This window comes from Cyclobacteriaceae bacterium, assembly GCA_013141055.1.
GTDB lineage: Bacteria > Bacteroidota > Bacteroidia > Cytophagales > Cyclobacteriaceae > ELB16-189.
The window spans coordinates 2,191,515-2,249,185 of sequence record JABFRS010000001.1 but is presented as its reverse complement, the minus strand read 5'-3'; the positions used below and the strand labels follow the sequence as shown (position 1 = coordinate 2,249,185).

Sequence of the window (57,671 nt, the reverse complement as noted above, 5' to 3'; positions counted from 1 at the left end):
TCTCTAAAATAAAAAAGCCCACGATTATAAGTCGTGGGCTTTTTTTGAATCATGTCTACTTCATTGTTGCTGCCGCTGGCTCAGGATGCTTCACATATCTTTCAAAAAATTCTATCACTCTCAACATGTGATCCATCATTCTTCCGGGATTACCACTTCGTGTGAGTTCGTGGCCTTCTTTCGGATAACGGATGTATTCAACTTGTTTTCCCAAAATTTTGAGACTTTTATATAGCATCTCTCCCTGAATCGTTCCCGTGCGCAAATCCTGATCACCATGTATTATTAAAAGAGGTGTGTTAATGTTTTTTACATAACTATAAGGTGATTCTGAATCAAGGATCTTCTTTGTTTCTGGTTCCCACGGATAACCTCCGAAGTCATTTGGTACAAGGCTCCAGGCATTTCCCTCACCCATAAAAGTTGTTAAATCATAAACGCCGCGCTGAGCATTAGCCGCCTTGAAACGATTATCATGACTGATAAGCCAGGCAACCATATAGCCTGCATAACTCCCGCCTTCTACAAAGAGTTGATCTTTATCAATCCATAAATTTTTTACCATCGCATCATCCAACGATCCTAGGATGTCGCCAGCAGGACCCGCTCCCCAGTTTTTGAAATTCGCTTTCTTGAATTTGTCTCCATAACCTCCACTTCCGCGAGGATTGCAATAGACCAAACCATAACCCCAGCTGGTTTCCAGTTGAAATTCATGCCACATAGAAAATATTCCTGGTCCCCACATTGCTGTAGGTCCACCATGAATGTTAGTAATCGTTGGATACTTTGTTCCGTCTTTCTTTCCAATGGGATCCATAACCCAGTACTGAACTTTCGTTCCATCAGGTCTCGTAATCCAATTTTCCTTTGGAACACTTACCTGCTTATCCTTTATCCAACCTTCATTCAGTTTTGTAAGCTGGCGAGTTGCTTTGTCCTTCAAATTAAAAAGATAGACTTCCCAGGGGTTTTTTGTTTCTGTCAACGCATACACGATCTTATCCCCATTCAAATCAAAATCGTTTACACCACTCTGACCTGATATAACTTTCGTAATTGTTCCTCCTTTTGCAGGAACACTAAAAACAGGAATCACACCTTCTGTCTGAGAAGTAAAATAGATTGTCTTGCCATCCGCTGACCACGCTGGATTGCTTACATCACGATCCAATGATGCTGTGATCAATTGAGGTGCGCCTCCATTAACTCCGATCACAGCCATTTGATTCTGCGTTGCATGGCGGTCAACAATAGAAGTTGCTGAAAATAAAATCTGCGTTCCATCAGGAGAATAAACAGGATTTGAAATGCTGTAATCTTTCCACGTCAAAAATTCCTTCGCTGTTTTTGAATTCACATCGATGATCCACAGATCACTGTCGCGCTCGCGGTCAGGATGAATTTTATAAACACGGGAAGTACAGATAATACTTTTACCATCCGGTGACCACTCCGCATTCTGAAAATCCTGATAACCCGTTGTTAATTGAGTTGCTTTTTCATCGTGAGCAATCGTCTTCACAAATAAATGTGCAAAGTCTTCATCTGGTGAAAGATTCAGCTCTCCTTGAAAATTCTGCCTGGTTAAAACACGGGGATTACTTTCACTGGCATTTTTTGAAAGCCATGCACGAACTTCTTCAAGATTTCCGTCAGGCGTTGTTGTCGTCCTTTTTCTTTCATCCGCTTTCATTCCTTTAAAGTTGGGTTCGTCTCCAGGTTTTCGTCCCGGACGCTCGTAAGAGTAAGGAGTTGGAATTCCACCTTCAATTGAATAGATGGGAATAGAAGATGAGTATAAAATTCTTTTTCCGTCGGGAGACCATTTTGGATTGGATGCACCATGTTCTGATTTCGTCACAACATGAGCTTCACCGCCGCTGAGGGGCAAGATCCAAACCTGCGATTTATCTCCATCAGTTCTGACGAAAGCGATTTGTGTTCCATCAGGAGACCATTGCGGAGAACCATCCATTTTATCTCCAAAAGTCAATTGTATAGGTTCCTTTGTTCCTGCAAGATCAATGAGCGAAAGATGTCTTGTGTAATAATACTCATTATCATTCTTCACAGCTTTTCGTGCGATGACCATTACAGCTTTCGTTCCATCAGGAGATATCTGTATCTGCTGGGTTGTTGCGATCTTCATCAGGTCTCCTGCGACAATTGCTTTTTTGCTTTGTGCGAAAGTGACCGTCGTTATAAAGACAAGGATCAGAATTTTAAAGTATGCTTTCATTTTTTGAATCAATTAAATTTTCTTTTCTAATTCTTTATTTTTCATTTCCAGTAGGCAACTCTACATTCTCTCCCCACACATATTTATTAAACCATTGCCAGTTGTGCCATGTTGCTGCTAATCTTTCTTTTGGTTTTGAGATTCCATGACCAAACCCTTTATAAACAATTAATTCTGCTTTGACATCCTTATCGCGAAGTCCCTGAAGCAGTTGATATGCGTTGGAGATCGGTACTCTTCTATCAAATTCACCATGTTGAATTAATGTTGGTGTCTTCGCCTGATTGATGTAAAACATAGGAGAGGTCTTATTGTAGATCGCCTGATCGCTCCAGGGTGTTGCTTTCAAATACTGACGTGTGAAAGGATGAATGTCAGTACTCACATAATAAGTCATCCAATCTGAAATTCCCGCACCCACAGAAATTCCTTTGAACACATTGCTGGTCGTTGTTAAGAAAGCAGAGATATACCCGCCTTGACTCCAACCCATACAACCCATTTTATTTTTATCGATCATGCCCTTCTTATCAAGATAATCAACACCTGAAAGAATGTCCCACGAATCACCTACTCCAAGATTTTTAACATTCAACGATCTGAACTTCTCACCATACCCCGCTGATCCGCGATAGTTAGGACGCAATACCAAACATCCTTTTTCAAGCCATTGAACAATTGGATAAACGTAAGATGGAACCGGTGTGGGTGTGTCGATGCCTGTGGGTCCACCATGGATCACGACCAGCAGTGGATATTTCTTTGAAGGATCATAATTTTTAGGTTTATGAAGAACTCCTTCAATGGTTGCACCATCCTTGCTTTTCCAACTGATCACTTCACTGGTACCCAGCTTCCATGAACTAAGCTGTGAAGTCATTTCAGTGATCTTCTTTGGTGCAGGAGAAGCAAACGGTGAAACATAAACTTCATTCAGTTCGTCGCCATTGCGTCCGGTGAAAGCAAATTTATCTGCAAGCTTTGCAAAGCTAAGTCCATAGATCTGGTCCGGTGTATTCATAAAAACTGAAACTATACCGGTTCCTGGATCAAGCTTATAGATTGGTCTTTTTGTTTTATTAAAGACTGTGAAATAAATGCCTGACGATTTCCAGTTAAAGCCTCCACCAAGATCTTCATCAAAATCTATAGCCACTTGCCGTGAAGTTTTATCTGCCAGCTTTACAATAAATACTTTAGAGTTGGTGTAAAAGTTTGAAGTCGAGTCCGACAGATTCGTAGTGTAAATCAATTCTTTGGAGTCGGGTGACCATTCTTCCACTCCGTCTGAACTGAGGTTGGAAATCAGTTTTGTGGTTTTTCTTGAAGCAATGTCTATCGTTGAAATGTCTGACTTTGAAAATGAATTGATCAGTGGATCCGGTTGATGGTTGAAGGCAATGGTTTTGCCATCAGGAGAAATTAAAAAAGAGCTGACTGTAAATTTTCCTTCTGTTAGCCGCTTTGCTTTAGGAAACTGAATGCATCCTGATTTTACTTTCAATGAATCAACAGTTTGATAACAGGGTAGCTCTGATGGATCACGGGGATCTGTGTTGAAGTCCACCTGCCATAAATGTGAAAGAGTGAATTCTTTGTCATCCGTTTCAAATCCGCCATAGCGTTTTTCAATTTCCTTTTTATTCTTGTCTTCTTTTTCCTGCTTGGAAAAAATAAATCCGGTGCCGGATGGAAGCCATTCAAATCCTCCAACGGACTCTTCTTCTTTTGTTACAGCGCGCGCTTCACCGCCATCTGCACGCATTACATGAATCTGTGATTTGTTTCCCCGATCTGATAAAAATGCAATCCATTGTCCATCGGGTGAGAAGGAAACATTCGTACTGCTTCCTTTGCTGGTATTCGTTAGTTGAAAAGGTTTCCTTCCATCATTGGAAATCCATATCTCTGTATCAAAGCGATTCTCATTCCAATCTGTTGTTCCTACTGTAAAGGCAATTTGTTTTCCATCGGGTGAAAGAACAGGATTTCCCACACCACGAAGAGATATGATTTGTTCAAAAGTCGGAACCGTTTGAGTATAGCCCTGGAAAAAACAGGCAAGGAAAAAGACTGAAATTATTTTTCTCATAAGGGGTGATTTAGGATTTACAACGCAACAGACATTAAGATAAAATAAAAAAACCCGAACAACGCCGGGTTTTTTTATGATCAGTTCTTTGCTCCTTCTTTCGGTATTGGTGGAGGCCCATCGGGAATGTATGCCTTATAAATTTCACCCGCCACACGCTTATCAAACTCCGCACGAATATCCTTGCGCAATTGTTCGTTTTCATAAAGATCAACCATCGTCATGGCAAGGGATTTTGCCGCCAGCATCATTCCTTTATGTCCGATAGACATTCCACCGCACGCCACTACGGACCAACCATGCCATGCCGTATTTGCCGGAGCTGTTGTTGCTTCAAGAGTTATTTCGGGAACGATCCAACTAATATCTCCAACATCGGTTGACCCTCCGACAGGAGTTTCCTTGGTTTCTTTCAATGGATGAATGGCACCATCGAGTCCTGTTTGCTTCGCGCCTTGTGCTTCCTGAATCTTTTTCGCAAAAGCAGTTTCTTCAGGTGTATAAACGATAGGTCCCAGTATTTCGAGATTTTTTTGCAATGTCTGTGCTCCCTTAAGATTCACCAGAATTTCATAATCACCTGTTTGCACTGTGACTTTAGATTCAACACCGGCGATGATGGCTGCACCTTTTGCAATCTCTTTCACACGTGCAAACACTTCTTCAATACCAGTTCTTTTGGAATCACGTACCCACATCCAAACCTTTGCATACTCCGGAACGACGTTGGGAACATCACCACCTGATACAATCGCATAGTGCATGCGAACACTTGGGCGAACATGTTCACGCAAAAGATTTACACCATGCGTGAATGCTTCCAGACCATCAACAGCACTTTTACCATTCCATGGATCGGCGGCAGCGTGAGCAGCTAGACCTTTAAACTCAACAACAAAGTCAATGATTGCCTGTGAGCTTTGTGTATTAGCATTGTTTTCCGCTGCGGGATGCCAGTCGAGACACACGTCGACATCTTTAAACAAGCCATCGCGTGCCATATAGATTTTTCCTCCCACTGCTTCTTCTGCTGGTGTTCCGAAAAACCGGATAGTTCCTTTTAGTTTTCCCTGCTGCATCAACTCTTTAATTGCAACCGCAGCACCAAGACTCCCCGGTCCAAACATGTTGTGACCACATCCGTGTCCGGGTGCGCCGGGTTCCAAAGCTTCACGGGTTGATTGTGCCTTTTGTGAAATGCCTGGCAAAGCATCGAACTCTCCCATGATGCCGATCACTGGTTTACCCGAACCATATTCAGCTGTGAAAGCTGTTGGCATTCCTGAAACGCCACGCTTCACGGTAAAACCCTGCGCTTCTGCATAGTCTGCAAGTTCTTTAGCAGATTTATATTCCTTGAGTGCTGTCTCTGCATAAGCCCAGATCCTGTCACTCATACCGATCAGTTCCTGCTGATGCTTTTCAACAGATTTAATAACGAAGTCTTTGTTAGGGTTTGACTTGAGTTTTTGAGCAACCGTTATCGTTGTCAGACAGGTTAATACCAGGGCGAGGTATGATTTCATAATATTATTTTCTTCTTAGTGTTTTCAATGAAAGAAATCTGAGAGATCTGAACATCAAATTATCGAAGCAGATATCACAAAAAATTGATTTTTAATAATCTCCGCTGGCTCCCCCACCACCAAAACTTCCACCTCCACCATGAACTTTTGGTGCTGCACCCTGATTTCCTCCCATGGTTTGTGAGACAACAAAGGCCTCAACATTCATTCCCGCCCACTTCTCAGTCAAAAGATTTTCACGCGTGAATCCATCCCGATTTATCTTCAGATAATTAAGAAGGGCAATGGATATCAATAATAAAATAACACCGGCGATCGTGATTGTAATTTCCGGATGACCGAAATTGTAATAATATTTAAATGTAAAAACTGACAACGCGAGCACAATCAAGCTTACGCGAATCAAGACCATATCTTTTTTCTTTATCCCGAAATACAAATACGTGACAGGAATGATAACCGTTAATGCATAAAAAATTATTGCAAAAGGTATGTCCTGACCAGGTTCCAGTTGCAGATCAAGCATGGCGACACTCAATTCGCGAACTACCAGATAGTTTCCTCCCAGATAAATCAGCAACAGACTTGCATGCTCCACTATAAGAAAGTTGGTTCTCCAGAGTTTAAGATCCCGGCGTTTTGAAAGTCTTTTTGAAAGAAAGTAAATCGGGGTAAATCCTAAAATAAAAATGAATGGAATGATCTGCTGAAAGATTCCACCCATATTGTAAAACTCAAAGAACAATACTGCAGCAAGTGATACAACTGCAGCGAGTGTGCAGAGCATATCGATGTATCGAATGGCAGCAAAGGAAATTACAAACAGGCACGACCACATGATAACATGAGGGTTAAAGTCAGTTAAGCCCGCCAATCCAAGAATGATGCAACCCGCCGCATGATATAGCAATGCTTCAGTGACGCCGGACTTATAATGATTGTTTCCTATAAATGCTTTTTCAAGAACAACGAATGACGCTACTCCATAAAATAATCCCGCAATTGACATCACTGTTTCACCAGCATCGGCAAAGATCAAGAAGAAGAATCCGGTGACGCCACTGAGTGCCAGAATAGTGGCAACAAAAAGTATGATCCTGATGGTAAAATTCGGGTGATAGAATGGGACTTTGTAAGTCTCCCGAATTACTGAGAGTTGTTGATTATCGATGAACTGACTTTTATTCCAGCGCTTCGCCTCCTTGATCACAGCCAGGTTATAAACGTTTGTTTCGTTATATGCGCTGCTCATGACTTTTGATTAAAATGCTTTCTGTAGGAGATCAGGAAATAAATGAATCCTCCACAAGAGGCTATTGAATAGAGGAACCAGATTTCAATCGCATCGCGAAAAATTGTTTCTGCCAAAAGGTAAGTCGTGGCGATATAAGCTGCAATGAATGCGTAAAGCATGAACAGGAATGATTTTTCCCACCGTGCGATGTAGTAGGCAAATGCACATCCGGCATAGATCAATATCACATAAAAGAAATAAATCTCACTCGAAAATAATCCCGCTATCGAACCAACAAAAAAGATAAGGGTACAAAAATTCAGATACGTAAACGTAAAGTGCTTCTTGATTCCTTTTTTATCCAGAAGCACAGCAATCCCTCCTACCGTTGAGCCAAAAATGATTGCTGTTGTATAAATGTGAGGACCTGAAAAGAAATTGCCGCTATACCACTTCTGCGGAGATATGCTGATACTCCAGAAAGATGCCAGTGCAGTAATCGCCAAGGATAAAACCCCTAAATGATCGAAGCGATAGGCAATAAAGAAAAAGAATGCTGCCGTAATTAATGTGCTGATCCCAAGGTTTTCATCCAGCCATCCAAATTGAAACTGCAAATAACCTTGCACAGAAATAAACAAAAGACTTCCCAGTAAAACGATATAATCAAAGTAGGGTGTGGGTGCCTTTATCTCTCCATTTGAATAGGGCAGTGCATGACGGAAAACATACCAAAAACATATCACCGTCAACACAGATAAGGTGATTATAGCCAGCAAATGTCCCAGCTCGCCAATATTCTGATAGATAAGAATTCCAACTCCGGCTGTAAAAAGCATCACGCCGAGATACAGCAACGATCTTAATTCATAAAAAACAGAAACGATCTTTCCTGAAACGATAAGATCAATTTTTTTGAACTGTTCTTCTGTGATGAGTCCCTTTTCAAAAAGTTCTTTCGGAGTTTCTCGGGTCATGTCAGGTTGGTGTGCTCAAATTTAACTTTTAATCTTTACCCTTCTCTTAAAATCGGTCGGGTCAGACAGGTCGGGCCGCCACCACCCTTTACACTTATTTCGGACCCATCATACTCTAATACTGTGCATCCCGCTTTTTCAAGTAGCGCCTTGGTTTTAGAATTGCCTTTTACCATCAGGCACTTTCGGGGGCTTATTGCCAATACATTGCATCCCATGCTTTCAAATTCCTCCTCTGGAACTTCAACAAGTTTATACCCTCTTCCCAGCAATTCATTTCTGAAAACAATCGGCATCAGTGGAGAATAAACCACAGCAAGATCTTTATCAATGGGGCTCAGGATAGACATGAGATGAAAAACATCTGATGGTCCTTTATAGTGTGGCAGTGGAACGGTCATCACATTTACTCCAACAGGATTCAATAATTTTCTTAATTGTTCAATGCCGTTTTCATTTGTTCGATAGGTGTGTCCAACAGCAAGAGTTTTTTCATCAATCCACGCAACATCTCCACCTTCAACAGTTCCTGGCGACTGGATGCTTCCCAGAATCTTTATTCCATGTTCCTCAAAGGCTTTTCGTTCTGCTTCCGGTTCATTCTTGCGCGCTGGTTTACCCATGGAACAGATGATCATCCCACTATCGGTTGCTATCGCTGCATCTCTGCAGTAGATAGAATCCATTGAAACGCTTTTTTCTTTTGGAAAATATTGAAGTTCAACTCCTTCATTCAGGAATATTTGTTCAAACCACTGATACTCCTGAATTGCTTTTCCAAGGTCAGGTTTACTGAGAAAATTAAGCCCCTGCCATTCTTTTTCTATTTGCGCATCATCGACAAATGCGTTCTCAACATTCTTGATGAAAACTGTTTTGATCTTTTTAAACTCCGATTGACACGTTACTTTCATTAATAATTAGTCATGGTGTTCTCTCTTCATCCAAACATAAAAAGGAATTCCTGCAAGTATTGCTATGAACCCCCAATAGACTGTCTCTTGTCCTGATCCAAGAATTGCCCACAATGAAAACAGAAATCCCAGCACAGCAATGATGATCTGACTGATGGAATCGCGTTTCCAGAACTTATTCTCAAGAATAATCACACCATATGAAGCTGCTGAAAAAAGATATGGAACTAAAATCGTGACGGTGGTCATCAGCACCATAAAAGTAAAAGTGTCTGTAAGTCCGTTAGTAAAATTCGTCATCATTAAAACAGAGATAAGAAGACTGGAAATAATTATTCCCATAGCTGGAATTCCTTTTCCATTTTCCTTTTTGAAGATCGCAGGAAACAATCTGTCTTTGGCTGCCGCCATTGGCATCTGACCTTGTATTAATATCCAGCCGTTCAATGCTCCAAAGGTTGAAATGATTGCACCTGCAGCAACCCAGTAACGTGCCTGATCTCCCCAAATCAATGCTGCTGCATCTGCAAAAGGTGCGCTTGAATCTTTTAATTCCGTTACCGGGATCATTCCTATAACCGTTACTGATCCTAAAACGTAAATCAAAATTGTTACCCACGTTCCGATCATCGTTGCCCGCGGAATGGTCTTTTCAGGATTCTCAATGTTGCCGGATGGAATTGTGGCACTCTCCAAACCAAGGAAAGCAAAAAGAGTCAATGTTGCTGTTGCTGTGATCGCCGCAAAATCAGATTTACCGCTGATGTTAAACTGACTGAAGTGATCGAAGTTCATGTAAAAAAGTCCAACGATTGAAACCGCAATCAACGGTGTCACTTTTAATATCGTAGTAATGAACTGAACAGCACCCGCTTCTTTAACCCCCCGCGTGTTGATCCATGTTAGAAACCATATCGCACTAAGGCCAGTACCTAATGCGAGAAGAGAATTTGTTTTGAGGACAGGAAAAAAAACCGTGAGATAACTTACGAAAGCGACCGAGATCGCTGCGTTGGTACACCAGATAGAAACCCAATATCCCCACGCCACTAAAAATCCTGCAAAGTCACCAAGGCCAACTCTTGAATATGCATAAGGCCCACCCGTCAATTTGGGAAAGATCTTACTCAGATTACTGTAAAGAATGGCCAAAACAATAGCGCCCGCTGAGGATCCGATCCAGCCCAATAACCCGATAGAACCAAACGCAGCAAGTGACGCCGGAAGTAAAAAAACTCCTGAACCGATCATGTTTCCAACCACCAATGCGGTGCTGGTCCATAAGCCGATCTTTCCGGAGTTTTCTGTGTTACTCATTAAGTAGTTTAAACTTATAACTATCTAACACAGTATCAAATTATTTCTGGGGCATATACATGTAATCTACCGTAAGATTCAGCATAGCTTTCAGGCCGGTAATAAAAGCTCTTTCATCAATAAAGAAATCCGGAGTATGATGTGAAGGAGCTTTTTTTGGATCCTGATCGGGTGACATAGCGCCGACAAAGAAAAAGAATCCAGGAACTTTCCTTTGATAGTAAGCGAAATCCTCTGCGCCCGTTACTGCATGAACGATCGCTACCTGATCTGATCCGGCTGCTCTGACAAGACTTGGAACTGCTTTGATGGTCAATGCTGGATCATTATAGGTGACAGGAGTGAATTTTCTGATTGTCACTTCTGCTGTTGCTCCTGATGCTTCAGCTATCTTGGTTGCCGTCAGTTTCATTTTTTCATGAATTTTTTCCTGCATCTCTACATCAAGCGTGCGAATTGTTCCAGCGAAAAATGCTTCTTCAGGAATGATGTTCTCGCGAATGCCTGCCTGAATTCTTCCAACACTGATCACCGCCGCTTCTTTCGTTAATTCTGTCTGACGACTGATGATCGTTTGAAATCCCATGATGATCTGTGATGAAACAACAATAGGATCAACACTTGCCCATGGAAATGCACCGTGTGACTGAACTCCTTTTACCTTAACAGAATAGGTATCCGCCGCTGCCATTATTCCACCGGAACGATAGGTCAATGTTCCCAATGTCGTGACGGATGAAATATGTAAACCAAAAATGACATCGACTTTAGGATTGTCGAGTACACCTTCTTTCACCATCAGGTCTGCACCACCTTCTTCATCAGCTGGCACTCCTTCTTCTGCAGGTTGAAATATAAATTTGATCGTACCCTTCAGATCATTTCTGTTTTTTGAAAGTATGTCTGCCACAGCCATCAAGATCGCTGTATGCGAATCATGTCCGCATGCATGCATTACACCAGTTTCCTGTCCGTTGTAAATTGTTTTTACTTTGGAAGCAAAAGGTAAGCTGCCTCTTTCTGTTACAGGAAGTCCATCAATATCAGCACGTAAGGCTATAACAGGACCGGGCTTTGCGCCTTTTAAAATTCCAACTGCTCCGTTTTTCGCAACGGGATACTGAACTTCAATTCCCAATGTCTTTAAATAATCTGCGATGTACTTTCCTGTATTGGTTTCGCGATTCGACAATTCAGGAAACTCATGAAAGTGGCGTCGCCATTCGATCATCTTCGATTCAATCGCCTTCGCCTGAGCTTCGAGCTTGCTTTGAAGTTTAGGATTTACCTGCCCGAATACCATAACGGGCAGAATCAAACAAAGAATTAAAATATTTTTCATGTTGAATTATTTTTTGGTTTGAGACATGTAGTCCAGCGTCAATGTTGTCAAAGCTTTTACGCCGGTAACAAAAGCTCTTTCATCAATCATAAAATCTGCTGTATGATGGACTGGGTTTTTTGCAAGCTTCATATCAGCTGGATATGCTCCAAGAAAGAAGAAGAAGCCTGGAATTTTTTGCTGAAAGAAGGAGAAATCTTCTGCCATCGTCACTGGATTTGTGATTTTTATATCATTACTCACTCTCGCCAAGCTGGGAGCCATCTGTGCGGTAAGTTTTGGATCATTGTAGGTCACCGGATACATGATCAGAATATTAACTTCAGCTTTTGCGCCTGATGCTTCTGCAATTTTTGTTGCCGTTAGTTTTATTTTATCATGCACCTTCTTCTGCATGTCTGCGTCGAAAGTTCTGATCGTTCCTTCCATGTTTACTTCCTCTGGAATAATGTTCCTGCGAATGCCTCCATGCACGCTTCCAATCGTAATAACTGCGGGTGCTTTTGTCAATTCTGTCTGGCGGCTCACGATGGTTTGAAGTCCCGTAATGATCTGACCTGATACTACAATCGGATCCACACTGTCCCACGGTGTGGCACCATGCGCTCCAATTCCTGACACCTTAATATTAACACCATCAACTGCTGCCATCAATCCTTCTGCACGATATGCAAGTTGACCCAGCGGAAGTAACGATTGAATGTGCAATCCAAAAATCACATCCACTTTAGGGTTTTCAAGAACTCCTTCTTTGATCATAAGCGCTGCACCACCTTCTTCACCGGCAGGGGCTCCTTCTTCAGCGGGTTGAAAAATAAATTTTACTGAACCCTTCAACTCACTTTTATTCTTTGAAAGAATTTCTGCAACTCCCATTAACATTGCCATGTGGCTATCATGTCCGCACGCATGCATCACACCTGTCTCCATACCTGCGAGCACAGATTTTTCTTTGGAAGCAAAGGGCAATGAGTTTCTTTCATTCACTGGAAGGCCATCAATATCGGCCCGCAAGGCAACAACAGGTCCGGGCTTCCCTCCTCTTAATAAGGCAACGACACCTGTTTTTGCAACAGGGTACTGAACCTCCAATCCTAATGATTTTAAATAATCGGCAACGATCTTACCCGTTTTGAATTCACGATTGGAAAGCTCAGGATGCTCATGAAAATTTCGTCTCCACTCAATGAGCTTGGGTTCCAGGTCTTTTGCCTGCTGATAAATCTTTGCCTGAAGTTTGGGATCCATTTGTCCGAAAGACAAGATTGATACAAGGCTGAAGAAAAGAATGAGAAGGGTTTTCATAAAGTGCTATGACTGAGTTTTGTGTTTTCAAATACGTATTTGGCAATCTGTATATCCTGAATGGCAACGCCCGTAAGATCGGCAATCGTTGTCTGTTCGTCATTGCTTCTTCCTAACTTTTTATTTGCAATGACATCTCCGAGCGAAAGAATAGAAGAAGGATCCACTGATTTATTTCTTACAGCAAACCCTATGTCGCCGTGATCGATGCACTGATCGATGCTGTCAGCCACAATAATATCACACTTTGCGATAAGCGATACGTCTATTTCCTGCTTTCCATCTGCGTCAGCGCCCATTGCTGTGATGTGAGTACCGGGAAGAATATCGTCAGCAAATAATAAAGGCTCTTTGGAAGGAGTCGTCGTCACAATCAGATTACAACGACTTGTCAACTGCGTCATGTCTGTCGTGATTCGTATGACAAAATCTTTTAGGGAAAGATCTTTTTTAAACTTATCAAGCTTCTCTTTACTTCTTCCCCACACAATCACATCGCGGCATTTGGTTACCGAACTAAGAAATTGAAGTTGCAAGCGTGCCTGCATTCCTGTTCCTACAATCCCAATGCTGCTTACATTGGAGGGAGCAAGATATTTGGCCGCAATGGCTCCAGCAACTGCAGTTCTTATATCCGTCAAATATCCTTCATCCAGTAAAACAGAAAGTAAGGTTCCTGTTTTCTGACTAAAGATCAGCATCAATCCATTGCTGGAACTTAATCCCAAAGAAGGATTATCGTAAAAACCAGAAGCAATTTTGATCACATAATAATCATCATTGTGAATATATCCGTATTTGATATGGACATCACCAGGAGGTTTATTGAAAGGAAGGTATCCAACGGGTGGAACTGTTACCTGCTTCCTGGCATACAGGACAAACCCATCTTCAATAATTCTGATCAAATCATCTGCTGAATTGCTCTCTATTATTCTTTTTATTTCAGGAAGCGAAAGGGTCGTCGTCATCCGTTACACATTAATTTTTTAAGAACAGCCTCACTTACGTTTCCTCCACAGATAAGTATTGCTGAATTCTTGTTTTTATAATTGTCTTTCATCTTAATGAGTGATGCTACTGCAACACCCGCAGAGCCTTCAATAATTTGATGATGATGCTTTAGAACGAGCTTCATGGATTCTGCAATTTCATCTTCTGTTACCAGCACATAGGTATCAATGCATCGCTGGCATATCTCAAAAGTGATGGTGCCTTTTTCAATTCCTCCTGCTGTTCCATCTGATAATGTTGGCTTCTCCGCAACTTCAATGATCTCTCCTGCCTTTATACATTCATACATGACGGGAGAATTTTCAGGAAAGCATGCAACGACTTCGATCTTTGGATTCACAGATTTCAGATATGCTGCGATCCCCGCAATCAAACCACCTCCACCCACGGAAATAAAAACCGCATCCATCTTCGGGAGTTGTCGCATCAACTCTACTCCAATAGTACCTTGTCCTGCCACAACATCCACATCATTATACGGTGATACATACACCTGATCTGACGTTTCAGATAGTTTCCTCACATACAACTCCGTCTCTTCGGAATTGTTGCCATGAAATTCAACAGGCACCCCCCGCATCTTTATCGCCTCCACTTTTGATTCTGAGGCACCGTGTGGTAAATAAATTGTACCATCCTTTTTTACAATCGATAGTGCATTGGCAACACCCAAGCCATGATTTCCTGTTGACGCTGTTACAATTTTTGCTTTTGAATCTTTCAGCAAAAGGATCTTGTTCAATGAGCCACGTGCTTTGAATGATCCCGTGATCTGAATGTTCTCAAGCTTAAGATGAACCTCACTACCAGTCATTCTACTCAATACATGCGAGTATTCAAGAGGAGTCTCTCTCAAATAAGGTCTTATCCTTTTTTCTGCGTCTATTATTCTTTCACTCAGTTCCATGGTCAATTTTTCATAAACATATAGTCAACTGTCAGATTAAGCATCGCCCTTACTCCCGTCACAAAAGATTTTTCATCAATCATAAAATCTGCCGTGTGGTGCACCGGTGCTTTCGTTAAGCTCATGTCTGCAGGATAGGCACCAAGGAAAAAGAATAATCCTGGAATTTTCTCCTGGTAAAAAGAAAAGTCTTCCGCCATTGTCACGGGTGCAATGATCTTTGTATTCTGTTCACCAACTGTTCGCACCAGGCTCGATGTCATTTTTGCTGTAAGTTTTGGATCATTGTATGTCAAAGGAGATTCAGGATTAATTAAAACTTCTGCCTTTGCTCCTGAAGCTGCCGCAATGGATGTTGCCAACTGTTTTATTTTTTCATGAATACTTTTCTGCATACTCATGTCAAAAGTCCGGATGGTTCCCTGCATGATCACTTCTTCCGGAATAATATTTCTTCGAATGCCTCCATGAATGCTTCCAACCGTTATAACAGCAGGAGCATTGGTAAGATTGATCTGACGACTTACGATTGTTTGCAATCCAACCAGAATCTGACCTGAAACAACTATCGGATCCACCGCATCCCATGGTGTCGCTCCATGAGCCCCAACTCCGGATACTTTAATATCAAAACCATCCACTGCAGCCATCAATCCTTCTGCGCGATACGCAAGTTGACCGGAAGGCAATAGTGATTGAATGTGCAGACCAAAAATCACATCAACTTTTGGATTATCAAGAACTCCCTCTTTGACCATTAACACCGCGCCAGCATCCTGGTCAATCGGGTATGTTTCTTCCGCTGGTTGAAAAATAAATTTTACGGTTCCTTTTAATTCGTTTTTGTTTTTCGACAGCACTTCGGCAACGCCCATCAATATTGCCATATGACTATCATGACCACACGCGTGCATCACTCCTGTTTCAACACCATTGAGTGTTGCTTTTTCTTTTGATGTGAATGGCAAAGAATTTCTTTCGTTCACCGGCAAGGCATCCATGTCCGCACGCAAGGCAATGACAGGTCCTGGCTTTGAACCTTTCAGAATTGCCACGACACCCGTTCTGGCAACAGGATATTGAACTTCCAATCCTAGTGACTTTAGAAATTCAGCGATGAGTTTTCCGGTTTTAAACTCCTGATTGGAAAGTTCAGGGTGTTCATGAAATTCTCTTCTCCATTGAATAACCTTTGGTTGAATCTCTTTTGCCTGTTGATCGAGCTTTGACAACAACGCACTACCTGGTTGGCCGTATACTGCAATTCCCGCAATCGAAAGAAAGAGACACACGCATAATTTTTTCATATTTGCAGGAGAAGGAATAGTAAGTAAGGTAAAAAATTCGCTGGTTAAAATTTTTCTGTGGATTGGATCAAAATCTTTTCTTCTGTTGGTGAAATGCAACAAGCAGTGGTTCCCAAACAGCCACGCCTTCTGATTGTGCGAAACAAACGCATCTGTCTGGTGAGGGATGATGAGCAGCTTCGCGCTGTTGAAGATCGTTGTTCACATAATAGCGAGTCGCTTAGCAAGGGAATTGTTAACTATTTGGGAGAGATTATCTGTCCATTGCACGGATACCGTTTCAGCATGAAAACCGGTCGTGAGGGAGAACAGCGGTCGAGAGATCTGATCACGTATCCTTTAAAAGAGGAGGATGGAGCAATTTTTATTGGTATCTGAACAAATTGAACTTCATTTGAAATAGCACCCTGATTTCTGCGTTGGATAGTTAATTTTATAAGGTGAACAGACAGAACTTTTCAAAGATCATGCACGCAAGCCAGCTTTCTTATCGAATGCTGATGCTTTTCATCTTCAGTTTTCCTATTGCATGCTTTTCGCAATCTGTTTCTGATCTCAAATATTCGGAGACGGTACCCGAAAAACTTCTGTCGGCAAAATCCGTCATTCTGCACGATCATACATTCACTCAAAGGGAACTGGAAGAAACACAGAAAGCCTTTCAGCAGATTGGTGTTGATGCGGTCGCGTACTTTGAAACAGATCTTGTCCTCTCAGGAAAGGATGTAACAAAAGCTTTTACAGATTATTTTGTTGAACGTCAGATCACATACATCCTCTTTTATGAAAAACTCAGCAATGGCTATCAGATAACAGGAACGATATTTAACCAAAAGCCTTCACTCTTTGATGCCACACTTCCTGCGTGGAGACTAAAGAAAGAAAAGCTTAATGATTTGATGCGTACTGTTTTTCAGGATTCCTGGCGAAGTCAAAAGAAGCAGAACTATCTCGTGAATGAATATCCTGAAACTGATATCACGGTTGATCCGATTAAAGGAAACAGACAGGAGTTCTATGCGATTGACTTAAAGGTCGATAACCTCGCCGTTCCAAAATTTGGAAATGAAGCTATGGATAAAGAACTGGAGCAATTTTTTGCAACCAATTATCCGTTGAAATATAAAATTACCGAAGCGGGTGTTGAGGAGCAGGAACTCCGGAGGCAGGGTTTTGCATATGTACTTTGTTTTGTTCACACGCGTGGAAAGGCTGCACGGGAAATTCTTGGGTATGATATGACAAAGCCTGAAACCGCGTATGCATCAATTGCATTCCCTGAAGGTCAGCTACAACTTAAAACAATCTCAGGAGAAACAGTGATCTATAAATTCTACTTCCGACACATCGATAACAAAAACGTTTTCCTCGGAACGAAATGGGACAGCGATATCACCTGGCAGGACGCACTACGAAATCACGTGCTCGGTTTTAAACTTGAAGCAAAGATCAACTAGCCCTCTTCCTTTTAACGATGACGGCAGCAATGATGATAAAAATGATCATCCACAATCCACTGCTATGAAAATGAGGAAACCCATGCCATCCCCAATCTCCCCATCCAAATAGTATTTTAAACGGGATTGCAATTACTCCTGCCACGATTCCGAAAAGTCCCGCAAACAATCCAATAGCCGCTCCCATCAAACCGATTACTATTCCGAAAAGTCCTGCCAGTAATCCAAACCACAATGGAAAAGTGATGATCAGTATTACCGCCACTAATATTGGTGAAGTACTATTGGCTTGAGTCCGATTTGACATAGCTGTGTTGTTATGTCATCTCTACAATCAATAATCATTCATGTTTTTTCATTTCCCATAAATGAAGCCAATTTGCGTGTTTCTGGTTCCGGCCATGACGGTCAAAGTCAGATTTTGTTGGAAAGTGAACAGTAAAAATGTACAAAAGCGTACAGTTCTAACTTCGCTTTTTGTAATTCCAAACAGCAAAACTATTGAGTACAATCGCCATAAGAAAAACTACTGTGAGATGAGTTTTGATATCATTTAAGCTGCTGCCTTTCAATACCACCATTCTCATTACTTCAATAAAATACGCTACCGGATTAAACTTTGTGAACGTCTGTGCCCACTCAGGCATACTATCAATGGATGTGTAAAGACCACCCAGCAAAATAAAGATCATCATGATAAAGAATGAGAGGAGCATTGCCTGCTGTTGAGTATTGGCAAATGTTGACACCAGCAAGCCCATACCCAGCACCGCCAAAAGATAGATCGCTGCAAAAATGAAGATGGTTGATAAACTTCCCACCGGCACAATTCCATAGATCAACCATGAAATGATCGTACCGACCGTTAAGATCATCAGTCCCAATACCCAAAAGGGAATAAGCTTACCAAGAATAAACTGATACTTTTTGATCGGCGTCACATTTATCTGTTCGATTGTTCCGACTTCTTTCTCTTTAACGATATTCAAGGCAGATAAGAAAGCGCCCACCATTGTAACCAAGATCACAAGAATTCCAGGAACCATGAAGATCTGGTAGTTCATGGTTGGATTAAACCAGTTGAGTGACGTTACCTGAATCGTTGGCTGAGGATTTAACTTTGGTAATTGAAGCCATTCTAATCTCACTTCTCTGTTAAAATCACTAATGATACTTCTCAGATATGATCCTCCAAGATTTGCTTTCGCTCCATTGATTGCGTTCAAAGACATGAATAGGGTTGACTTATCTTCTTTCACAATCTGCTTTTCAAACGAAGATGGAATTTGCAGCACAAGATCTGCTTCATCATTCTCAACATACTTCAATGCTTTGTCATATGAGTCTGTATAGTCGACCAACTGAAAATAGTCTGTAGACGTAATTTTATTTACAAGCTTCTGTGAGTATGAAGAATGATCAAAGTCGACGATACAAAGTTTAACATTTTTAACTTCGTAGTCGGCAGCCAATGGCATCACGATCAATTGAACGATCGGCATGAGGAAAATAATGCGCAGGATCGATGGATCACGAAATATTTGCCTAAACTCTTTTTCCAGTAAAATTCGAAGCGTTCTCATTCCAAACGTATTTTAAATTTCTTAATACTTACAACCATGAAGAAAACAGTCATTCCAATTAGTATTAACGTTTCCTTCCATATGAATTCAAACCCAAGTCCTTTTATCATTACTGTCTTAACGATGATGTAAAACCATTTGGCTGGAACAATATTGGAAATCACTTGCAGGGCCACTGGCATATTCTCAATTGGAAACATGAATCCACTTAACATCACCGTTGGAAGAAATAAGCCCATAAGCGAAAGAAGCATGGCGATTTGCTGCGAATCCGTAACCGATGAAATCAAAAGTCCAAGAGCGAGAACTGTGATGGTGAATAATAAACATTCTGCCACCAGCAAAACGAGATTTCCCTGAATTGGCACATCAAGGACAAAAACACTTAATAGTAGTACACTCGCGATATTGACGCTTGATAGTAAAAAATAGGGAACCATTTTAGCAATCACCACGCGGATCGGCACAATCGGAGATACCAGGATGATCTCCATCGTTCCAATCTCTTTCTCTTTTACAATAGAGATGGAAGTCATCATCGCACATACAAGCATGAGCACCATCGCCATAACTCCAGGTACGAAATTGTAGGATCCTTTCAATTGCGGATTGTAAAGCATTCTCAATTCTGTGTTAATGGAGTAAGGAAGATCGATCTGTCCTTTCATGCTTTTTTGATAGTCGATAATGATGGCTGTTGCGTAATTCGTCAATGTGCTGGCAACATTAGGATCAGTAGCATCTGCTATTAATTGTATCGCAGCCTGATTCTCATGCATCAGTGAATATTGAAAGCGCGAAGAGAATACTACTGCCATCTTAATCTTTCCCTGTCGAAAGGCTGCCTCCAGTTCATCGTTGCTGTTAACATTTTGAACGTTATCAAAGTAGCGGCTTGCTTCAAGCTGTTGAATGATCTCCGCTGTTACCGGATCCTTTGAGTTGTCGAGGATCGCGATGCGTGTATTCTTGACTTCATTCGTCAGGGCAAAACCGAAGATCAGAATGAGCATCAAAGGCATTCCGAAAAGGATCAGCATGGTGCGGGGATCCCTCAACAAGTGATAAAATTCTTTTTGTACAAAAAAGTAGAACTGTTTCATGTTATTCTCCTCGTTTTGCTTTTCTCGCCAGGTGAACAAAAACTTCCTCCATACTTGGAGCATTGAATTGACGCTTCAATTCCATTGGTGTATCAAGAGCATCTATTCTTCCATCAACCATGATAGAAACTCTGTCGCAATACTCAGCTTCATCCATATAGTGTGTCGTAACAAAAACTGTGGTTCCATTGCCTGCTGCTTCATAGATCATCGTCCAGAATTCGCGTCGCGTTACGGGATCGACACCGCCTGTTGGTTCATCCAGGAAAACAATCTTTGGCTGATGAAGCATAGACACAGAAAATGAAAGTTTCTGTTTCCATCCTAGTGGCAATGATTTAACAAGCTTGTCAACTTGTTCCTGCAGGTGAAGCTGGTCTACCATTAAATCTGTTTTCAGCTTTATATCCTTATCACTCAATCCATAAATGCCTCCATAGAAGCGGATGTTCTCACGAATCGTAAGGTCTTCATACAATGAAAATTTCTGACTCATGTACCCGATGCTTTTTTTTATTTTTTCTGCATCCTTGAAAAGATCATAACCTGCTACCGATGCCTGTCCGCTTGTTGGAAAAGATAATCCACAAAGCATTCGCATCGCAGTAGTTTTGCCCGCCCCATTTGCACCCAGAAATCCGAAGATCTCACCTTGCTTGACATCAAAGGTGATTCCATTCACCGCAGTGAAGGCACCAAACCGTTTGGTCAGCTGTTGAACTGATATTGCGTTTTCGTTTTTCATTTGCGCATGAGTTCCATAAAACAATCTTCTATCGTGGCCTGAATTCTTTGAACTTCAATATTCTTATCAGACAATCCTGAGATTGCCTGCTTTGCCTCCTCCACATTGTTTATATCTCCTTTGAACACCACATGATGATATTGTCCAAAAGGATAGCATGTATCTACACTTTCAAGAGCACGCAGATTGAGCATCAACTGATACATGTTTTCTGATCGTACTGCCCACAGTGGCTTTTTGAAATTTTCAGTGATTGCCTTTGGAGAGTTGATCTCCATTATTCTTCCACCTTGCATCAGCGCTACACGATCACAAAGACTTGCTTCATCCATGTATGGTGTTGAAACAACAATCGTAATTCCATGCTCCTGCAACTGACGGAGAAGTTCCCAAAATTCCTTTCGCGAAACCGCATCCACACCTGTCGTAGGTTCATCCAGAAATAAAACCGTCGGTCTGTGTATCAATGCACAACTCAACGCGAGTTTTTGTTTCATCCCACCGGACAAGGCTCCTGCCTTTCTTTTTTTGAATGGCTCGATCTGCTGATAAATGCTTTTAACCAGATCATAATTCTCTTCAAGCGTTGTATTGAACAGCGTTGCAAAAAAATTAAGGTTTTCTTCAACGGTAAGATCCTGGTAAAGTGAAAAGCGACCGGGCATATACCCAACCCTGTTTCTTATTTCTCTGTATTGCTGCTTTACTTCAAATCCATCCACCCAGGCGTTCCCTTCATTCGCCAGCATGAGTGTTGTTAGAATTCTGAAAAGTGTCGTCTTTCCGGCTCCATCAGGACCAATCAATCCAAACACTTCTCCCTTCGTAACTTCAAATGATATGTCATTCAAAGCCTTTACTTCAGTCTTTCCGACCTTGAAGCTTTTATGAATACCCTCGACCTTAACAGAAGTTTCCATGATTCAGAATGTTTGTCCCCTTACTTAAAGTTTACGTCTGCGTACATTCCTATTTTCAGAAATCCATCATTGCTAACCTTGATCTTGACTGCATAAACAAGATTTGCCCGTTCTTCCTTGGTTTGAATTGTCTTGGGTGTAAACTCTGCCTTGTCGGATACCCATTCCACAACACCTTCATAATTTTTAGAGCCTCCATCAACATCATCCACAGATACTTTTATCTTTTGCCCAATCTTAATAGACGTGAGTTGGTCTCCCGAGATATAAACTCTCAATAAGATCTTAGACAAATCAGCAATTTTGTAAATGGCTTTGCCCGCTGTAACCACTTCATCCTTCTCAGCATACTTGGTAAGAACGGTTCCTTCAAGGGGATTAATGATTACTGATTTTTTTATTTGGTCTTCCAGCTGCTCAATCTGAGCAATCAAAGGAAGCGTCTCACTCTGAAATGAATTCGTACTGATGCCGAGTGACACCTGCAGTGAGCGATATTGCTTCTGCAGCAAATCAATCTGTGCATTTAAATCATCAAGTTGTTTTTTTGTCGCTGCGTCATCCTTTAACAGATTCTCGACTCTGGCTTTTTCATAAGTAGCCGTTTCGATCTGTTTTTGAATCGTTGAAAGCTGACTGGAAGCATCCGGTCTCTTTGCTAGAACAGCTTTAACAGAATAACTCAATTGCTTCTTCTTCAGATAAAGCTGAATGGTGTCGATGTAACCAATCTGTTGACCGGATTTCAAAACCTGGCCTTCATCCATATTCAGTTGAAGAATTTTTCCAGTTGCTTCTGCTGAGATGATCGTCTCTTCTGCTTCAAAGTTTCCGGATGCATCATAGTCACCGGATTTATTTCCACAGGAACTCAATCCAATCAAAAGCGCGATGGCAGCGAGTTTTAGATTCATATTTGTTGAAGAGTTTATGATAAAATTTTTCATAACGAATTGTTAGTTTCCTGTTGTAGTTTGATAATTATACTGGGCAAGCATCAATTGCACCTGGTGAAGGAGCAGGTTCTGTTTGGAAGCATCCTCTGCATTCAACTCTCTTAAGTAGTCACTGGTAGAGATTACTCCGTTCTCGTGCTGTGATTTTGATGTGTTTTTTATCTTCACGCGCAACTCAATAATCTGATTGTCTACCGTGATCAAGTCCTGAAGCTTGTATACTTCCTGGCTTTGTTGTTTTAACGTAAGATCTGTGTTGAAGAGAAAAATGTCTTTCTGCGTATTAACAACCTGTGCGTTTACATCTAAAAGTTGTTTGTCTCTTTTTGAGTTATAAAATCCGGACAGCGCCCAGCTCATTCTCACTCCACCGAGATAATATGTGTCGAACGAATTATTCAACTGATTTAATGCCGGCTTACCATATCCACCTTGAACAAAAAATCCCAACTTTGGCATGTTACGTGTCGTATTCGACTTGTATTGTGCGCCAATCAAATCACTTTGGAATTGATATAGTGTCAACTCTGGTCGCTTGATTGATGCTGTCTTCTCAAATAAAATAATCGCCGGTTTCTCAAGGATGGTATTATCTCCCAACGTCTGATTGATAAAATATCCGAGCATATCAAGATATCCTTTACGCGCAGACTTCATTTCAATGATGCGTTGATCTGATTTTAAAAGCTCTGCCTGTAAAATGTCTGCATTCGTTTTAAAAGCTGTTCCATTACGAATGGCCGATTCAGTTTTCGCTAACGATGTTTTCAAATCGTCTTTTAATAAGTCAACCTGAACAAGTTGTGCATCCATCAGCAATACACCGAAGAAAAGCTGATTGATCCTTTCTTTGATCTTATACAATTCAACTTCTACTTTTTGTTGCTCCACAAGAGTACCGGCTGTTTGAACAGATGCCTGATTTTTAATGGCTCCTCCATCATAAATGGTCTGATTCAATTCTCCGTAGACTTTATACTGATCCTTGGATAAGGGTTCAACACCACCCAATCCAGGAATTCCGGAAACGGGTAATCGTGTGACATCTGACTGATAGGTTGCCTGTCCGTAGATCGTGACCTGAGGCAGATAGCCTGATTGAGCATTCGCGATGGTAAACTCCATGCTCTTGACCAGCAATTCCTTTTGCTTGATCAATGGATAATTTTTCCGTGCCAGCTCATAGCATTGATCAATTGTGAGAGGCTGTGCCTGAAGGACAGAGCTGCTCAGCAAGAGACTTAGAAAAAAGATGAGTCCTGATTTTCTCATAATCTGTATTTACACTACTAATTTGGGGTTCTTTACGAGAAGGATGCCCTCTTGTTGGCCGAATAAAGCCGAGGTGTATGGAATCCTGCTTAAGGTGTTGGTAAGAAGAAAAGAAGCGAAGGCCACTCCAGACAGAGTTCTTTTCACTTTGGATTCTCTAAAACAAAAAAGGGCCAGATTTCTCTGACCCTTTTCAATAATTATATGAAATTCTAAAAAGGATATTCTCCCTTTTCAACAGCGTAGACTGCAACCCTTCTTCTTGCTTCTTTAAGATTGTAAGGATCGATCTTTGTAAATCTCTTCAATCCCAGGAGCATCAATCTCAATTCATCACCTTCTGCAAATGCGTAGATAGCCTGTTTACCCGCGCTTGCTGCTTTCTCAATCGCACCATGCAGATAAATAATTGCCATTTCCTTTTCCATTGCACAAGCCTTTTCTCCACGAACTCCAATCTGCTTTTCTACGCGAAGCAAAACTGATTCTGCAACGTAACCTTCGATAAGCATGTCGGCAAGATTCATCAATACCTCCTGCTCTTCAGAAAGTTTCATCATAAACTTCTGTACCGCTGCACCCGAAACCATTAGGCCGGCTTTCTTTAGATTATTAAGAGCCTTCTTTTCTTTTGCGAAAAGTGCAGTGTCATCACTTGCTCCAAAATCCGGAATACCCATCAATTCTTTTTGAACTGCCATTGCAGGATTCATAAGATCCAACGTTCCTTTCATTGCACGTTTCATCAACATATCAATTGTAAGAAGTCGATTGATTTCATTTGTTCCTTCGAAGATCCTGTTGATACGCGCATCTCTGTAGGCACGATCCATCGGACTTTCTGCTGAGAATCCCATTCCTCCAAAGATCTGAACACCTTCATCAACTGCTAAGTCAAGCACTTCTGATCCATGCACCTTTAATATCGCGCACTCAATAGCAAATTCTTCCAATGCTTTAAGTCTCGCTTTCGCGGAATCCATACCTTCCGCAACAAAGGCATTGTAAGCATCATCAATATTCTGAGATGCACGATAGTGTGCAGACTCCGAAGCATAAATGGCAGTTGTAACTTCTGCGATCTTATGTTTGATCGCACCGAAGTTAGAAATCGGTGTTCCAAACTGTTTGCGTTCTTTTGCATACTTAATCGCTGCAGAAATTGTCATCTTGCTTCCACCTACTGCTGCAACGCCTAGCTTGATACGACCAATATTCAAAATGTTAACAGCGATCTTAAAACCGTTTTCACGGTCGCTCAACATATTTTCAACAGGAACTTTACAATCGTTGAAGAATATCTGACGTGTGGATGATCCCTTGATCCCCATCTTTTTCTCTTCTTCATTCATTGTGATGCCGCCGAATGTTTTCTCAACGATGAAGGCGGTAAGATTCTTGTCGTTTTCAATCTTTGCAAAAACAATAAAGATGTCAGCGAAACCGCCATTGGTGATCCACATCTTTTGTCCATTGATCAGATAGTTTTTTCCATCAGAGGATAGCGTTGCTTTTGTCTTTCCGCTATTGGCATCTGAACCTGAATCAGGCTCGGTCAAGCAATAAGAAGCTTTCCATTTGCCAGAAGCAAGATTTGGGATGTACTTTTTCTTCTGAGCTTCATTTCCATAATAAAGGATCGGTAATGTTCCGATTCCTGTATGAGCTGAGATTGCTACAGCAAAAGAATATCCAGCACCAAGTGTTTCGGCAACAAGCATCGTTGTGTTGAAATCCATTCCGAAACCACCTAACTCCTGAGGAACCGATGTTCCCAGCAGACCCAGCTCACCCGCTTTATCAAGTAATGCCGGCATTAGCTTAGGATCCTTTTGCGAATCAATCTCATCCAGACGTGGATATACTTCCTGCTTCAAAAAATCTTTACACGTTTGTGCAATCATTTTTTGCTCTTCATTGAAATCTTCCGGTGTGAAAATTTCATGCGCCTTCGTTTCACGAATCAGGAACTCTCCTCCTTTGATCGCTTTGTTAATTTGTGTTGTCGTTGCCATATGTTTTTAATATTTCTTTGATCGTTTTTGGTTGTTATCCATTAGCTAAGGAATTCATAAATACCCGCTACTCCCTGGCCACCACCAACGCACGCTGTGACCATTCCGTATTTCTTTTTCTGTCTTCTCATCTCATTAAATAACTGAACGGATAAACGTGCTCCGGAAGATCCCAGTGGATGGCCCACCGCGATTGCGCCACCGTTCACATTCACTTTGCTACGATCAATACCCAGTGTTTTCACAACTGCCAGTGATTGTGCCGCGAAAGCTTCGTTCAACTCAATCAAATCAATATCATTCAATTGCTTGCCCGCAATTTTCAATGCCTTTGGAATTGCTGCTACGGGTCCAATGCCCATCACACGGGGATCAACACCTGCTGTTGCATAACTTACCATTCGGGCGATTGGCTTGAGATTAAGTTGCTTCACCATTCGTTCGCTCATCACAACAACAAATGCTGCCCCATCAGATGTCTGAGAAGAATTTCCTGCGGTCACTGTTCCGCCTGCTGCGAATACAGGCTTCAGTTTTGAAAGTCCTTCAACCGTTGTGTCCGCACGAATACCTTCATCTTTCTCAACGATATACTCGCGGGTCTTTTTCTTCATGTTCTCATCAACATAAACTTCTTTCACGGAGATCGGTACAATCTCATCCTTGAATTTTCCTTCTTTCCATGCCGCTGCCGCTTTCATGTGTGATTCGTATGAGAACTGATCCTGTTCTTCCCTTGTCACTTTATACTCTCTTGATATCTCTTCAGCCGTTAGACCCATGCTTGTATAGTAAGTCGGATGTTCTTTGGCTATCGTATAATTCAAAGCTGTTTTGAATCCCATTACTGGTACCAATGACATGGATTCCGTTCCTCCCGCGATGATGATATCCGCCTGACCGGCATGAATACGTGCGCTGGCGATTGCAATGGCTTCAACACCCGAACCACAATAACGATTGATTACAAGTCCCGGAACTTCAATTCCAAGTGCCATCAGAGAGATCATTCTTCCCATTTGCATCCCCTGCTCTGCTTCCGGAACAGCATTGCCAACGATAAGATCGTCAACCATTTTATTTTCAAGGCCTGGAATTGATTTAACCAGGTATTTGATCACATCTGTTGCAAGATCATCCGGTCTTACAAAACGAAATCCTCCCTTCTTTGCCTTCCCCACCGCCGTGCGATAACCTCCTACTATATATGCATCCATAATCTTTGTGTTTAATCTTATCTATAATTAACCGACTCCAATTTTCTTAAAATTTCAAATCAATTTCTTAAAGGCTTACCACCGGTGAGAATTGCCTGTATTCTCTCAAGTGTTTTCTTCTCACCTGTTAATGATAAGAATGCTTCACGTTCAAGATCCAATAAGTATTGCTCACTCACTTCTTGTGGTGATGTCAGGTCGCCTCCGCACATGATATTTGCGATCCACTTGGCAACTTTTACATCGTGTTCAGAAACATATTTTCCCATCAACATACCCTGAAGTCCTGCGAGGAACAATGCCTGGCCGGTACGACCCTGAACTTTAATATTCTTTGCCTGCAATGGCATTGTGTATCCTGCGTCTGCTAATTCAATCACAGCTTCTTTTGCATCTGTGATCTGACGATCCTTATTCATTGACACACGATCAAGCTTCTTTAAAATTCCAATCTCGCGCGCTTCTTCTGCGGAAGTTGCAACACGTGCTGTTGCAATATTCATAAACGCATTCTGTAATGCATTCAATTCAACATCTCCTTCTTCCAGCGAGTCACTTACTCTCTTCGTAAATTCTTTTGTGCCACCACCACCTGGGATCAGTCCAACCCCCACCTCAACCAAACCAATATATGTTTCTGCTGCAGCTTGTGCGATGTCTGCATGCATTGTCATTTCACAGCCACCACCCAATGTTCTTCCTTGAGGACAAACCACCACCGGTACTGATGAATAACGAATGCGCATCACAGAATTCTGGAATGCTTTGATCATGAAATCAATCTCATCATACTCTTGTTCAATTGCATACATGAACACGAGTCCAAGGTTTGCGCCTAAAGAAAAGTCTGCGCCCTGATGACCCACGACTAAGCCTCGGTAATCTTTTTCAGCAAGATCAATGGCTTTGTTTAAACCTTCGACCACTTCACTTCCAAGTGTGAAACTCTTTGTATGCCATGAAAAATCAAGAACTCCGTCTCCCAAATCTGTAATTTTTGATCCCGGGTTTTTCCATACAACATTCTCACTCTTGTTCTCAAGGATGATAAAACTTTCTTTTCCTGGAATCGACTTATATGATTTCGATGGTATATCGTAGTACTTACGTTGACCTCCCTCTACTTTATAAAAAGATTTGTTGCCCGCTGCCAGCATATCATAAACCCATTGAGCGGGTTTATAGTTTGAAGCTTCCATTAGTGGAATACTCTTCTCAACACCGACTGCATCCCAGGTTTCGAATGGACCAAGTTCCCATCCAAAGCCACCGCAGACTGCATCATCAATGCGGAAAAGCTCGTCACTGATTTCAGGGATTCTGTTTGTTACATATTGGAATAACCCAAAGAAAGCATCACGATAAAAATCTCCTGCCTTGTCTTTACCGGCCAGAAGTACTTTAAAACGATCCTTTAGATTATCAATTCCTTTGGTGGTTTCAAGTGTCGCAAACTTTACTTTCTCTTTTGCTTTATACTCAAGGGTCTTAAGATCAAGAGTAAGAATTTCTGTCTGGCCTTTTGCTCCCTTTGTTTTTTTATAGAATCCCTGGCCCGTTTTATCACCAAGCCATTTGTTTTGCTCAAGCTTTGTCACTACTTCTGGCAACTTGAACATCTCACGACCTTCATCCTTGACTAATCCCGCATAAAGATTGTTTGAAACCTTTACGAGCGTGTCAAGCCCAACAACATCCGATGTTCTGAACGTTGCAGACTTTGGTCGTCCGATAACAGGTCCGGTTAGTTTATCAATCTCATCAACGTTGAGATCAAACTTCTTCATGGAATCAATAACCTTCAGCAAACCATAGATCCCAACACGATTACCAATGAACGCAGGAGTATCCTTACAAAGCACGGTCGTCTTTCCCAGGAACTTGTCTCCATAATACATTAAGAATTTTGTGATCTCAGGATCGGTCTTTCCTGTTGGAATAATTTCCAGCAACTTCAGATAGCGTGGAGGATTGAAGAAGTGAGTTCCACAGAAATTCTTTTGAAAATCTTCGCTGCGACCTTCTGCCATTAAGTGAATAGGAATACCCGATGTATTTGAAGTGATGAGTGTACCGGGAGTTCTGTGCTTTTCAACTTCCGCGTAGACGATCTTTTTTACATCAAGATTTTCCACCACTACCTCAATCGTCCAATCGCAGTTCTTGATCTTGGCCATGTCATCTGTAAAATTTCCAAGCGTCACGCGCGATGCAAACTTCTTGCTGTATAGAGGAGCTGGATTGGATTTAAGAGTGCTATCAAAAGAACTCTGAACAATTCTGTTTTTTACAGAAGGATGATCCAAAGTAAGCCCCTTCTTTTTTTCTTCTTCATTGAGTTCTTTCGGCGCAATGTCAAGTAATAAGACATTACATCCAATGTTGGCAAAATGGCACGCAATGCGCGAACCCATGATACCGGAACCTAAAACTGCAACTTTGCGAATGGTACGATTCATAATTCTTATTATTAATTACTGGTTGTTCGTTTGAGCAACACCTTGATAAATCTGATTTCGTTCGATTGTCTTATTGATGGATTGAACTACTTCAAAAAAAACAGAAAGCTTCTGTCCTGATATCTCTTCGCGAATTGCCTCGTTGAATCTTAAAACTGTTTCACGAGCCTTTTCCTTGTTCTTTTTTCCTGCCTTCGTCATAAAGATCCTGACAGATCTCTTGTCGTTTTTGTCTGCCTCGCGATAAATAAGTCCTTTTTCTTCCATTGACTTCAAAAGTCGAGTAAGGCTTCGGGTCTCAAGACCCATCATCGGACCAATTTTCGTAGCAGGGGTTCCTTCTTCAGAGTGAATGTTTAATAAAGCGAAGCCAACCGACATCGTTCCACCATACTTCAATGCTTGCTGATTGTACATGCGGGCGATTGCATGCCAGGCGGCTTTGATATTAAAATCTATGGTTTCCTCTCTTTTCAAACGGTAGCGAATATATAAATAATTTGTTATGCATGCAGAGCATTTTTTCCAAATTATTTTTCCAGCATTCCTTTATTAAGAGAATGTTCTGTATTCAATTTTATCAGCGGAAACCTATTTCCTGCGGGTTTTTAGGAACAGGTTAGAAAATCAATCCCTGGGTGACTGGACAATTGTGGCCAATTCAGCCTCCTTTGCCAGCTCTAATTCACGGGCTCTGGCTTCATCCAATTTCTTTGACTTTTTCTTGAATCGTCGGTCCCCAATCATCAAAACAAGGAAAATGAGGAAGAATGTCCAGCGTGCAAGACTGGGATTGATGAACACCATTCCTATAGAGAGAAGCCAAATGATGGGAGCTATGCTGGCGCGGAACTTAAACCATTTGCCCATTATTGGTGATATCAACTCATGGTCTTTGTCTTTCTTAATAATATTCCGGACGATCAGATAATTGAACAGGCCAATGAGGATCATGTTCACACAGTAGAAGATGAATGGGCCATTGTAATTAAAGTTCTTTGAATAAAATCCTGTAGAGAATGGGAGCATCACGACAAAGAGAAGGAGCCAGATCGTGAGCCACAACAAAGAATTGTCATAAGTCTTGATAAACTGGGCATGAGTCAGGTGAGCTCTCCAGTATAAAGCAGTAACAAAAAAACTGATCAGAAGTCCAATGAAGCTTGGAATAAGGCGATTCAGTATTCCTATGGTTCCCACCGTCTGCAGATCCTCAGTGGGAGGGACTTTCACCTCGAGTACCAGTAATGTTATGGCAATCGCGAAGATCGCATCACTGAAATTGTTTACGCGGTCATTAGGAAAGCGATTGATCATGAATCTAAGATATAATCCTAAAAGATAATTTCCACTTAACTTTTCTTAACTCTCGTCAACGCTGCGGCTTGTCCGATCCAATTGTCACGACCAATCCTGTCAGGGAAAAATTTAATCTTCTCTGTTATTCTTTCAATCATTTCTGGGGTTAGCTCGCTAAGCTGCTGAAAAGTATAAATTCCGAGTTCATTCAGTTTTTTCTGGATAGCGGGGCCAATTCCGCTGATCAGTGTCAGATCACTTTTAGCCTGCTTTGTTGAAGGCGTAAACCTTGAGTGAAAAGGATTTTTTATCTCTCCCTTCTTTTCCGATGGACTTTCCAGCAATGAGCTTTGCAATTTCTCTGCACGCATCTTCTGCTCAGCCAGTTCATTCTTCAAATGAGAAGTAATTTCTCTTATGGAGTCTGTTTCCTGCTTAAGGTTTTCATATCGTCGCTGATATCGCTCCAATTCTTCACGAAGTGTATTCACCTGCGTTTGGGCTTCTACTAACAATGGCTCGGTTGCTTTTTTGCCTTGCGCTAACATCGCTGCCTCCTGTTGCCATTCCGCCAGGTGCTTTCGCGCCGACTGATTCTCTCTTTCCATTAACTGCAGTTTCTCCGTGAGCTTGCTTTTATCTTTCAGCAATTTGCCAACCTGCATTCTGATAGATAAAAAAATATTCTCGCTGACGAGCCATGAGCCCGCAAATCCGATAAGAAAAGCAAACATCAGCATCATGAGAATTTCCAGGATTGCTACCCTTTCACAAAATCCCCGAACGGTGCACAGATACCACTGTGTGAAAAAAATAATGAGGATTAAAAAAACTGTGATCAGCGCGTAAACAGCTTTCATGGGTAAGAATTACTGGAGTGAAGGTACGTTTTTCCTCAAAGAGCCTGAAAAAATCATTCCACTGGTGCAACCCGTTGACTGATCCCTACGTCTTATATGCATAATTCTCTTATGTATCAGACGATCCATTCCCCTGAACTGCTGAAAGGCACACTGCAAACCATTGTTCTGAAGGTTCTTAAAGACCACGGCAAAATGTACGGTTATGAAATAACGCAACGTGTAAAAGAACTCTCCGAAAGTAAACTGCACCTCACAGAAGGTGCTTTGTATCCAACCCTTCACAAACTTGAATCGGAAGGTCTTCTTAAAACAGAAGTTGTCATGATGGGGAAACGCGTTAGAAAATATTATACGCTTACTCCTTCGGGTCGCACCATTGCGAAAGATCGTGTTGCTGATTTTGTATCATTCATTAAAACCATGTCGGAAGTACTTCAGGTACAACTAGGGTGAAGCTGACGGAAGACCATATTGATTATATCATTAAAGATCTGAATTATCGCGGCATCATCGCTGACGGTATTCAGGAAGAACTTATTGATCATGTCTGCTCGTCTGTGGAAGTCGAAATGGAGCATGGAAAAAAATTTATTGACGCTTATCAGGTTGTGCTGAAAACTTTTGGCAACAATCGAGGGCTATCAAATATTCAAAAGCAAACTTTACATTCTGAAAATTCAACTGCTCGTATCATGATCCGCAACTATTTAACCATAGCATTTCGCAATTTGCGCAAACAGGGATTTTATTCCTTCATCAATATTGCCGGATTGGCTGTTGGTGTGGCTGCGTGCCTTATCATCGTGCTGTTCATAAAAGATGAGCTTGGATATGATGCCTATAATACAAAGGCCGATCGCATTTACAGAGTAAAGAATGAAATAACGTTTGGTGGTGAGAATCACAAGATGCTATTCAGTTCTGCTCCTGTTGCCAATGCTCTTCAGCAGGATTATCCTGAAATAGAAGCTACCGTCAGATTTCGTTCTTACGGATCTTACCTTGTGAGAGCAGCTGATGGTGTTGAAAATATAAAGGAGCATAATGTAATGTGGACTGACAGCACATTCTTCAAAGTTTTTTCCGTCAAGGTACTTCAGGGTGATCCGAAAACTGCTTTAACTCAACCTGCCAGCATCGCGATCAGTAAACGTATAGCCGACAAATATTTTCCGGGGAAGGATGCTTTAGGTCAGTCTATGATCATGGATAATAAATACAATGCTAAGATCACGGCTGTGTATGAGAATATTCCGCAAGCATCTCATTTTCATTTTGATATTCTGTTTGCCATGGTTGGTAATTGGCCCGTAGCACGTGAAGCACAATCACCTGTTTTTCTTAGCAACAATTTCACAACATATCTTTTACTGAAAGAAGGAGCATCCGGCAAAGAGCTGGAATCAAAACTTCCTGTATTCCTTAAAAAATATATTGAACCACAACTCGCAAAAGTTCTGGGTGGTGATTTCACCATGGAAAAATTTAAAGCTGCAGGTAACAAGTATGAAATTTCTCTTTCTCCTTTGCTGGATATCCATCTTCATTCAGACCTGGAAGGTGAGTTCGAACCAAACGGAAGCATTACATATGTTTATCTCTTTGGCACGATCGCTCTCTTCATTCTCACAATCGCCTGTATCAATTTTATGAATTTGTCGACTGCCAGATCTGGCAATCGCGCAAAGGAAGTTGGTGTCAGAAAAGTTATGGGTTCCTTACGTTCATATCTTGTTTGGCAGTTTCTAACAGAGTCAACCCTTATCACTCTATTCTCATTCGTCTTTGCCATTGGTGTTGCGTTCTTTTTTCTTCCCGTATTCAACGCTCTTTCTTTAAAGGAACTTCATATTCCTTTTTCAAGCCCGGCTTTTTATCTGATCCTCTTTGGAGCAGCATTATTGATTGGCGTTGCTGCTGGTGTTTATCCGTCTTTTTTCTTGTCGGCTTTTAAACCTGCTCAGGTTTTAAAAGGACAGGTTGCGTTAGGATCAAAGAGTGGCTTTATCCGCAGCGGTCTCGTTGTCTTTCAATTTGTAATATCCATCTTCCTGATTGTCGGCGCCATTACTGTTAATCGTCAGTTAAGTTTCGTACAGACCAAAAAACTTGGCTTTGACAAAAGTCAGGTATTGATTGTGCACGATGCGTATGCTCTTCGTCCAAATAAAGTACAAACGTTTAAAAGTGAAGCACTCAAAATAAATTCTATCGAAAGCGTTTCTATTTCCGGCTTCCTTCCTGTTACAAATGAAAACAGCTCACGCAACAATAATTCGTTTTGGAAGGAAGGAAATCCTCCGAGCTCTGATAATCTGGTGGGGATTCAAAATTGGGATGTGGACCACGATTATGTGAAAACTTTTAAAATGAAGATTAAATCCGGTCGTGATTTTTCTGAACAATTCCCGTCCGACTCTTCTGCTGTGATCCTTAATGAAGAAGCCGTTCAAAAGTTAGGTCTTGGTGAAGATCCTGTCGGAAAAAAAATAAGTTCCTTTGCCGTTCTCTCTAATGGATCACCGAATCCTGACAATATTATCAGCTGGACTGTGATTGGCGTCATCGAAAGTTTTCACTTCTCATCGATGAAAGAAAGTATTTCCGGCATGGGTTTGTTCCTTGATAAAAGTGACGGATTTGTAAGCCTCCGATTTAATGGAAGCAACTCCCGGGAAGTCATTCAATCAATTGAAAAGATCTGGAAACAACTTGCTCCTGGACAACCTTTTCAATATTCCTTTCTCGATGAAGACTTCGGTAAGATGTATGATAGTGAGCAGCGCCTGGGAAATATCTTTTCAATTTTTGCGGTGCTCGCAATTATGATCGCAAGCCTGGGACTGTTTGCTTTAACTTCTTTTACTGCTGAACAGCGCACTAAAGAAATAGGCATTAGAAAAGTTTTGGGTGCTTCCGTCAGCAGCATTATCATTCTTCTTTCAAAAGAATTCGGAAAGCTTATTGTCATTGCTTTCGTGCTTGCTGTGCCGCTCGCCTGGTTCGGTGTGGATTGGTGGTTGAAGAATTATACCTACAAGGCAGAAATTGGAATCTTTGTTTATCTTCTTGCTGGAGTGTTTACCTTTTTGATTGCCTGGTTCACCATGAGCTTCCAATCGTTTAAGGCAGCCTCCAATGATCCAATAAAATCCTTACGGAGCGAATAATACTTTACTGGGTGTTACGAAGCAGTTGCTCATAGAACCAAAGAGTTGTTTTATAAGCATCAAGGCTAACTCTTTCATTTATACCATGAAATCCAATAGGATCCGTCATCGGACTGAACTTGATTATGCCTTCCGAAACTTCTCCATAATGACGTGAGTCTGTTCCTCCTATCATCAGGAAAGGTGTAGTAATTGTGTTTGCAAAAGTTCTCTTCGTTATTTCATCGACTTTTTTATAAGCAAAGCTGTTCTCAGATGTAACGCCGGTTGGCTCACCAATAAATCCTCCGTGTATTTCTACTTTAATTCTTTCGTCATTGATGGTGGTTTTCACGCGATTGATTACCTGTTGGGAATTGTCGCCAGGCAACAAACGAAAATTTATGATTGCTTTTGAAATCGTTGGAATAACATTATCCTTCATTCCGGCATTAATAATTGTTGGGGCTACTGTGGTTCTCACGATTGCATTTCCCCCACCGGTCTTTTCATAAATTCCAATGATCACTCCTTCAAATAACCAGCGATTCGCAAAAATTATCTTTTGAAAAGATGGCATCTCTGGTCCGATGTGCTCCATAAATCCCTGAGTTGATTCAGAAAATCTTGGGTCGAATGGATTTTCTCTCAAGCGAATAATCGCTTTTGATAAAATGTCAATGGATGTCTCCGCTTCTGGCATCGATGAGTGACCACCGTTTTTTTCTGCTGTCAGTTGAAGTGATAAGTATCCTTTTTCAGATGTTCCAATAAGCGCGGCGGGTTTTGTCATGCCCGGAATTTTATCCTTTGTAACAATCCCACCTTCATCAAGAATCAAATCTGCTGTAATGTTTCTGGACTTTAGCAATGCTGCGGTTGCAATCGCTCCCTTTCCACCAGTTTCTTCATCGTGTCCGAAAGCAAAATATATTGTTCGCTCCGGTTGAAAATTCTCGCTCAACAACTTTTCAGCTGATTCAAAAATGCTAATGACATTAATTTTATCATCTGCTGTCCCGCGTCCCCAGACAAAACCATCCTTCATCTCTCCTCCAAAAGGATCAACGGACCACATCGTCTGCGTGGCTTCTTCAATGGGCACAACATCCTGATGCGCCATTAAAATGATTGGTTTTAAAGATGCGTTTCTACCATTCCACTTATAAAGAAGACTATAGCCTGCTACGGTCTCATGTGTCAGGTTCGCATGCACCTTTGGGTATGTTGCTTCGAGATATTTATGAAAATTCAAAAACTGTATTGAATCAAACAGCTTTGGGTCATCATAGGAGATGGTTTTATATCGAATGGCTTCCTGAAGATGCTGAAGTGATGTTGGGGAAAATTCCGGTGCCGCAACCGCTTCAACATCCAGTTGTTTCGATTTGAATTGAAAGGTGTTGAAAAGAAGTACTGCAATCAGTACCAGTAAAGCGCCAGTGAGGAGAAGAAAAATTCGTTTGAACATAAAGGGGAAAGGGAGAATACGTTTTGTTAAGGAACAATTTTATCACCCTGAAAATCTCCACGCAACGTACGGAATCTTTTTCTGGCTTCCGCTGCATAAACGCTACCAGGGTATTTGTCCAGAAAGATCCTATAGATTTCCATCGCCTTCTCTTTGTTCTTTAAATAGTGCTCATAGATATCTGCTTTCATAAAAGAAGCGTCATCTGCCAGAATATCCTCTGGAAATTCTGTTTCAATTTTCTCCAGTAATACCACTGCCTTCTCAAATTCTGCCCGCTTGATTCGCAAATTAGCTTCAAGCATATACACATCATCTTTGATGGAGCTTGTAACCATGGATGGGGCATCAACCAGTATGGAGTCATTCGCAACCTGATCAGGTGTCCATTTGATGTTTCTATTGGTGGCTTCCTTTTTTGATATTTTAACTTTTGTCAATCCTGTAAAAGCCTGCAAGCGTGAAAGTGCCTCGTCCGTTTTATTTTGGACCAGAAGCAATTCAATAGCGGCATACTCTTTCAGGGAAACGCCAACAGAATCCATTGCTGTATTTTCCTTAATGCGCATGCTCAATTCCATTGCATCATTTGCTATCTCCCGTGTCGTCGCCTGTTTCAGAATATCCAAATGCTCCTGAGCCAATCTGAAATCTCCTTTATAATATGAAAGCTTCGCATTTCTCAGCTTAGCTTCATATCCCAGCGGTGCATCCCTTTGATTTTTTTCAACCTGAGAATACAGCAATGTCGATTCCCATGGCTCCTCTTTAAGAAGATAGATATCGCCAAGTTCAAGTTTAGCTTTTGATTTAAGGTAAGCGGGTACCCTGGGATGGTTGGCTATGAGTGTCAGTTTCGAAATAGCAGAATCTTTTTCGTCAAGAAAGTAAGCGTGAAGGAGAGCTTCGTTGACAGCGGCTTCATAACTATTGCCATTGTCAGGATAGCGTGAAATAAAAGACAGGTACTCTTTCGTGAGATATCGTACAGAATCCCGGTTAACTGGAAACTTTCTTTTCACTTTAGCCTCCCGTGCACGGATGAGACCCAACCGAGCGGGTAGATAATTGTCGGTGTTGGCAAATTCTTTGATGACATATGAAAAACTCTTGTCAGCATTCTCATAGTCTTTATTATTCAAGGCGATCTGTGCGATTTCCAATGTCTTGGAAGCCTCCTTCCGGAATCGCTTATCATAAGCTCTTGCCTGAATGAAAGCACCGTAAAAATTTTTCTGTTGAAGGTTCACCCAAATCAGCAAATCGGAATAAACTTCCGAGTCAGGAAATTTCTGAACTTTATCATACAACATCCTTTCCAACGACTCAAGCTCGTCCGGCTTATTCAGAAATAACTGGAGAAGATTTTTTACATAATTAATATTGGCTGGAGATTGAGTGATATAATTGAGATACTCCTCCACCATATTATCCCTTTTCCCCTGCATTCGATAAAGGTTAGCCATTTCGAGAGTAAAGATCGCTGGATTGTTAAGCGACTGGCGGATCTCCAGTAAAGTAGTAGTTGCATACTCCGGAAGATTGTGCGCAGCGAGATAATCGGAAATGGATTTCGCTTTGTACACATCTGGCAAAGAATTTTTTACAAGCGCCTTAAAATATTTATCAGCCTTTGGAAGATCTCCTGACCGCACGTATACAATTAACAGGTCAACACGATATGTGATGCGGTCATCCTGTTTTCTCAACACTCTTTCAACATAGTCCTCAGCCTCTTTGAATTTTCCAAGGTCGAGTAAAAGGTTTAGGTAGTTGGCATGAATGGCCGGGATGTTTTCAACATTTTTTGAGAGAGCCTGATACATCACCAGAGCTTTTTCCTTGTCGCCTTTTAAAAAATATTCATTGGCAATTCTAACCTCTGATTCCTGGGCAAATCCAGACAGCGAAATAGTTACCCACAATACACATGACAGTATTAATGATTTATATTTTAGAAATAATAAAAAATAGTAATAATTGTCCTTGTGCATTTGTGGATAGCATCTTTTGATTTCTTTTTGTCAGTGAATTGTGCATAATGTGTTGGTAGTTTTAGACCCAACTGGCTCTTATCGTCAATGTTAAACCAACTCTTAACAGAATTCGGTTTTGTTAATGGATGTCTTCAACAAATCCACAGGTGTGGACAACTTTGCTTTGCTGTGCATTTTACCCACGTTCCCTCCACTCATTTTCAAATTTATTGAATGATCCTGTACTTATGGTTATTTATCCACAAGTTATCAGAACCTGAGGATGAGTGGACCCACGTCCCAGTTGGCTCTCAGGGGGAATGATCTTGCCCCTTCGGAGTTCTTATAATAAATCACCCTTTCTGGTTCAATGCCTTTGAAGATATTTCCAGGATCCCACGTTCCGTTTTTATTGGTATCAACGATCGCTCTAAGCTGGTATTCTGTGGGGTTTATGTTTTTGAATGAGAATGTTTTGAGGTTCCTCACACTGGCGGCTATTTTACCATCGCTGGAGACTAGTTGAATGATGAAATCTTTTTCCGAGGTAGTTACTTCAACCAGTACTATTCCGGAATCTTCCGGCCATAGTGTATAGACTGGTCTGCTTGTGGCCTTGCTTGTATCGTTCTCAATTGTGTAAACAAAACCTTTTCCGGTTTTTAATATGAACACCGGATCTTTTTCCGCCTTGAATAATTTTTTATCCAGCTCTTTTTCAATGGTCAGAGTTTTTTTCTGGTTATCAATCGTTATGTCTTCTTTGGTGATCGGTATCACGTTGACAGTGTCTCTTTCAATATAAACGCTATCAAAGTTTATGGTTGTGATAGGTTTATTGAAATTCATGATAGCCTTAAATTTTCCAGTTTCAGATTCTAGCGTTGGATCGGAAGTAGACCATTTGAAAGCATCATTGTTTGGTTGGTTCGGAGTTTTTTTAATGTAGAAAATTGAGTCTGTCACATTCGATAAACTATCAATGGCTGTTATGCGAAGCTTTATACTGTCGCCAAGCGTAGGGGGATTCCAGAAGAGAACTTCTGCCTGATCGTCTCCAAAGGAATTGATGGTGTTGCTGTCGCCTTCGATCTTGTATCCAGTGATGAATTTATTGAATCGTAATCTGGATTTTATTCCGAGGCTTCGAATGCTGTTGATCTTAAGCGGTCTTGAATCCATCATGACGAGTCCCATATCAAGAGAATCGGTGTTGTGCTTCAGGTCAATTTTATCGGCGACGAAGCCATAGCGCTCTGCTCTGCTCTCAACTTTCAAATTCTTGTTTTTATCATCAAAGGCATAGATCTTATAAACTCCTTCTTTAATATTCTCAAGTGAGAAGTTTCCCGCCTTATCTGTCTTAGTAAAGTAGGACGGACTATCAGAGAAAATGTCAAAGGTGTCAGCTTCAAAGATTGCGACCGTTATTTTTTCGGCGGCGATTCCTTTTGGAAGATCAAAGACTTTTCCACTTAGTTTGAGAGAATCAATGATATCGCCTGTGCTGAATGCGAGCTTTAAATTGAGTGGAGCATTTCCTTCTGATGCATCTTTTATTCCTTCCCGGAACTGTATGCTGTAAGTCGTTTCTCCCTTCCAACCATCTTTGGGTTTGATGCTGACTTCATTTTTTCTCATTTTGATTTCAACCTCCTTGCCGGCAGATGGGCTAATAATAATTTCTTCTTTAGGATTATTCAGCCTTATGTATTCGTTGAAAGTTAGAATGACGGTTTCCCCCAGGAAATTTTTTTGATTATTGGATGGACTTGATGATACCAGCTTTGGTGGTTTGAGATCTTTGGGACCTCCATTCGGACTAGTGATTGTTGCGCAAGCACTGTAGAGCAAAAGGAAAATTAAGACGTTAATTATCCTGCTCTTCATTTTTTTATGATATAAATAAGACTTGAATAGTTCATTTCATTACCCGCTTTCAGGTTGGATCTTAATCCGTTCCAAATTCCTTTTACGACTCCTGTTAAAGACAATTTTCCATTGGAGATATTCTTTTCACTCAGAAGACTTACGTAATAAGAATCCAGTTTCATCGGAATAATCTCTTTAACATGAAGTCCGTTATTTTCCATTAAAGCTTTCATACTTTCCTTTGAAAAGTGCCAAACATGTCGCGGAACATCATAAGCAGCCCACTGATCCTGATAATGTTTTGCATCAAAAGATTGCAGGTTTGGTACGGCAACTAAAATGGTGCCATTTTCTTCCAGCTTGTTCTTGAGTTGAGTCAGAGTTTCTTTAAGATCATAAACATGTTCAAGAACGTGCCAGAGTGTGATCACGCGAAACTTTGCTTCAGGAAGGTCATTCAAAGCCTGAAATATATTATTGTTGTTAGCACTTGTTCGTGCCTGTGATGGCTCAACGCCATAGGCTTCAATGCCTGCACTTTTACAGTAGTTGAGAAAATGTCCAGTGCCCGCACCCATATCGAGTAATTTACCACTTTGGATGTGAGATTTAATCAGAGAATACTTCCACTTAAGAGTAAATCGCCTGACAATCAGATAGATATAATCCATTATTCCCGCAGCTGTGGATGTATGCGAGATGTATGAGGTTGATTGATAGTATTTACCTGCTTCTTCTTCCTTCGGCCTTGGATTGGTAATCGTCATTCTACATTGGTTGCATTGTTCCACATGAAACAACTCGCCAGTGGTTGTATGATCTTTACAAATCAAGAATGAATGAAAAGATTTTCCGCTGCATACCGGACAACTTTCTACTTTTTCAAGAGACATTATTTGCCAAGATAAACAGTCATAACTGAAACATCAGAGGGAGATACCCCACTAATGCGTGACATCTGTCCAATGGTGGCAGGCCTCATTTTCTTTAATTTCTCACGGGCCTCTGATGAAAGAGCTTTTACACGATCGTAGTCAAAGTCAGAATGGATTTTGTAATTGTCAAGGCTTTCAATTTTTTCAGCCATTTTCTGTTCACGATCAATGTAAGGTTCATATTTCACAACAATTTCAGCTTGCTCTGCCACAGCCTTGGAGAATTTGTTGATCAATTGCGACAATGATGGATGGAGTTGTTGAACTTCATTCACTCCTATTTCTGGTCTCCTTAGAAGATTAGATATAGAAGTTTTTTCGCGAATCGGCGAAGTGTTTAGTCCAGCGAGTCCCTCGTTTATTTCTTCTGGCAATACTTTGATCGTTGCGAGATCGTGAAGGATAGTTTTCAGATCTTCTTTCTTTTTATGAAGCGAAGCCAGGCGGTCATCAGTGGCTAAGCCGATCGCATGACCTTTCTCAGTTAATCGTAAGTCAGCATTATCCTGGCGAAGAAGAATTCTATACTCTGCCCTTGATGTGAACATTCTGTAAGGCTCCGTTGTCCCTTTATTTACAAGATCATCAATGAGTACTCCAATGTAAGCTTCTGATCTTTTGAGAATGAATGGATCTTTTGAAAAGACTTTGTTATGAGCATTAATTCCTGCCATTAGTCCCTGGCATGCTGCTTCTTCATAGCCGGTTGTTCCATTAATTTGACCCGCAAAGTACAGATTTTCAACTAGTTGCGTCTCCAATGTAAGCTTAAGCTGTGTAGGTGGAAAGTAATCATACTCGATCGCATAGCCAGGTCTGAACATCCTTGCCTTTTCAAAACCAGGGATCTTTGTTAGTGCCTTGTGTTGAACATCTTCAGGTAAAGAAGTTGAGAATCCATTGACATAGATTTCCACAGTGTTCCATCCTTCTGGCTCAACGAAAATCTGATGACGATCTCTGTCAGCAAAGCGATTGATCTTATCCTCAATGGATGGACAATATCTTGGTCCAAGTCCCTGAATTCTTCCCTGGAACATTGGCGACTGAGCAAAGCCTTTTTCCAACTCTTCGTGAACATCAGTATTGGTATAGGTTATCCAGCAGCTCAGTTGATTTTCAGGTGCTTTGGTTGATTCAAGAAAGGAGAACTTCCCTGGGTTCTCATCTCCTTTTTGTTCTTCCATTTTGGAGTAGTCAAGAGATCGGCCATCTACACGGGGAGGAGTTCCTGTTTTCATCCTTCCCGACTCAAAGCCCATTCGTACCAGATCTTCAGTAAGTCCCGTAGCGGCTTTTTCTGCGGTTCTTCCTCCGCCGAAGTTCTTTTCTCCTATATGGATTTTCCCATTGAGGAAAGTGCCGTTTGTCAGAACAACAGATTTACCTTTTATATCTAGCCCGAGGGCAGTCTTTACTCCGACCACTTTATTATTCTCAACCAACAAGCCCGAAACCATTTCTTGCCAGAAATCCAGATTGGGAGTGCGTTCAAGCATTAATCTCCATTCTTCCGAAAAGCGCAATCTGTCGTTTTGAGTTCTTGGGCTCCACATAGCAGGACCTTTTGAGCGATTCAACATTCTGAATTGAATCATTGATTTGTCCGATACGATGCCGGAATACCCCCCAAGAGCATCGATCTCCCTTACAATTTGACCTTTTGCTACTCCACCCATTGCTGGATTACAGCTCATTTGTCCAATGGTTGCCATGTTCATTGTTACCAATAGAACCCTCGACCCCATATTGGCAGCAGCAGCAGCAGCCTCACAGCCCGCATGACCGGCTCCAACAACAATTACATCGTATTCTGGAAACATAGATTAAAAAGTGCGTTCCACGTGAAACAGTTCCATCCTTTAGAACTATTCCGTTTCACGTGAAACTTATTTCCACAAAGATAGGCAAGCTTCTTCTTTGATTCGCATTTGGGTCTTTTGCTGAATCGTTTTGTCCTGGTGTCCTAGAAAGTGAAGAAGTCCATGTACTACTACCCTTCTTAGTTCCTGGTCAAAACTCTGCCCAAATTTTTTGGCGTTTTCACGAACCCGGGGAATACTGATATAGATTTCTCCTTCTATTCGATCTCCCTCAGAAGTATCAAAAGAGAGAATGTCAGTGTAGGTGGAATGGTTTAAGAACTGCTTGTTGAGAGATTTTAAGAAGTCGTCTGAGCAAAGGATGTAAGTGAGGGATTCGATATTCCTTCCCTCTTTGGAAGCAACCTTCTTAAGCCATTTGGCAGTTTTAATTGGATGAGGAAATTTGAAAGAGATTCCTTCTGAGAAGAAGTGAATGTTTGCCATCAGGCATTCATGTAAAAGCTAAGCTCAACGATCCTTCCCCCGTCTTTGAAATCGACTTCGTCGGAAAGATGTTTCATGAGAAATATGCCTCTTCCTCCTGGTTTTTCAAGGTTTTCAGGAGAAGTGGGGTCGGGTAAATTCTCATAATTAAAGCCTTTACCCTGATCTTCAATTCTAAACTTGATCATTGAGTCTTCAAGCTTAAGAGTCAACAAAACATTTTTAGTGGTGTCATTATTACTTCCATGCTTGATCGCATTGTTGACAGCCTCGGTGACAGCAATCATAATATTGCCGTAGATATCATCATCCAGGTGAAATTGTTCCCGCGCATTATCAATGAAGCTTTCGATCATCCTGATATTCTCAGTTAATGCAGGTACTTCAATCCGAATGTTCTTCATAGAATGTTACTTCTGGTTGCCAAGTCTTTTAAAATACTCATTCACCTCTTTCTTATAGTATGGGTATAAGCGTGGAGGCATGGTTTTGAGCAATTCTACTTCTTTTTCTTTTAAACGTAAGTATTCTTCAAACGCCTTCGGAATTTCTTTCTGATATTCTTTTGCAGCCTCTCCTTTTCTCTCTTCATCCTGCTCCTGTTCCCTCATCGACTTCTCAGATTCAAGTAATCTTGTCAAGATCTCTTTCTGTCTTTTAATGGTTTGTTCAGTCAATTGTTTGTTAACAAGATCCATCTCGGTCTGTTCCATTTTACCAGGCAGATCACCGCCAATAGACTTTCCTCCATTTTGTTTCATCTTTTCCTGCATATCATGAAGAGCTCTTCTGATCCGTTCCTGTTCAGCCGCCATCTTTGCTAACTCTTCTGATAATTGTCTTCCGCTCTTTCCGCTGTTCTTAATCTGCTCAATCTGTTGATTAAGTTTTTGCTGCATATCACCAAGACTCTGTTGTCCTTTTTTCTTTTTGCCTTTACCACTCGATGGCATAGCATTCGCCATCATATCCATCATCATATCAAAGTGGTCATTGAGCATCAGCGCAAGATTATTAATACTTGTCATAGAGTATTGCATATCGGTGCTCGCATTACTTTTCTTTCTGTCTTTTATATTTTCAACAGCCTTATCCAGGTGACCATTCAACTCTCCGATTTCACGTGTGACTACATTACCCATGAAAGGATCTTTTTTAGCAAGAGCTAACAAGCTGTCTTCCAGCACTTTAGAGTCGTCCTTTATCTTTAATTGATTTTGTGAAAGCGTTACATATTTCGGATCACTTTGCTGAATAGCATTGAAATCTTTGATCAATGATTCCTGATCAAATGAAAGTTTTATTAAACCATGAATGATTTGACGCAGTGATTCAAGATTCTGCTGATCAATTTCCATTGACATTTCATTTTGCATTCCTTCAAGAGTCTGCTGCATCTGCTTCATTTTTTCAGCTGATTTCTTTTGAGTACCCGCAGCTTTTTTAGGACTACCTTCTTTAAGAGATTCTTTGCTTTGCTTCTGAAGATCCTTCATTTGCTCTATTTCTTCTTCTGTGGGAGCATCTTTGGATTCATCAAGATCTTCACCCATCTTATTGAGCTCTTCAATGGTTTTCTTGAACTCATCGGCCTTTTCGTTCAATTTTTCCTGTTCTTCCGCCAATTCTTCACTCGAAGGAGCATCTTCCTTCCCCTTTTGATCCCCGGTTTTTTCATCACCCTGCTTATCGCCTTTATCGTTCTTATCCTTGTTCTTCTGATCCCCGTCCTTGCCTTTTTCATCACCCTTGTCAGATTTTTTTTCAGGCTTCTCCCCTGCCAGTTCCTGGGTCTTTTCCAATAATTCTTCCTGCTTTTCTTTTTGCTCTTTTATTTCCTGAATGGCTTGATCAAGCTTATAGTCATATTGCAATTGCTTGAATAACTCGAGAGTTCTTTCAAGTCCCTTTTCCAGATTGATCTCCTGACGATCCATTTTGTCAAGCATCTTTTGAATCTGGGATGGATCCTGATTTTCTTTCAGCATTTTTTCCAACTCTTCGAAAAGTTTTTTAGTCTCATCGTTGAGAAGCTCGTTCATTAACTTTTGTATCTGTTCTGACTTCTCCCGGATTTTTTCGTTTTGCTCAGAAAAGGATTTCTTCTTCTCTTCCAGTAATTTATTCTGTTCCTGGAGCTGACTCACATTCTGATCAAGATTCTTCTTTTGCTGAATAAGATTCTCAAGCATTTTTTTGTCCTGCCAGTCCAGGGATTGCTTGCCTTTCAGTTTTTGCTCAGCTTCATTAATTGCTTCTTTGAGAGACTTTGCTTTTGACAAACTTTTCTCAAGCTCATTTTCCGTGGAGGATTGGGAGCGCTTGATATCTGCTTTAAATTCTTCCGCACGGGGAAGTTCAAATTGGTAAGCTGCCGATTTGGTTGACTTTCTTCCATGCACTCCATCATTGTCCCAAACCTCAAGATAATATTGAAGGCGATCGCCGGCATCTAAATGCAGCGAGTCCAGCATCCATGGATAGAAGAAATTCTGCTGAAACTGTTTATTGTCAATCGTTAATGGTATAGTTCCTTTCGTCTCTTTATCACCCGATCCCTTGATCTCATAATGAAGATCCAACTGTGATATGCCGTAATCATCCTGAATATTTCCGGCAAGAATAATTGATTTGAAAAGAACAGAATCCCTTAGATGTTCAACAACGATGGATGGATATTGATCCTTGATCACATCAATGCTATAAACGATGCGATCTTTATTTTTGCTGTTCTCATTCTCCAGAACAATTGAATATTCGTCCTGATTAAAGAAGTTTTTATTGAATTCAAAAGATTGATTATCAAGCTGTTGCATTGGTTCTGAACCTTTGCCAGAAGCGAAAGAAATAACCGCCGCGCGTGTGTTAGCAGCATTTACCATCCATTTAATTCTGGTTCCCTCAGGAATTTCAAGATTTCCAGCGTTGACAAGATCCTGAGAAGGACGACCGATGTATCGTGGAAATTGAAGCTGGACCTTCAGGTTTAACAGTTCAGGACGATTAACAATTCTTAAAGAGTATGGACTTGAATAAAATCCGGCCGCCTCAATCTGAAAATTGAAATCCTGTTGAAGTTTTTCAAAAGTGTAAACAAATTCGCCAGGAGTTTCTGCCTCCATTTTTAATCGTTGCTGATTAACAACAATATAAGCCGCATCGGGAACGGCCTCGCCTTTCAGGCTGATCCGCAATGTGAAGTCCTCATTTGGAAAAGCAAGGAGCTGTTCATTTTTAACAATGAAATCGAAAGGAGCTTTTGGAGAAAACTCCTGATTGAAATGAATGATCCGATCAGCGCTTTGTGTAAAAATGCTTCCGTTGATTACGAAGATGGCAGCAAACAGAAGAAGAGGAATCGCGAGATATTTTAAGTAGCGTTTATTTTCCCTGAAGTCGATGATGCTTTCAAAGGCAAAACTTTCAAAAGCGGACGCCTTTTGTTCAAGACTAGCTTCGAGCAGAGCACTTCTTCCTTCAGTAACAGATGATAACTGGAGGAAATTTAGAAGCCTGTCCTGAATTGTTGGGAAATGCTTTCCGATAATTTGAGCGCTTTGCTCCTTCCCGATCCCGTTACCGGAAAACCACCAGGTGAGAGGTTGGCGCAAAAACCGATAGAGGCAATAAGCAACGGTTAGAAAAAAAAGAATAAAGAGTGAAAGCCTGACACCTTTGCCTAACCATAGATTATACTCCATGACTGTTGCCAGGAGAAAATATCCCAACAGCAACGACAAAGAGAGAATTGTTCCACGAAGAAATAAGTTTAGATAATATTTCTTTCGGAAGGAGGCAATCTTTTCATCTACAACCTTTACCTGGTTCCCCATCTCTGATGAAAACGAAACTAGTGAGTAGTTAGTTTAAACTTATAACTTAAAGATAAGCAAGCCCTTAAAGAATTCAATCAAGAATTCCGTGGGCATCACGAAATACTGCTTTCACGGGGAGGGGGTGTCCAATCAAATTCTTTTTCAAAATATTCAAGGACATGCATTTTCAGTAGCTTCTCCTGCTCAAGGAGGTCAAATCGGGGCATCTTTTTAACCATTTTCCAATGTGGCCAGCCTTCTGCGTCTTGACCCTCAAGTTCGTAATAGCCCGAATAGCTGAGAACCTTACAAATGGCGATGTGCATCAGGTCCTGCTTTTGCTCCTTGGTAAAAAGCTGGTAGCCTTTACCCAATTCCTGCACGCCAATAAGGAAAAGAACACCATTAAGATCCTTGGGCTTTTCGCCAAGCATCCGCTGCACCTCTAGAAGAAGTGCCTGCCAGTTTTTTTCATTTTCAAGGTCGCGTTTAAACATGGAGCGCCTCCCAATATTCAAAAGCTCTTCTCAAATGAGGAATCACGATTGTCCCTCCAATCAGAGTAGCAACACCCATGGCTTCATTTACTTCTTCTGTTTTGAAGCCAGCTTCTTTGCATTTGCCGAGGTGATACTTTACACAATCGTCACAGCGAAGAACGAGGGAGCAAGTAAGACCAATGAGCTCTTTTGTTTTGACATCCAGAATCCCGGGAGCATAGGCATTTGTGTCCAGGTTGAAAATGCGTTTTATGATAAGATTATCGGCATCCGCAATCTTTTCGTTCATGCGACTCCGGTAATCATCGAATTGCTTAACAATATCCATGTGAGTAAATTTTAAATCAAATATCTCCTTCGCTGGGGCGTAAATCAAATGCAATCATCAAATACCATTGTAGAGGATTTCATTTCACTGTTTTTCCCGCACTACTGCCTGGCCTGTTCGGGTTCTTTGGTGAAAGGAGAAGATATGCTTTGTACCGCTTGTCTAAGCAATCTGCCAAAAACAAACTATCACCTTTGTACGGAAAACCCGATTAAAAATAAGCTCACAGGACGACTGCCATTGAAACATGGATGGGCATTTCTGAAGTTCCGGAAGCGTGGTATTGTTCAACATCTGCTACATCAATTGAAATACAACAATCATCCTGAGGTAGGTGTAAGGCTCGGTCAATTGTTTGGAAAAGAACTTTCTTTATCCGGTTTTGAAAGAGAGTTTGATCTCATTCTTCCTGTTCCGCTTCACTCCTCACGTCAACGGCAACGTGGGTATAATCAAAGTTCGATGCTTGCCTCGGGTTTGAGTGCGGCGATGAATATTCAATGGGATGAATCAATTTCAATACGAATGCAGTCAACCGTAACACAAACGAACAAGAACAGGATTGAACGATGGGAAAATGTTAAAGATGTTTTTTCTGTACAGAGTTTAACGGATTTGAAAGGCAAGCGAATTTTATTGGTGGACGATGTGATTACAACGGGAGCGACGATTGAAGCGTGTGGTCAACATTTGATTTCGTGCGGCTGCAGCGAGTTAAGCATTGCATGTTTAGCGGAAGCACAATAAAAGATCTGTGAGCCGTAACCATTGATTATTGTAAAAACGCTTGATTTTACAGGAATTCAAACAATTCAGCCAGTGGAATGGACATAAAAAAACCCCTCAGTTTCCTGAAGGGTTTCATTATAAATTTTTTAAGACTAGTAATTAGAACCTGCGCGAATCATTGCACAACGGAAACCGATTGTTGCAGTAGCAGAATCCTGATCAAGATATCTACGAGTACCAGGTGACATCCAGTACGCTACGTCTTTCCATGAACCACCTTTGTAAACACGAGCTTTGTCAGTGATCAATGATGTAAAGCCTTGAGGATTTTTTTCAAAGTCACTGTTATAACCTTTTGCATCGTCAAGGAAACCATCTCTTCTGATTGGGTTCAAGTCATCGAAATCCTGATATGAAAGAGGACGGTAAACATCCATTACCCACTCGCTCACATTACCAGCCATATTGTAAAGACCGTAATCATTAGGAGGGAATTCATATATATAAGAAGTGATGAGAGCTCCGTCATTCAGACGACCTGCGATACCCGCATAATCACCACGACCTCTTTTAAAGTTTGCAAGGAAGAAACCCATTTGCTTTCCGTAAGGATTACGAAGAGCGTGTCCATCCCAAGGATAGATACGTTGGTGAGTTTGCATTTCTTCAAGCCACTGAGTTCCGATGAGAGCTTGTGCAGCATATTCCCATTCAGCTTCTGTTGGAAGACGATAAGCAGGAATAACAACACCAGACTCAAGAGGAATTCTGCCACCTGCCGGAACTTCAGGAAGATCCTGACCTGATTCTTTCATCAACTCACGGTTAACGGCATCGGTACGCCATCTAGCATAGTTGGTTGCCTGAGTCCAGCTAACACCAACAACCGGGAAGTAGCGGAAACCAGGATATCTTAAGTAATGATCTACGTAAGGATCGTTGAATGCAAGCTTTCCAACCCATACCAATGTGTCGGGAAGAGAAGCCTGATATACTTCCTGAGAAGAGTCTTTCGCCAGATAATGCATGTACTCCAACCAGTGGATATTGGCAATTTCTGTTTCATCCATATAAAAAGATGCTACAGAAACAGTACGCTCAACGTTATCGCGATATGCCATAACATCTTCTTCGTAAGAGCCCATGACAGCACGGCCTCCTTCAATAAAGACGGTATTTGGAGCATCAGGCTGACCTTCGAAATCCTTGACCTGGAAACCACCGGTCTCCTCATCATTGTATTTCAAGTTGGTAGCTGTGCTAAGCTGACCGGGATTAATGGCAGTCGGTTTTGCATTTTTGTTTCCTCCAATGAGTGAACAAGACGCGATTACCACTGTGCCGCCAACAACTGCTAAGAGACCTTTTATCTGCTTCATTTTATCTGTTTTATGGAGTAAAGCAACCGCTAATATAAAGAGATAATTCCGTGTTTTCCAAAGCGTAGCGATTTTTTGATGAATCCTTAATGGAAGGTCAGGGGGTCGCTGCTTTTTTCAGTTCACCAATAACGGCAGGTCAAGTAAAGTATTGCAGTGAATGATTGCTTATTAAACCCTGAAATTCTCGCCAGTCCGACTTTATTTGCCGGTCGCCGCATCCTTAGAAGTGAGTAAAACCATCAAAGGACCCAGAATTTTCAATGCATCCTCTACAGAACCAATGTTATCTATAAATAAAGTGGGACGCCCCGTCTGATCTTTCAAGCGGCACTGTTTGGAATGTGTCTGCACAAAAGTCAGGATGCCTCCGAAGATATCCGACTTGAAATACTCGTCGTTGTTTCCTACAAACGTTGCTCTGGCTCTTCCGTTTTTCAAACTTATCTTTTCAAATCCAAGATGCTCACCCGCCCAACGTAGTCTGACGGTATCAATCAGTTGAAAAACAGAAGGAGGAATTTCTCCAAAGCGATCTTTCAATGAAAGAGTAAACGCCTGAAGTGTCGGTTCATCTTTAATACTATCAAGCGTTGAGTAAAGTTGAAGGCGCTCACGGACACTTGCTACATAATTTTCAGGAATAAGTATTTCAAGATCTGTTTCAATCACGCAGTCAGGAACGACAAGCTTTGCTTTTTCAGAAAGTTCTTCAGTGAAGAGATCTTTGAATTCATTCTCCTTTAATTCATGAATGGCATCATCCAGAATTCTGTGATAGGTATCAAACCCAAGATCATTGATAAAACCACTTTGCTCACCACCTAATAAATTTCCAGCACCACGAATGTCAAGATCGCGCATCGCTACTTTGAAACCGTCGCCCAGTTCAGAAAACTCCTCAAGTGCTGCCAAACGTTTGCGTGAATCAGAAGACAGCAACGATGCAGGTGGAGTTAATAAATAACAAAACGCTTTTTTATTAGACCGTCCTACTCTTCCACGCATCTGATGGAGATCGCTTAAACCAAACATGTGTGCCTGATTGATCATGATCGTATTTGCGTTTGGAATATCAAGCCCGGACTCAATAATATTAGTAGAAACCAAAACGTCATATTCTCCATCTATGAAACGCATCATAACTTTTTCAAGTTTATCGCCTTCCATTTGTCCATGAGCAATACCAATGCGGGAGTCTGGCACAAGTTTATAGATCACATTCGCAATGCTCTCAATATCACTCACACGGTTATGAACAAAGAAAACCTGTCCGCCCCTTCTGAGCTCATGACTAACGGCATCTCGAATGATCTCTTCATTATAAGAATGAAGCTCAGTTGTTACGGGCTGACGATTAGGTGGAGGTGTTGCAATAATGCTGAGATCGCGTGCACCCATTAAGGAAAAATGCAGCGTCCTTGGAATTGGAGTCGCAGTTAAAGTGAGCACATCAATGTTTATCCTTAACTCTTTTAAACGGTCTTTGACCTTTACACCAAACTTTTGCTCTTCATCAATGATCAGCAACCCAAGGTTTTTAAACTCCACATCTTTACTGACGATTCGATGAGTGCCAATAAGAATGTTTATGTTTCCTTCTTTCGTTTCTTTTAAAATTTCTTTGATCTCTTTTTCAGTTTTAAAGCGGGAGACATAGTCAATCTTCACGGGGAAGTTTGCCAAACGTTCAGCAAAAGTCCTGTGATGCTGCATCGCCAGAATAGTGGTGGGCACCAATATGGCAATCTGTTTTCCATCCGCCGTTGCCTTAAATGCAGCCCGGATTGCAACTTCTGTCTTACCAAAACCAACGTCTCCACAAACCAGGCGATCCATGGGATGAGGGTTTTCCATATCCTTTTTGACGTCTTCAGTGGCGCTCGCCTGGTCGGGAGTATCTTCATAAATAAAAGAAGATTCCAGTTCGGCTTGCAGAAAACTATCTGGTGAAAAGGCGAAGCCGGGATTTTTCTTTCGCTTGGCGTAAAGTTCAATAAGCTCGCGGGCAATATCCTTTACCTTACCCCTTACTTTGGATTTTTTATTTTCCCATTCATCCGATCCGAGCTTACTGATTACCGGAGGAGCACCTTCTTTACCTGAGTATTTGGAAATTTTATGAAGTGAATGAATGCTTGCATACAGCATGTCATTATCACGAAAAACAAGACGCACTGCTTCTTGTTCTTTACCATTTACTTCTTTCTTTTCAAGGCCCGCAAACTTGCATATACCGTAATCAATATGCGTTACAAAATCTCCTGGCTGAAGGGATTGAAGTTCTTTGAATGTGATCGCTTTCGATTTGCTGAATTTTTCTTTTGCACGAAAGCGATGATAGCGCTCAAAGATCTGGTGGTCGGTGTAACAGACTATTTTCAGAGAATGGTCAACAAATCCCTGACGCAAGGGAAAATCAAGCGGTTGAAATTTCAGACCAGGATGAATCTCTTCAAAGATTCCCTGCAGACGTTCCAGTTGTTTGGGTTGTTCTGCCGCAATAAAATTTGAGTATCCCTGAAGCTGGTGGTCCAAAAGATCTTTGGCCAGCAATTCAAAATTTTTATTGAAAGAAGGTTGAGTTGCTGATTTGAACTCAAAACTTTTTGAAGTTGTAAAGTGGAAACGACTTCCGAATTCTATGATTGGAAATGAGGCAATCTGCTTTATAAATGATTCAGAAGACTCGAAAAGATGATCGGGCTGAAGAGCAAGCTTTGCGCTTCCGCTTTCGCGAACGATTTTATCAAAACTATTGCTGGCCTTTTCAAAACACTTATCAAGAATGTCGGTGGTGAGCTTTACATCCTTTATCCAAAGTCGGGTGGAGGGTGTCATAAACTCAAGAAGTGATTGACGATCTTCCTGAACCAGGCGAGTCTGCACATTGGGCATGAGGCTTACCTTGTCGAGTGTATCAACCGAAAGCTGTGATCCAGGATCAAAGCTTCGGATACTGTCGACTTCATCACCAAACAACTCAATGCGATAGGGGAGTTCGTGGGCGAAAGAAAACACATCGATGATTCCTCCACGAATGGCAAACTGACCCGCCTCGTAAACAAAATCAGTTTTTTCAAAATCATAAGAGTGAAGAAATTCTTCCAAAAACTCACGATCCAGCTTCTCTTTTTTCTGAACAACAAAAGTGTTGGTAGCGAGAGATTTTTTGGTAATAACTTTTTCGGAAAGAGCTTCAGGGTAGGTGATCAGGATTTGTGAACCTGGATGAGCACTGAGATGATTCAATGCCTCGGCTCGCATCAGCACATTGGCATTTTCGGTTTCATCATACTCATAAGGTCTTTTGTAGGACATCGGAAAAAGAAAAACCTCTTTTTCATCGAGCAGATTCTGAAGATCATTGGAAAAGTAGGCAGCCTCTTCCTTATCGTGCATGATCACGAGATGGCTGGACCGGACACTTTTATAAGCTGCTGCCAGGATTATTGCATCCAGACTTCCTGTTAGCCCTTTTAGCTTAAGAGTTTTTGAAGAAGACGCACGAATTCCCTCTGCCAGATTTTGAATCAGGCTATCAGATTTATACAGCGAAATGAAATCAACCGCCCTCAAAAATCCATCAGGAAAGTTGCAAAAGTACCTTGTCACCCGGCCTGCTCCAAATGCATTCCGAAAATTCAAAAGGAAAGCATCAACTTGTTTAACTTTGAACCGCCGATGTATTACTTAGAAATATTCATTCTACTGCTCACGCTCACGTGCGTTTTGTTCCTGATCATTGGATTGATGAAACCATGGGCAATGCTTTGGTGGGAAGACGTTCAAAACAGGAGCAAGGTGTTGAAAGTATATGGTTCACTATCTATACTCTTCTGGCTTGTCTATCATACGCTAAGATATTTTTATCCACGATGAGAAATTTCATTATAGTATTTCTTTTGTTGTTCGCGATCGCCTGTTCAAATAAAAAGACTGAAAGCACGACAGAAGAGGTTGTTGTCAATGAGATGCCTGCATTAAGGCTTGAGCGCATGACAGGTGAAAAGATCAGGGTAGATTCTCTTTCTGGAAAAACCATTCTTGTTTTCTTTAGCCCTGACTGTGATCATTGTCAACGTGAAGCGGACGACATCTATCAACATCTCAGTGCTTTTCGAGAATATTCCATTTATTTTATTGCCGCCAGGGACAACAAGGAAATAACAGACTTTGCTTCAACCTACCATCTCAATGATCAGCCCAACGTAATTTTTGCACGCGCGGATCTGCCTGAAGTTTTAAATGTGATGGGAAGCATGGGTACGCCCACCCTTTTTATTTATTCAAAAGAAAAGCGGTTGGTAAAAAAGTTTGAGAATGAAACTCCGGTTGAGGAAATCATCAAGTTTTTGTGACGAATGCGCATAAATGCGTATAGCAATTACAAATTCTTTTTTGCAACATTGTCAGGTCTTTAACACTCCCGTTTAACCCAAATCTTTAACATTTATGGCACCTCTTATTTTATTAGGACTGCTGGCGCTTCTCTTGCTCATGTGCTTTGTCACTGTGCGGCAAGGAACGATCGCGGTGGTTACTGTATTCGGAAAGTACAGTCGCATCATGCGCCCAGGATTGAATTTTAAATTGCCGATCATTCAACAGATCTATAAAAGGATATCCATCCAGAATCGTTCTGTTGAATTGGAATTTCAAGCAACCACCATTGACCAAGCAAATGTTAATTTCAAAGCAATGCTTCTTTTTGCGGTCTATAACCAGGAAGAGGAAACGATAAAGAATGTAGCGTTCAAGTTCATGGATGAAAGAAGTTTTATGCAGGCTTTGATTCGCACTATTGAAGGATCTATCAGAAGTTTCGTTGCAACTAAAAAGCAAGCAGAAATTTTATCTCTCCGTACTGAGATTGTCAAAGAAGTGAAAGAGCAGCTCGATCACACACTTGAAGGCTGGGGATTTCATTTATTGGATTTGCAATTGAATGACATTGCTTTTGATGACGCCATCATGAAGTCAATGGCACAGGTAGTAGCATCCAACAATCTTCGTGCAGCGGCCGAAAATGAAGGTCAGGCTTTATTGATCACAAAGACCAAAGCTGCAGAAGCAGAAGGTAACGCAATCAAGATCGCAGCAGAAGCAGAAAAAATTGCAGCGGCTCTTCGTGGACAAGGTGTTGCCTTATTCCGTGAGGAGGTGGCAAAAGGTATGTCACAGGCAGCGAAAGAAATGCAGGGAGCAAGTCTCGACTCTTCTTTTCTCTTATTCTCCATGTGGACAGAATCCATTAAGCATTTTGCAGAAGCAGGTAAAGGAAATGTTATTTTCCTTGATGGATCAGGAGAAAACATGCAGCGCACCATGCAACAGATGATGGCAATGGGAAAAGGAATTTCTGTAGGTAAATAAATTCAGAACGAAATAAATATTAAACGCGATCTCAAACAGGTCGCGTTTTTTATTGTCTCAACTTCAGAAAATCACCGTCGATAATCATTAGCTTAACCCCAGTAGCCGATACGGAACGATGAGAACTGAGATCATCGGATACAACATAGCTCATTCCTTTAGTAAGATGAACGCTCTCGCCGTTTTCAGAATGAGTTGTAAACGAACCTTCAAGACAATGAACAATATGACCTTTATGGCACCAATGATCTGCCGAATAGTTGGAGGAGTATTCAATTAACCGAATCCGAAGACCAGGATATTGAATTGTTTTTGAGCTAACAGTACCCGTTTCTCCGGATTGCTCAATGCTTTCAACCGAACCCCAGTCAATAGTTTGAAAGGGAATGTTTTCAGAATTCATGTAAAAATGATTAGAGGAGTTTTATTTCAGGCGCTCAACAAGCAGGACAAATTTTTCTTTTTCACCTTGAGTGCAGATAAGATACTCTTCCCCACCTTCTTTTAAACCAGTCTTGGCTTTTATTTCCTCCACGCTTAAAGGATAGTTGCGTGTAATGATGTTAGCATATCCCTTTGGAAATTTCTCATTGATTTTTTTATCAAGTTTAAGAGATTCCAGAATTGTAAAAATTCTTCCCGGAAAGTCGACCGGCTCTGAAGAAGTATAAAGATGTGAGTTAGGTGCTAACTTTTTAAGATTGAACTTTTCACCAATCCATTTGAACGCCCCGGCTTTTAAAGTTGCTGCGGAAGGTTCATACAGAAATGTTAACGGATTTGAGTAAGAAATTTGTGCATTCCTTTCTGCTTCCAGAGAAAATGAGAAGTCACTTAGAATTTCTCCATAATGATTAAGATCTGCTATTCTGATAACGGGCTCACCGGAAAAATTCTTCTCCAAAAGAAAAAGCAACTCCTTGCATTCATTATCAACGGCTACGATGATTACCTGGGATACATTCTCAAGCTCACGACATCCTTGCTGAATGTCCATCAACGGAGAAGTTTTGATTAAAACATGCGTTGCTTTTTGCAGAAGCTCTTTTTGAAGGAGAACCACATTCGGTTCGCTATCAGCAAGCTTGAATATTTTCTGAGTTTTTTTTCTTCTGGAAGGATCCAGGAATAAAAGATCCATGGGTTCATCCAGCGTATCGAGATAGTCTTCTGCAGAAGCGTTGTAGTGTGTAATATTATTCTGATTGTGAGAATTCAGAAGCTTATGATTGTGCTTCGCGATTTCGTAGAGAGAAGTATCGGGCTCAATGTAATCGATGTGCTGAGCGCGTAAACTTAAAAACTGCGTATCCACACCAAAGCCTCCTGTCAGGTCGGCGGCACTAATTATTTTCTCCTCATCTGGATAAAGACTTTTGAGTAAAGCGAGTTTGAATTTTGCTGTTGCCTCTGATGAACTTTGTTCAAGATTAATGGATGGAGGAAAGGCTATTCCTCTTGTGTTATAAAAAGTCTTGAATTTTACTTTCGCTTTTTTGCGTCCTGTAAGTTGTTGTGCAATGAATTCGGTAGGAACGTTATGAACAGTATCCTGCTTCAGAAGAAGTTTTTGTACATCTCCATTTTCATGCTCTAAAAGAAAATCCTGTATCTCGTCGCTTAGCATAGAGTCGATCAATGATTGCATTTTCATTTCCGTTAAAGCGGTCAAAGTTTACTTAATGAAGCAGGAAGGCTAAAATACCGGAAAGCATAAGAGTTACTCCCGTGATAATGCCAGCATTGTGCTCCAAAGAATGCCAATT

47 protein-coding genes (1 of these 47 only partly in view) are annotated in these 57,671 nt (G+C 41.2%); 7 read left to right on the top strand and 40 right to left on the bottom strand.

What is annotated here, in order from left to right:
• Nucleotides 1-55: 55 nt before the first annotated feature.
• The 12 genes from HOP08_10065 to HOP08_10010 form a co-directional block, all read right to left on the bottom strand.
• Nucleotides 56-2,242 carry a S9 family peptidase gene (locus HOP08_10065; GenBank protein ID NOT75263.1) on the bottom strand — a complete coding sequence of 729 codons (2,187 nt, stop codon included), beginning with the start codon at nucleotides 2,240-2,242 and terminating at the stop codon, nucleotides 56-58.
• Between the two features lie 34 nt (nucleotides 2,243-2,276).
• Nucleotides 2,277-4,334 (bottom strand): S9 family peptidase, encoded by a 2,058-nt coding sequence (locus tag HOP08_10060; protein NOT75262.1) that lies wholly within the window; start codon nucleotides 4,332-4,334, stop codon nucleotides 2,277-2,279.
• An 80-nt stretch (nucleotides 4,335-4,414) separates the two neighbouring features.
• On the bottom strand, nucleotides 4,415-5,860 hold the full coding sequence (locus HOP08_10055) for an amidohydrolase (GenBank protein ID NOT75261.1): 1,446 nt from the start codon (nucleotides 5,858-5,860) through the stop codon (nucleotides 4,415-4,417).
• 91 nt (nucleotides 5,861-5,951) lie between these two features.
• Nucleotides 5,952-7,112 (bottom strand): hypothetical protein, encoded by a 1,161-nt coding sequence (locus HOP08_10050; GenBank protein NOT75260.1) that lies wholly within the window; start codon nucleotides 7,110-7,112, stop codon nucleotides 5,952-5,954.
• Nucleotides 7,109-8,071 carry a DUF2157 domain-containing protein gene (locus tag HOP08_10045; GenBank protein NOT75259.1) on the bottom strand — a complete coding sequence of 321 codons (963 nt, stop codon included), beginning with the start codon at nucleotides 8,069-8,071 and terminating at the stop codon, nucleotides 7,109-7,111. Before HOP08_10045 ends, HOP08_10050 begins: the two co-directional genes overlap by 4 nt.
• A gap of 35 nt (nucleotides 8,072-8,106) precedes the next feature.
• The gene (locus HOP08_10040) at nucleotides 8,107-8,985 is read right to left on the bottom strand and encodes a hypothetical protein (GenBank protein NOT75258.1); all 879 of its coding nucleotides are present in this window, start codon (nucleotides 8,983-8,985) and stop codon (nucleotides 8,107-8,109) included.
• A 6-nt stretch (nucleotides 8,986-8,991) separates the two neighbouring features.
• Complete coding sequence (locus HOP08_10035) at nucleotides 8,992-10,302, bottom strand: amino acid permease (protein NOT75257.1); 1,311 nt, start codon at nucleotides 10,300-10,302, stop codon at nucleotides 8,992-8,994.
• Between the two features lie 40 nt (nucleotides 10,303-10,342).
• Nucleotides 10,343-11,644, bottom strand: a complete 1,302-nt coding sequence (locus HOP08_10030) for an amidohydrolase (GenBank protein ID NOT75256.1) — start codon at nucleotides 11,642-11,644, stop codon at nucleotides 10,343-10,345.
• Between the two features lie 6 nt (nucleotides 11,645-11,650).
• Nucleotides 11,651-12,949 carry an amidohydrolase gene (locus tag HOP08_10025; GenBank protein NOT75255.1) on the bottom strand — a complete coding sequence of 433 codons (1,299 nt, stop codon included), beginning with the start codon at nucleotides 12,947-12,949 and terminating at the stop codon, nucleotides 11,651-11,653.
• Entirely contained in the window at nucleotides 12,946-13,920 is a 975-nt protein-coding gene (locus HOP08_10020; GenBank protein ID NOT75254.1) for an ornithine cyclodeaminase family protein, read from the bottom strand. Before HOP08_10020 ends, HOP08_10025 begins: the two co-directional genes overlap by 4 nt.
• Nucleotides 13,917-14,870 carry a threonine/serine dehydratase gene (locus tag HOP08_10015; GenBank protein ID NOT75253.1) on the bottom strand — a complete coding sequence of 318 codons (954 nt, stop codon included), beginning with the start codon at nucleotides 14,868-14,870 and terminating at the stop codon, nucleotides 13,917-13,919. The genes HOP08_10020 and HOP08_10015 overlap by 4 nt, the downstream gene beginning before the upstream one ends.
• A gap of 2 nt (nucleotides 14,871-14,872) precedes the next feature.
• Nucleotides 14,873-16,177, bottom strand: a complete 1,305-nt coding sequence (locus tag HOP08_10010; GenBank protein NOT75252.1) for an amidohydrolase — start codon at nucleotides 16,175-16,177, stop codon at nucleotides 14,873-14,875.
• Between the two features lie 57 nt (nucleotides 16,178-16,234).
• Here HOP08_10010 and HOP08_10005 point away from each other — a divergent pair, with 57 nt between their 5' ends.
• Both HOP08_10005 and HOP08_10000 read left to right on the top strand, forming a co-directional pair.
• Nucleotides 16,235-16,555 (top strand): Rieske 2Fe-2S domain-containing protein, encoded by a 321-nt coding sequence (locus tag HOP08_10005; GenBank protein NOT75251.1) that lies wholly within the window; start codon nucleotides 16,235-16,237, stop codon nucleotides 16,553-16,555.
• Nucleotides 16,556-16,617: 62 nt separating this feature from the next.
• Complete coding sequence (locus HOP08_10000) at nucleotides 16,618-17,634, top strand: hypothetical protein (GenBank protein ID NOT75250.1); 1,017 nt, start codon at nucleotides 16,618-16,620, stop codon at nucleotides 17,632-17,634.
• Here the strand turns inward: HOP08_10000 and HOP08_09995 are convergent.
• The 13 genes from HOP08_09995 to HOP08_09935 all read right to left on the bottom strand — a co-directional run bounded on the left by HOP08_09995 (nucleotide 17,627) and on the right by HOP08_09935 (nucleotide 32,063).
• The gene (locus HOP08_09995) at nucleotides 17,627-17,941 is read right to left on the bottom strand and encodes a hypothetical protein (GenBank protein ID NOT75249.1); all 315 of its coding nucleotides are present in this window, start codon (nucleotides 17,939-17,941) and stop codon (nucleotides 17,627-17,629) included. The genes HOP08_10000 and HOP08_09995 overlap by 8 nt on opposite strands.
• Nucleotides 17,942-18,098: 157 nt before the next feature.
• Entirely contained in the window at nucleotides 18,099-19,217 is a 1,119-nt protein-coding gene (locus HOP08_09990) for an ABC transporter permease (GenBank protein NOT75248.1), read from the bottom strand.
• Entirely contained in the window at nucleotides 19,214-20,320 is a 1,107-nt protein-coding gene (locus HOP08_09985; GenBank protein ID NOT75247.1) for an ABC transporter permease, read from the bottom strand. Before HOP08_09985 ends, HOP08_09990 begins: the two co-directional genes overlap by 4 nt.
• A gap of 1 nt (nucleotide 20,321) precedes the next feature.
• Nucleotides 20,322-21,065, bottom strand: coding sequence for an ABC transporter ATP-binding protein (locus tag HOP08_09980; GenBank protein NOT75246.1), 744 nt, complete (start codon nucleotides 21,063-21,065; stop codon nucleotides 20,322-20,324).
• Entirely contained in the window at nucleotides 21,062-21,985 is a 924-nt protein-coding gene (locus tag HOP08_09975; GenBank protein ID NOT75245.1) for an ABC transporter ATP-binding protein, read from the bottom strand. The genes HOP08_09980 and HOP08_09975 overlap by 4 nt, the downstream gene beginning before the upstream one ends.
• A gap of 20 nt (nucleotides 21,986-22,005) precedes the next feature.
• On the bottom strand, nucleotides 22,006-22,932 hold the full coding sequence (locus HOP08_09970; protein ID NOT75244.1) for an HlyD family efflux transporter periplasmic adaptor subunit: 927 nt from the start codon (nucleotides 22,930-22,932) through the stop codon (nucleotides 22,006-22,008).
• A 9-nt stretch (nucleotides 22,933-22,941) separates the two neighbouring features.
• Nucleotides 22,942-24,213 carry a TolC family protein gene (locus HOP08_09965; GenBank protein ID NOT75243.1) on the bottom strand — a complete coding sequence of 424 codons (1,272 nt, stop codon included), beginning with the start codon at nucleotides 24,211-24,213 and terminating at the stop codon, nucleotides 22,942-22,944.
• A gap of 212 nt (nucleotides 24,214-24,425) precedes the next feature.
• Nucleotides 24,426-26,228, bottom strand: coding sequence for an acyl-CoA dehydrogenase (locus HOP08_09960; GenBank protein ID NOT75242.1), 1,803 nt, complete (start codon nucleotides 26,226-26,228; stop codon nucleotides 24,426-24,428).
• Between the two features lie 41 nt (nucleotides 26,229-26,269).
• A complete protein-coding gene (locus tag HOP08_09955) occupies nucleotides 26,270-27,445 on the bottom strand; it encodes an acetyl-CoA C-acyltransferase (protein ID NOT75241.1) in 1,176 nt (391 codons plus the stop codon).
• A gap of 59 nt (nucleotides 27,446-27,504) precedes the next feature.
• Complete coding sequence (locus HOP08_09950; GenBank protein NOT75240.1) at nucleotides 27,505-29,904, bottom strand: 3-hydroxyacyl-CoA dehydrogenase/enoyl-CoA hydratase family protein; 2,400 nt, start codon at nucleotides 29,902-29,904, stop codon at nucleotides 27,505-27,507.
• Between the two features lie 15 nt (nucleotides 29,905-29,919).
• Nucleotides 29,920-30,381, bottom strand: coding sequence for a MarR family transcriptional regulator (locus HOP08_09945; GenBank protein NOT75239.1), 462 nt, complete (start codon nucleotides 30,379-30,381; stop codon nucleotides 29,920-29,922).
• A 150-nt stretch (nucleotides 30,382-30,531) separates the two neighbouring features.
• Nucleotides 30,532-31,221, bottom strand: a complete 690-nt coding sequence (locus HOP08_09940) for a DUF1211 domain-containing protein (GenBank protein ID NOT75238.1) — start codon at nucleotides 31,219-31,221, stop codon at nucleotides 30,532-30,534.
• Between the two features lie 35 nt (nucleotides 31,222-31,256).
• On the bottom strand, nucleotides 31,257-32,063 hold the full coding sequence (locus HOP08_09935; protein ID NOT75237.1) for a hypothetical protein: 807 nt from the start codon (nucleotides 32,061-32,063) through the stop codon (nucleotides 31,257-31,259).
• A 123-nt stretch (nucleotides 32,064-32,186) separates the two neighbouring features.
• Here HOP08_09935 and HOP08_09930 point away from each other — a divergent pair, with 123 nt between their 5' ends.
• Both HOP08_09930 and HOP08_09925 read left to right on the top strand, forming a co-directional pair.
• A complete protein-coding gene (locus HOP08_09930; protein NOT75236.1) occupies nucleotides 32,187-32,519 on the top strand; it encodes a PadR family transcriptional regulator in 333 nt (110 codons plus the stop codon).
• Between the two features lie 239 nt (nucleotides 32,520-32,758).
• A complete protein-coding gene (locus HOP08_09925; GenBank protein NOT75235.1) occupies nucleotides 32,759-35,236 on the top strand; it encodes an FtsX-like permease family protein in 2,478 nt (825 codons plus the stop codon).
• A 4-nt stretch (nucleotides 35,237-35,240) separates the two neighbouring features.
• Here the strand turns inward: HOP08_09925 and HOP08_09920 are convergent, their stop codons facing one another.
• From HOP08_09920 to HOP08_09875, 10 genes are all read right to left on the bottom strand, one after another.
• Nucleotides 35,241-36,686, bottom strand: a complete 1,446-nt coding sequence (locus HOP08_09920) for a M20/M25/M40 family metallo-hydrolase (GenBank protein NOT75234.1) — start codon at nucleotides 36,684-36,686, stop codon at nucleotides 35,241-35,243.
• A 26-nt stretch (nucleotides 36,687-36,712) separates the two neighbouring features.
• Entirely contained in the window at nucleotides 36,713-38,512 is a 1,800-nt protein-coding gene (locus tag HOP08_09915) for a tetratricopeptide repeat protein (protein NOT75233.1), read from the bottom strand.
• Nucleotides 38,513-38,932: 420 nt separating this feature from the next.
• The gene (locus HOP08_09910) at nucleotides 38,933-40,552 is read right to left on the bottom strand and encodes a hypothetical protein (protein ID NOT75232.1); all 1,620 of its coding nucleotides are present in this window, start codon (nucleotides 40,550-40,552) and stop codon (nucleotides 38,933-38,935) included.
• Nucleotides 40,549-41,301, bottom strand: coding sequence for a class I SAM-dependent methyltransferase (locus HOP08_09905; protein ID NOT75231.1), 753 nt, complete (start codon nucleotides 41,299-41,301; stop codon nucleotides 40,549-40,551). The genes HOP08_09910 and HOP08_09905 overlap by 4 nt, the downstream gene beginning before the upstream one ends.
• Before the next feature lie 125 nt (nucleotides 41,302-41,426).
• Nucleotides 41,427-43,292, bottom strand: coding sequence for a tRNA uridine-5-carboxymethylaminomethyl(34) synthesis enzyme MnmG (gene mnmG, locus HOP08_09900; GenBank protein ID NOT75230.1), 1,866 nt, complete (start codon nucleotides 43,290-43,292; stop codon nucleotides 41,427-41,429).
• Nucleotides 43,293-43,358: 66 nt separating this feature from the next.
• Nucleotides 43,359-43,778, bottom strand: coding sequence for an rRNA maturation RNase YbeY (gene ybeY, locus HOP08_09895; GenBank protein NOT75229.1), 420 nt, complete (start codon nucleotides 43,776-43,778; stop codon nucleotides 43,359-43,361).
• Entirely contained in the window at nucleotides 43,778-44,182 is a 405-nt protein-coding gene (locus HOP08_09890) for an ATP-binding protein (protein ID NOT75228.1), read from the bottom strand. The genes ybeY and HOP08_09890 overlap by 1 nt, the downstream gene beginning before the upstream one ends.
• 6 nt (nucleotides 44,183-44,188) lie before the next feature.
• Nucleotides 44,189-47,389 carry a hypothetical protein gene (locus HOP08_09885; GenBank protein NOT75227.1) on the bottom strand — a complete coding sequence of 1,067 codons (3,201 nt, stop codon included), beginning with the start codon at nucleotides 47,387-47,389 and terminating at the stop codon, nucleotides 44,189-44,191.
• 317 nt (nucleotides 47,390-47,706) lie between these two features.
• A complete protein-coding gene (locus HOP08_09880; GenBank protein ID NOT75226.1) occupies nucleotides 47,707-48,090 on the bottom strand; it encodes a hypothetical protein in 384 nt (127 codons plus the stop codon).
• On the bottom strand, nucleotides 48,083-48,421 hold the full coding sequence (locus HOP08_09875; GenBank protein NOT75225.1) for a carboxymuconolactone decarboxylase family protein: 339 nt from the start codon (nucleotides 48,419-48,421) through the stop codon (nucleotides 48,083-48,085). The genes HOP08_09880 and HOP08_09875 overlap by 8 nt, the downstream gene beginning before the upstream one ends.
• A gap of 48 nt (nucleotides 48,422-48,469) precedes the next feature.
• Between HOP08_09875 and HOP08_09870 the strand changes: the two genes are divergently transcribed.
• The gene (locus HOP08_09870) at nucleotides 48,470-49,168 is read left to right on the top strand and encodes a ComF family protein (GenBank protein NOT75224.1); all 699 of its coding nucleotides are present in this window, start codon (nucleotides 48,470-48,472) and stop codon (nucleotides 49,166-49,168) included.
• Between the two features lie 134 nt (nucleotides 49,169-49,302).
• Here the strand turns inward: HOP08_09870 and gldJ are convergent, their stop codons facing one another.
• Nucleotides 49,303-50,529 carry a gliding motility lipoprotein GldJ gene (gldJ, locus tag HOP08_09865; GenBank protein ID NOT75223.1) on the bottom strand — a complete coding sequence of 409 codons (1,227 nt, stop codon included), beginning with the start codon at nucleotides 50,527-50,529 and terminating at the stop codon, nucleotides 49,303-49,305.
• A gap of 201 nt (nucleotides 50,530-50,730) precedes the next feature.
• Nucleotides 50,731-54,108 (bottom strand): transcription-repair coupling factor, encoded by a 3,378-nt coding sequence (mfd, locus tag HOP08_09860; protein ID NOT75222.1) that lies wholly within the window; start codon nucleotides 54,106-54,108, stop codon nucleotides 50,731-50,733.
• 146 nt (nucleotides 54,109-54,254) lie between these two features.
• Here mfd and HOP08_09855 point away from each other — a divergent pair, with 146 nt between their 5' ends.
• Together HOP08_09855 and HOP08_09850 are read left to right on the top strand one after the other, a co-directional pair.
• On the top strand, nucleotides 54,255-54,890 hold the full coding sequence (locus HOP08_09855) for a redoxin domain-containing protein (GenBank protein ID NOT75221.1): 636 nt from the start codon (nucleotides 54,255-54,257) through the stop codon (nucleotides 54,888-54,890).
• Nucleotides 54,891-54,984: 94 nt separating this feature from the next.
• Nucleotides 54,985-55,905, top strand: coding sequence for an SPFH domain-containing protein (locus tag HOP08_09850; GenBank protein NOT75220.1), 921 nt, complete (start codon nucleotides 54,985-54,987; stop codon nucleotides 55,903-55,905).
• 49 nt (nucleotides 55,906-55,954) lie between these two features.
• Here HOP08_09850 and HOP08_09845 read toward each other — a convergent pair whose 3' ends face one another.
• The 3 genes in view from HOP08_09845 to HOP08_09835 are tightly spaced (at most 31 nt apart) and all read right to left on the bottom strand, a layout consistent with a single transcriptional unit that may run on beyond the window.
• Nucleotides 55,955-56,308, bottom strand: a complete 354-nt coding sequence (locus tag HOP08_09845) for a DHCW motif cupin fold protein (GenBank protein ID NOT75219.1) — start codon at nucleotides 56,306-56,308, stop codon at nucleotides 55,955-55,957.
• 21 nt (nucleotides 56,309-56,329) lie between these two features.
• The gene (locus HOP08_09840) at nucleotides 56,330-57,553 is read right to left on the bottom strand and encodes a class I SAM-dependent methyltransferase (GenBank protein NOT75218.1); all 1,224 of its coding nucleotides are present in this window, start codon (nucleotides 57,551-57,553) and stop codon (nucleotides 56,330-56,332) included.
• A 31-nt stretch (nucleotides 57,554-57,584) separates the two neighbouring features.
• Nucleotides 57,585-57,671, bottom strand: the 3' end of a protein-coding gene (locus HOP08_09835) for a hypothetical protein (protein ID NOT75217.1). The gene runs 528 nt beyond the window's last position; 87 of the gene's 615 nt are visible here — the last part of the coding sequence; its start codon lies beyond the right edge, outside the window; its stop codon occupies nucleotides 57,585-57,587.

Coding starts and splice junctions, on each gene's coding strand:
- HOP08_09935 (NOT75237.1), bottom strand. CDS start 32,063: ATGAAAGCTGTTTACGCGCTGATCACAGTTTTTTTAATCCTCATTATT.
- HOP08_10050 (NOT75260.1), bottom strand. CDS start 7,112: ATGAGCAGCGCATATAACGAAACAAACGTTTATAACCTGGCTGTGATC.
- HOP08_09965 (NOT75243.1), bottom strand. CDS start 24,213: ATGAGAAAATCAGGACTCATCTTTTTTCTAAGTCTCTTGCTGAGCAGC.
- HOP08_10065 (NOT75263.1), bottom strand. CDS start 2,242: ATGAAAGCATACTTTAAAATTCTGATCCTTGTCTTTATAACGACGGTC.
- HOP08_09880 (NOT75226.1), bottom strand. CDS start 48,090: ATGTTTAAACGCGACCTTGAAAATGAAAAAAACTGGCAGGCACTTCTT.
- ybeY (NOT75229.1), bottom strand. CDS start 43,778: ATGGCAAACATTCACTTCTTCTCAGAAGGAATCTCTTTCAAATTTCCT.
- HOP08_09840 (NOT75218.1), bottom strand. CDS start 57,553: ATGCAATCATTGATCGACTCTATGCTAAGCGACGAGATACAGGATTTT.
- HOP08_09850 (NOT75220.1), top strand. CDS start 54,985: ATGGCACCTCTTATTTTATTAGGACTGCTGGCGCTTCTCTTGCTCATG.
- gldJ (NOT75223.1), bottom strand. CDS start 50,529: ATGAAGCAGATAAAAGGTCTCTTAGCAGTTGTTGGCGGCACAGTGGTA.
- HOP08_10055 (NOT75261.1), bottom strand. CDS start 5,860: ATGAAATCATACCTCGCCCTGGTATTAACCTGTCTGACAACGATAACG.
- HOP08_10060 (NOT75262.1), bottom strand. CDS start 4,334: ATGAGAAAAATAATTTCAGTCTTTTTCCTTGCCTGTTTTTTCCAGGGC.
- HOP08_09875 (NOT75225.1), bottom strand. CDS start 48,421: ATGGATATTGTTAAGCAATTCGATGATTACCGGAGTCGCATGAACGAA.
- HOP08_09910 (NOT75232.1), bottom strand. CDS start 40,552: ATGAAGAGCAGGATAATTAACGTCTTAATTTTCCTTTTGCTCTACAGT.
- HOP08_10035 (NOT75257.1), bottom strand. CDS start 10,302: ATGAGTAACACAGAAAACTCCGGAAAGATCGGCTTATGGACCAGCACC.
- HOP08_09995 (NOT75249.1), bottom strand. CDS start 17,941: ATGTCAAATCGGACTCAAGCCAATAGTACTTCACCAATATTAGTGGCG.
- HOP08_09950 (NOT75240.1), bottom strand. CDS start 29,904: ATGAATCGTACCATTCGCAAAGTTGCAGTTTTAGGTTCCGGTATCATG.
- HOP08_09905 (NOT75231.1), bottom strand. CDS start 41,301: ATGACGATTACCAATCCAAGGCCGAAGGAAGAAGAAGCAGGTAAATAC.
- HOP08_09920 (NOT75234.1), bottom strand. CDS start 36,686: ATGTTCAAACGAATTTTTCTTCTCCTCACTGGCGCTTTACTGGTACTG.
- HOP08_10030 (NOT75256.1), bottom strand. CDS start 11,644: ATGAAAAATATTTTAATTCTTTGTTTGATTCTGCCCGTTATGGTATTC.
- HOP08_10025 (NOT75255.1), bottom strand. CDS start 12,949: ATGAAAACCCTTCTCATTCTTTTCTTCAGCCTTGTATCAATCTTGTCT.
- HOP08_09915 (NOT75233.1), bottom strand. CDS start 38,512: ATGTATCAGGCTCTCTCAAAAAATGTTGAAAACATCCCGGCCATTCAT.
- HOP08_10015 (NOT75253.1), bottom strand. CDS start 14,870: ATGGAACTGAGTGAAAGAATAATAGACGCAGAAAAAAGGATAAGACCT.
- HOP08_10010 (NOT75252.1), bottom strand. CDS start 16,177: ATGAAAAAATTATGCGTGTGTCTCTTTCTTTCGATTGCGGGAATTGCA.
- HOP08_09975 (NOT75245.1), bottom strand. CDS start 21,985: ATGGAAACTTCTGTTAAGGTCGAGGGTATTCATAAAAGCTTCAAGGTC.
- HOP08_09980 (NOT75246.1), bottom strand. CDS start 21,065: ATGAAAAACGAAAACGCAATATCAGTTCAACAGCTGACCAAACGGTTT.
- HOP08_09960 (NOT75242.1), bottom strand. CDS start 26,228: ATGGCAACGACAACACAAATTAACAAAGCGATCAAAGGAGGAGAGTTC.
- HOP08_09925 (NOT75235.1), top strand. CDS start 32,759: ATGATCCGCAACTATTTAACCATAGCATTTCGCAATTTGCGCAAACAG.
- HOP08_09845 (NOT75219.1), bottom strand. CDS start 56,308: ATGAATTCTGAAAACATTCCCTTTCAAACTATTGACTGGGGTTCGGTT.
- HOP08_09890 (NOT75228.1), bottom strand. CDS start 44,182: ATGAAGAACATTCGGATTGAAGTACCTGCATTAACTGAGAATATCAGG.
- HOP08_10045 (NOT75259.1), bottom strand. CDS start 8,071: ATGACCCGAGAAACTCCGAAAGAACTTTTTGAAAAGGGACTCATCACA.
- HOP08_09870 (NOT75224.1), top strand. CDS start 48,470: ATGCAATCATCAAATACCATTGTAGAGGATTTCATTTCACTGTTTTTC.
- HOP08_10020 (NOT75254.1), bottom strand. CDS start 13,920: ATGACGACGACCCTTTCGCTTCCTGAAATAAAAAGAATAATAGAGAGC.
- HOP08_09970 (NOT75244.1), bottom strand. CDS start 22,932: ATGAAAAATTTTATCATAAACTCTTCAACAAATATGAATCTAAAACTC.
- HOP08_09990 (NOT75248.1), bottom strand. CDS start 19,217: ATGAGAACGCTTCGAATTTTACTGGAAAAAGAGTTTAGGCAAATATTT.
- HOP08_09985 (NOT75247.1), bottom strand. CDS start 20,320: ATGAAACAGTTCTACTTTTTTGTACAAAAAGAATTTTATCACTTGTTG.
- HOP08_10040 (NOT75258.1), bottom strand. CDS start 8,985: ATGAAAGTAACGTGTCAATCGGAGTTTAAAAAGATCAAAACAGTTTTC.
- HOP08_09955 (NOT75241.1), bottom strand. CDS start 27,445: ATGGATGCATATATAGTAGGAGGTTATCGCACGGCGGTGGGGAAGGCA.
- HOP08_09940 (NOT75238.1), bottom strand. CDS start 31,221: ATGATCAATCGCTTTCCTAATGACCGCGTAAACAATTTCAGTGATGCG.
- mnmG (NOT75230.1), bottom strand. CDS start 43,292: ATGTTTCCAGAATACGATGTAATTGTTGTTGGAGCCGGTCATGCGGGC.